56 protein-coding genes (1 of these 56 running past the window's edge) are annotated in these 57,671 nt (G+C 45.2%); 32 read left to right on the top strand and 24 right to left on the bottom strand.

Annotation, left to right across the window (positions count from 1 at the left end; all coding sequences use genetic code 11):
• A protein-coding gene (gene ilvA, locus QUB51_RS18445; RefSeq protein ID WP_333262658.1) for a threonine ammonia-lyase, biosynthetic crosses the window boundary here: on the top strand, positions 1–1,330 show its 3' portion. 203 nt of this gene lie to the left of the window's left edge; 1,330 of the gene's 1,533 nt are visible here — the last part of the coding sequence; its start codon lies off the left edge, out of view; its stop codon occupies positions 1,328–1,330.
• Positions 1,331–1,395: 65 nt separating this feature from the next.
• Here the strand turns inward: ilvA and QUB51_RS18440 are convergent, their stop codons facing one another.
• From QUB51_RS18440 to QUB51_RS18430, 3 genes are all read right to left on the bottom strand, one after another.
• The gene (locus tag QUB51_RS18440; RefSeq protein ID WP_333052757.1) at positions 1,396–1,743 is read right to left on the bottom strand and encodes a DUF5615 family PIN-like protein; all 348 of its coding nucleotides are present in this window, start codon (positions 1,741–1,743) and stop codon (positions 1,396–1,398) included.
• Positions 1,740–2,075 (bottom strand): DUF433 domain-containing protein, encoded by a 336-nt coding sequence (locus tag QUB51_RS18435; RefSeq protein WP_333262643.1) that lies wholly within the window; start codon positions 2,073–2,075, stop codon positions 1,740–1,742. Before QUB51_RS18435 ends, QUB51_RS18440 begins: the two co-directional genes overlap by 4 nt.
• Before the next feature lie 404 nt (positions 2,076–2,479).
• Positions 2,480–2,842, bottom strand: coding sequence for a hypothetical protein (locus tag QUB51_RS18430; RefSeq protein WP_333052759.1), 363 nt, complete (start codon positions 2,840–2,842; stop codon positions 2,480–2,482).
• A gap of 244 nt (positions 2,843–3,086) precedes the next feature.
• Here QUB51_RS18430 and QUB51_RS18425 point away from each other — a divergent pair, with 244 nt between their 5' ends.
• The 3 genes from QUB51_RS18425 (at position 3,087) to QUB51_RS18410 (ending at position 4,391) form a co-directional block, all read left to right on the top strand.
• Entirely contained in the window at positions 3,087–3,587 is a 501-nt protein-coding gene (locus tag QUB51_RS18425; protein ID WP_333052760.1) for a hypothetical protein, read from the top strand.
• Between the two features lie 250 nt (positions 3,588–3,837).
• Positions 3,838–4,044: a hypothetical protein gene (locus QUB51_RS18415; RefSeq protein WP_333052761.1), complete on the top strand. Its 207-nt coding sequence runs from the start codon at positions 3,838–3,840 to the stop codon at positions 4,042–4,044.
• On the top strand, positions 4,044–4,391 hold the full coding sequence (locus tag QUB51_RS18410; protein ID WP_333052762.1) for a type II toxin-antitoxin system PemK/MazF family toxin: 348 nt from the start codon (positions 4,044–4,046) through the stop codon (positions 4,389–4,391). Before QUB51_RS18415 ends, QUB51_RS18410 begins: the two co-directional genes overlap by 1 nt.
• Here QUB51_RS18410 and QUB51_RS18405 read toward each other — a convergent pair.
• From QUB51_RS18405 to QUB51_RS18380, 6 genes are all read right to left on the bottom strand, one after another.
• Positions 4,379–4,657 carry a type II toxin-antitoxin system ParD family antitoxin gene (locus QUB51_RS18405; protein ID WP_333052763.1) on the bottom strand — a complete coding sequence of 93 codons (279 nt, stop codon included), beginning with the start codon at positions 4,655–4,657 and terminating at the stop codon, positions 4,379–4,381. The two genes, QUB51_RS18410 and QUB51_RS18405, sit on opposite strands and share 13 nt — an antisense overlap.
• Positions 4,658–4,760: 103 nt before the next feature.
• Positions 4,761–5,078 carry an RNA-binding protein gene (locus tag QUB51_RS18400; RefSeq protein WP_333052764.1) on the bottom strand — a complete coding sequence of 106 codons (318 nt, stop codon included), beginning with the start codon at positions 5,076–5,078 and terminating at the stop codon, positions 4,761–4,763.
• Positions 5,079–5,083: 5 nt separating this feature from the next.
• Positions 5,084–5,449 (bottom strand): hypothetical protein, encoded by a 366-nt coding sequence (locus tag QUB51_RS18395; protein ID WP_333052765.1) that lies wholly within the window; start codon positions 5,447–5,449, stop codon positions 5,084–5,086.
• A 10-nt stretch (positions 5,450–5,459) separates the two neighbouring features.
• A complete protein-coding gene (locus QUB51_RS18390; protein ID WP_333052766.1) occupies positions 5,460–5,657 on the bottom strand; it encodes a hypothetical protein in 198 nt (65 codons plus the stop codon).
• A 121-nt stretch (positions 5,658–5,778) separates the two neighbouring features.
• The gene (locus QUB51_RS18385; RefSeq protein WP_333052767.1) at positions 5,779–6,465 is read right to left on the bottom strand and encodes a class I SAM-dependent methyltransferase; all 687 of its coding nucleotides are present in this window, start codon (positions 6,463–6,465) and stop codon (positions 5,779–5,781) included.
• A gap of 102 nt (positions 6,466–6,567) precedes the next feature.
• Positions 6,568–6,942, bottom strand: a complete 375-nt coding sequence (locus tag QUB51_RS18380) for a DUF1257 domain-containing protein (protein ID WP_333204390.1) — start codon at positions 6,940–6,942, stop codon at positions 6,568–6,570.
• Positions 6,943–7,323: 381 nt separating this feature from the next.
• On the opposite strand from QUB51_RS18380, the gene QUB51_RS18375 reads away from it, so the two are divergent.
• The 3 genes from QUB51_RS18375 to QUB51_RS18365 all read left to right on the top strand — a co-directional run bounded on the left by QUB51_RS18375 (position 7,324) and on the right by QUB51_RS18365 (position 13,173).
• Positions 7,324–8,514 carry a WD40 repeat domain-containing protein gene (locus QUB51_RS18375; RefSeq protein WP_333262638.1) on the top strand — a complete coding sequence of 397 codons (1,191 nt, stop codon included), beginning with the start codon at positions 7,324–7,326 and terminating at the stop codon, positions 8,512–8,514.
• Between the two features lie 601 nt (positions 8,515–9,115).
• Positions 9,116–11,488 carry a PAS domain S-box protein gene (locus tag QUB51_RS18370; protein ID WP_333052770.1) on the top strand — a complete coding sequence of 791 codons (2,373 nt, stop codon included), beginning with the start codon at positions 9,116–9,118 and terminating at the stop codon, positions 11,486–11,488.
• Positions 11,488–13,173: an EAL domain-containing protein gene (locus tag QUB51_RS18365; protein ID WP_333052771.1), complete on the top strand. Its 1,686-nt coding sequence runs from the start codon at positions 11,488–11,490 to the stop codon at positions 13,171–13,173. Before QUB51_RS18370 ends, QUB51_RS18365 begins: the two co-directional genes overlap by 1 nt.
• Positions 13,174–13,220: 47 nt before the next feature.
• Here the strand turns inward: QUB51_RS18365 and QUB51_RS18360 are convergent, their stop codons facing one another.
• On the bottom strand, positions 13,221–14,666 hold the full coding sequence (locus QUB51_RS18360; RefSeq protein ID WP_333262634.1) for a J domain-containing protein: 1,446 nt from the start codon (positions 14,664–14,666) through the stop codon (positions 13,221–13,223).
• A 221-nt stretch (positions 14,667–14,887) separates the two neighbouring features.
• On the opposite strand from QUB51_RS18360, the gene polA reads away from it, so the two are divergent.
• From polA to QUB51_RS18340, 4 genes are all read left to right on the top strand, one after another.
• A complete protein-coding gene (polA, locus tag QUB51_RS18355; protein WP_333262631.1) occupies positions 14,888–18,082 on the top strand; it encodes a DNA polymerase I in 3,195 nt (1,064 codons plus the stop codon).
• 11 nt (positions 18,083–18,093) lie between these two features.
• Positions 18,094–18,660 (top strand): thermonuclease family protein, encoded by a 567-nt coding sequence (locus tag QUB51_RS18350; protein ID WP_333052774.1) that lies wholly within the window; start codon positions 18,094–18,096, stop codon positions 18,658–18,660.
• Between the two features lie 215 nt (positions 18,661–18,875).
• Complete coding sequence (locus QUB51_RS18345; protein WP_333052775.1) at positions 18,876–19,397, top strand: hypothetical protein; 522 nt, start codon at positions 18,876–18,878, stop codon at positions 19,395–19,397.
• 351 nt (positions 19,398–19,748) lie between these two features.
• A complete protein-coding gene (locus QUB51_RS18340) occupies positions 19,749–21,464 on the top strand; it encodes an ATP-binding protein (RefSeq protein WP_333052777.1) in 1,716 nt (571 codons plus the stop codon).
• Positions 21,465–22,017: 553 nt separating this feature from the next.
• Here the strand turns inward: QUB51_RS18340 and QUB51_RS18335 are convergent.
• Positions 22,018–22,710 carry a DUF2259 domain-containing protein gene (locus tag QUB51_RS18335; RefSeq protein WP_333052778.1) on the bottom strand — a complete coding sequence of 231 codons (693 nt, stop codon included), beginning with the start codon at positions 22,708–22,710 and terminating at the stop codon, positions 22,018–22,020.
• A gap of 544 nt (positions 22,711–23,254) precedes the next feature.
• Between QUB51_RS18335 and clpB the strand changes: the two genes are divergently transcribed.
• Positions 23,255–25,870 carry an ATP-dependent chaperone ClpB gene (gene clpB / locus QUB51_RS18330; protein ID WP_333052780.1) on the top strand — a complete coding sequence of 872 codons (2,616 nt, stop codon included), beginning with the start codon at positions 23,255–23,257 and terminating at the stop codon, positions 25,868–25,870.
• Positions 25,871–25,977: 107 nt separating this feature from the next.
• Here clpB and QUB51_RS18325 read toward each other — a convergent pair whose 3' ends face one another.
• Positions 25,978–26,154 (bottom strand): ribbon-helix-helix domain-containing protein, encoded by a 177-nt coding sequence (locus QUB51_RS18325; RefSeq protein WP_333052781.1) that lies wholly within the window; start codon positions 26,152–26,154, stop codon positions 25,978–25,980.
• A gap of 69 nt (positions 26,155–26,223) precedes the next feature.
• Positions 26,224–26,403, bottom strand: coding sequence for a ribbon-helix-helix domain-containing protein (locus QUB51_RS18320; protein WP_332960054.1), 180 nt, complete (start codon positions 26,401–26,403; stop codon positions 26,224–26,226).
• A gap of 204 nt (positions 26,404–26,607) precedes the next feature.
• Here QUB51_RS18320 and QUB51_RS18315 point away from each other — a divergent pair, with 204 nt between their 5' ends.
• From QUB51_RS18315 to QUB51_RS18300, 4 genes are all read left to right on the top strand, one after another.
• Complete coding sequence (locus QUB51_RS18315; RefSeq protein WP_333052782.1) at positions 26,608–26,841, top strand: hypothetical protein; 234 nt, start codon at positions 26,608–26,610, stop codon at positions 26,839–26,841.
• Positions 26,842–27,044: 203 nt separating this feature from the next.
• Positions 27,045–27,245: a hypothetical protein gene (locus tag QUB51_RS18310; RefSeq protein WP_333052783.1), complete on the top strand. Its 201-nt coding sequence runs from the start codon at positions 27,045–27,047 to the stop codon at positions 27,243–27,245.
• An 18-nt stretch (positions 27,246–27,263) separates the two neighbouring features.
• Positions 27,264–27,578 carry a GmrSD restriction endonuclease domain-containing protein gene (locus QUB51_RS18305; protein ID WP_333052925.1) on the top strand — a complete coding sequence of 105 codons (315 nt, stop codon included), beginning with the start codon at positions 27,264–27,266 and terminating at the stop codon, positions 27,576–27,578.
• Between the two features lie 108 nt (positions 27,579–27,686).
• Positions 27,687–28,307, top strand: coding sequence for an MAE_28990/MAE_18760 family HEPN-like nuclease (locus QUB51_RS18300; protein ID WP_333052785.1), 621 nt, complete (start codon positions 27,687–27,689; stop codon positions 28,305–28,307).
• Between the two features lie 269 nt (positions 28,308–28,576).
• On the opposite strand, the gene QUB51_RS18295 is transcribed toward QUB51_RS18300, so the two are convergent.
• Positions 28,577–29,239, bottom strand: a complete 663-nt coding sequence (locus QUB51_RS18295) for a hypothetical protein (protein ID WP_333052786.1) — start codon at positions 29,237–29,239, stop codon at positions 28,577–28,579.
• Between the two features lie 238 nt (positions 29,240–29,477).
• Positions 29,478–30,503, bottom strand: coding sequence for a YihY/virulence factor BrkB family protein (locus QUB51_RS18290; protein ID WP_333262625.1), 1,026 nt, complete (start codon positions 30,501–30,503; stop codon positions 29,478–29,480).
• A 235-nt stretch (positions 30,504–30,738) separates the two neighbouring features.
• Between QUB51_RS18290 and QUB51_RS18285 the strand changes: the two genes are divergently transcribed.
• Both QUB51_RS18285 and QUB51_RS18280 read left to right on the top strand, forming a co-directional pair.
• Entirely contained in the window at positions 30,739–31,371 is a 633-nt protein-coding gene (locus tag QUB51_RS18285) for a hypothetical protein (protein ID WP_333262621.1), read from the top strand.
• A gap of 667 nt (positions 31,372–32,038) precedes the next feature.
• Entirely contained in the window at positions 32,039–33,010 is a 972-nt protein-coding gene (locus QUB51_RS18280) for a mechanosensitive ion channel family protein (protein WP_333052791.1), read from the top strand.
• 136 nt (positions 33,011–33,146) lie between these two features.
• Here the strand turns inward: QUB51_RS18280 and purU are convergent, their stop codons facing one another.
• A complete protein-coding gene (purU, locus tag QUB51_RS18275; protein WP_333052792.1) occupies positions 33,147–34,001 on the bottom strand; it encodes a formyltetrahydrofolate deformylase in 855 nt (284 codons plus the stop codon).
• A gap of 31 nt (positions 34,002–34,032) precedes the next feature.
• Between purU and QUB51_RS18270 the strand changes: the two genes are divergently transcribed.
• Positions 34,033–34,278: a hypothetical protein gene (locus QUB51_RS18270; protein ID WP_333052793.1), complete on the top strand. Its 246-nt coding sequence runs from the start codon at positions 34,033–34,035 to the stop codon at positions 34,276–34,278.
• 314 nt (positions 34,279–34,592) lie between these two features.
• Here QUB51_RS18270 and thrC read toward each other — a convergent pair whose 3' ends face one another.
• Positions 34,593–35,717: a threonine synthase gene (gene thrC / locus QUB51_RS18265; RefSeq protein ID WP_333272999.1), complete on the bottom strand. Its 1,125-nt coding sequence runs from the start codon at positions 35,715–35,717 to the stop codon at positions 34,593–34,595.
• A gap of 120 nt (positions 35,718–35,837) precedes the next feature.
• Between thrC and QUB51_RS18260 the strand changes: the two genes are divergently transcribed.
• The 5 genes from QUB51_RS18260 to QUB51_RS18240 all read left to right on the top strand — a co-directional run bounded on the left by QUB51_RS18260 (position 35,838) and on the right by QUB51_RS18240 (position 41,402).
• Entirely contained in the window at positions 35,838–36,119 is a 282-nt protein-coding gene (locus tag QUB51_RS18260) for a hypothetical protein (protein ID WP_333052795.1), read from the top strand.
• 257 nt (positions 36,120–36,376) lie between these two features.
• Positions 36,377–37,429 carry a fatty acid desaturase gene (locus QUB51_RS18255; protein ID WP_333233589.1) on the top strand — a complete coding sequence of 351 codons (1,053 nt, stop codon included), beginning with the start codon at positions 36,377–36,379 and terminating at the stop codon, positions 37,427–37,429.
• A 182-nt stretch (positions 37,430–37,611) separates the two neighbouring features.
• Positions 37,612–39,114: an AAA family ATPase gene (locus tag QUB51_RS18250; protein ID WP_333052798.1), complete on the top strand. Its 1,503-nt coding sequence runs from the start codon at positions 37,612–37,614 to the stop codon at positions 39,112–39,114.
• Positions 39,114–40,040 carry a ParB N-terminal domain-containing protein gene (locus QUB51_RS18245; protein WP_333262618.1) on the top strand — a complete coding sequence of 309 codons (927 nt, stop codon included), beginning with the start codon at positions 39,114–39,116 and terminating at the stop codon, positions 40,038–40,040. The genes QUB51_RS18250 and QUB51_RS18245 overlap by 1 nt, the downstream gene beginning before the upstream one ends.
• A 267-nt stretch (positions 40,041–40,307) precedes the next feature.
• Positions 40,308–41,402: a Rho termination factor (modular protein) gene (locus QUB51_RS18240; RefSeq protein ID WP_333052801.1), complete on the top strand. Its 1,095-nt coding sequence runs from the start codon at positions 40,308–40,310 to the stop codon at positions 41,400–41,402.
• Between the two features lie 129 nt (positions 41,403–41,531).
• Here QUB51_RS18240 and QUB51_RS18235 read toward each other — a convergent pair whose 3' ends face one another.
• The 3 genes from QUB51_RS18235 to QUB51_RS18225 form a co-directional block, all read right to left on the bottom strand.
• Positions 41,532–41,867: a XisI protein gene (locus QUB51_RS18235; RefSeq protein WP_333052803.1), complete on the bottom strand. Its 336-nt coding sequence runs from the start codon at positions 41,865–41,867 to the stop codon at positions 41,532–41,534.
• On the bottom strand, positions 41,855–42,271 hold the full coding sequence (locus tag QUB51_RS18230) for an element excision factor XisH family protein (protein WP_333052804.1): 417 nt from the start codon (positions 42,269–42,271) through the stop codon (positions 41,855–41,857). The genes QUB51_RS18235 and QUB51_RS18230 overlap by 13 nt, the downstream gene beginning before the upstream one ends.
• Positions 42,272–42,356: 85 nt before the next feature.
• Positions 42,357–43,907, bottom strand: a complete 1,551-nt coding sequence (locus tag QUB51_RS18225; protein ID WP_333262613.1) for a phenylacetate--CoA ligase family protein — start codon at positions 43,905–43,907, stop codon at positions 42,357–42,359.
• Positions 43,908–44,209: 302 nt separating this feature from the next.
• Between QUB51_RS18225 and QUB51_RS18220 the strand changes: the two genes are divergently transcribed.
• From QUB51_RS18220 to QUB51_RS18205, 4 genes are all read left to right on the top strand, one after another.
• Positions 44,210–46,114, top strand: coding sequence for a serine/threonine-protein kinase (locus QUB51_RS18220; protein WP_333262610.1), 1,905 nt, complete (start codon positions 44,210–44,212; stop codon positions 46,112–46,114).
• Between the two features lie 222 nt (positions 46,115–46,336).
• Positions 46,337–46,606 (top strand): hypothetical protein, encoded by a 270-nt coding sequence (locus QUB51_RS18215; RefSeq protein ID WP_333052807.1) that lies wholly within the window; start codon positions 46,337–46,339, stop codon positions 46,604–46,606.
• A gap of 718 nt (positions 46,607–47,324) precedes the next feature.
• Positions 47,325–48,668, top strand: coding sequence for an EAL domain-containing response regulator (locus tag QUB51_RS18210; RefSeq protein ID WP_333212390.1), 1,344 nt, complete (start codon positions 47,325–47,327; stop codon positions 48,666–48,668).
• Positions 48,669–48,870: 202 nt separating this feature from the next.
• On the top strand, positions 48,871–49,647 hold the full coding sequence (locus QUB51_RS18205; protein WP_445243023.1) for a response regulator: 777 nt from the start codon (positions 48,871–48,873) through the stop codon (positions 49,645–49,647).
• Between the two features lie 101 nt (positions 49,648–49,748).
• Here the strand turns inward: QUB51_RS18205 and QUB51_RS18200 are convergent, their stop codons facing one another.
• Together QUB51_RS18200 and QUB51_RS18195 are read right to left on the bottom strand one after the other, a co-directional pair.
• Positions 49,749–50,474, bottom strand: a complete 726-nt coding sequence (locus tag QUB51_RS18200) for a pentapeptide repeat-containing protein (protein WP_333052810.1) — start codon at positions 50,472–50,474, stop codon at positions 49,749–49,751.
• 191 nt (positions 50,475–50,665) lie between these two features.
• Positions 50,666–51,865: a phosphoglycerate kinase gene (locus QUB51_RS18195; protein ID WP_333052811.1), complete on the bottom strand. Its 1,200-nt coding sequence runs from the start codon at positions 51,863–51,865 to the stop codon at positions 50,666–50,668.
• A 183-nt stretch (positions 51,866–52,048) separates the two neighbouring features.
• Here QUB51_RS18195 and QUB51_RS18190 point away from each other — a divergent pair, with 183 nt between their 5' ends.
• Complete coding sequence (locus QUB51_RS18190) at positions 52,049–52,462, top strand: universal stress protein (RefSeq protein ID WP_333052813.1); 414 nt, start codon at positions 52,049–52,051, stop codon at positions 52,460–52,462.
• 267 nt (positions 52,463–52,729) lie between these two features.
• The gene (gene ylqF, locus QUB51_RS18185) at positions 52,730–53,584 is read left to right on the top strand and encodes a ribosome biogenesis GTPase YlqF (RefSeq protein WP_333052815.1); all 855 of its coding nucleotides are present in this window, start codon (positions 52,730–52,732) and stop codon (positions 53,582–53,584) included.
• 19 nt (positions 53,585–53,603) lie between these two features.
• Here ylqF and QUB51_RS18180 read toward each other — a convergent pair whose 3' ends face one another.
• Positions 53,604–54,419: an MOSC N-terminal beta barrel domain-containing protein gene (locus QUB51_RS18180; RefSeq protein ID WP_333052817.1), complete on the bottom strand. Its 816-nt coding sequence runs from the start codon at positions 54,417–54,419 to the stop codon at positions 53,604–53,606.
• Positions 54,420–54,651: 232 nt separating this feature from the next.
• Between QUB51_RS18180 and QUB51_RS18175 the strand changes: the two genes are divergently transcribed.
• Positions 54,652–55,377: a carbonic anhydrase gene (locus QUB51_RS18175; RefSeq protein ID WP_333212395.1), complete on the top strand. Its 726-nt coding sequence runs from the start codon at positions 54,652–54,654 to the stop codon at positions 55,375–55,377.
• Positions 55,378–55,722: 345 nt separating this feature from the next.
• On the opposite strand, the gene QUB51_RS18170 is transcribed toward QUB51_RS18175, so the two are convergent.
• Positions 55,723–56,910 carry a tetratricopeptide repeat protein gene (locus QUB51_RS18170; RefSeq protein WP_333052820.1) on the bottom strand — a complete coding sequence of 396 codons (1,188 nt, stop codon included), beginning with the start codon at positions 56,908–56,910 and terminating at the stop codon, positions 55,723–55,725.
• A gap of 300 nt (positions 56,911–57,210) precedes the next feature.
• On the opposite strand from QUB51_RS18170, the gene QUB51_RS18165 reads away from it, so the two are divergent.
• Positions 57,211–57,480 (top strand): GlsB/YeaQ/YmgE family stress response membrane protein, encoded by a 270-nt coding sequence (locus QUB51_RS18165; RefSeq protein WP_333052822.1) that lies wholly within the window; start codon positions 57,211–57,213, stop codon positions 57,478–57,480.
• Positions 57,481–57,671 lie beyond the last annotated feature (191 nt).

Here is a 57,671-nt window from a genome sequence, read left to right as displayed (position 1 = left end):
ACTGTCGCCGGATTTGCTAGCACAAGGTGTCATTGCAGCTTCCGCCGGCAACCACGCCCAAGGAGTCGCCCTCGCCGCCCGCCACCTAGGAACTCGCGCGATCATAGTCATGCCCGTAACGACGCCGCAGGTGAAGGTAAATGCGGTGATAGCCCGTGGTGGAGAGGTAGTCTTGCATGGGGATACCTACGATGATGCTTACGCTTTTGCGCGTCAATTAGAGGGCGAAAAAGGTATGACTTTTATTCACCCTTTTGATGATCCCTACGTAATTGCTGGACAGGGTACGATCGGCATGGAAATTCTGCGGCAACATCAAAAACCAATTCACGCGATTTTTGTGGCAATTGGGGGCGGTGGATTGATTTCGGGAATTGGGGCTTATGTCAAGCGGTTGCGGCCGGAAATTAAGATTATTGGCGTCGAACCAGTGGATTCCGATGCAATGAATCAATCGCTGAAAGCGGGTAAACGGGTGCGTTTGTCGCAGGTGGGTTTATTTGCTGACGGCGTTGCTGTGCGGGAAGTGGGGGAGGAAACTTTTCGGTTGTGTCAGGAGTATGTGGATGAGATTATTTTGGTGCATACGGATGATGTTTGCGCGGCGATTAAGGATGTTTTTGAAGATACGCGATCGATCTTAGAACCTGCTGGCGCTTTGGCGATCGCAGGTGCGAAAGCTTACGTCGAACGCGAACAAATCGCAGGAGAAACATTAATTGCTGTTGCTTGCGGCGCGAACATGAATTTCGATCGCCTGCGTTTTGTAGCAGAAAGAGCCGAGTTTGGTGAACGCCGCGAAGCCATTTTTGCAGTCACAATTCCCGAACAAGCTGGCAGTCTCCGCAGGTTTTGCGAGTGTCTTGGAAAGCGCAATTTAACGGAATTTAGCTATCGAATTGCGGATGAAAAAGAAGCACATATTTTTATCGGCGTGCAAATTGAAAACCGTGCCGATGCGGTGAAGATAGCCGCAAGTTTTGAAGATTGTGGCTTCAAGACTTTGGATTTAACTGATGATGAATTAACGAAATTGCACGTGCGGCATATGGTGGGCGGGCGTTCGATGCTGGCAAATCATGAATTGTTTTATCGCTTTGAATTTCCCGAACGTCCGGGTGCGTTGATGAAGTTTGTCGGTTCGATGAGTCCTAACTGGAATATCAGTGTTTTTCACTATCGAAATAACGGCGCAGATTACGGGCGAATTGTGGTGGGAATTCAGGTGCCGCCCGATGAGATGCAGGAATGGCAGGCTTTTTTGGATACGCTGGGCTATCAGTATGGGGATGAGAGTCAAAATCCGGCTTATAAGTTGTTTTTGAGGTAGGGTTTTTTGAGAAAGGGCGATCGGGCTTTTAGTGCGGCAAAGCTAAATTAAACGGTTGCAACTCATCATAAAGGAAGATACTGAATTTGTCCTGCCAATTCTCCCTCAAGACTGCACTCCAGAAGGATTAGAATATCCTCAATAACTCGACCAATGGGTGCATCGAAGGTAATTTCAAAAACTCCTGGCATTGACTTACCTGCCGCCATACGTTCATAGGCATAGCGGGTAATCGTAGCAACATCATGGGTTAGTAATATCCGATCTTCTTCCGCCGCCCATTCCAGCACTGTTGGGTCATCTTCACCGGATAAGCCAACGTCTTGGACGCGAACAATGTCAATGTCTGATTTGCGACGCATCAAACCTCTAACAATTGTATTGTCAAAGTTTTCATCAGCTAGGAATTTCATGCCGATTTCTCTGCCTTGCGGGCCAGCAATCTGTCACGCAATCCCTGCGGATCAAACCTTGCCTCATTCATTTTGCGAATCTCTTGTGCTTGTTGCTGTCTTTGCTGCAAATACGTTTCGACTTCCTGCTGGTGATTGAGGTAAAAAGCGATGGTGGCATACACGTCAGCTAATCTCAACGACGGATAACGATAAACGATTTCCTCCGCGGTTGTTCCCTGCTTAAACACTGCAATCACGGTATCTAAAGTCACGCGAGTGTTACCGACTCGCACTACGCCGTCAGCATTAGTTTGCAGGGGTGCAGGTTCAGCTACAACTACTAATGTCATGGCAACCTCAACGTTCGCTGTCTTAATTGTATCAGAAGGTCGATATGACTTTGAGGGAAAATTTCAGTTAGAGGGGTAATATCGCCAGCAGCGATTTCCTGACGTACTATCTCAGCTAGACTATCCCACTGAGCGTGTGTTGTAGCTTCAAATTTAGCATTCCACACCTGTTCATCACTGATATCCTCTTGGGCCATTAGAATGCGGATTAACTCTCGTTTCTCGATCGCAGAAAGTTGTCTAATGATAGAGAGTAATTCTGTTAGTGCGATCGGTTGTTTTCCTACGATGCGTCTATGTTAACGGTAGCAGGTTAACGTAGTAATTGCAACTTCTAAGGGAGTCTCATAAAAATACTGCCGACTCAAGGTAGCGATGCAGGCGGTATGATGTTCAGTAGTGTTTTATTCGGAAAGATTTGAGCAATCATTAAAGTACGCAATGAGTGCTTCACCAACAGCTTTTGTAACTCCACCAGCTACCACTGATTTTGCTGCCCATCCGAAGACTGGAACAAAATCAAGGACTGAGTGTGCAAGTTTACTGCCAATGAGTGGAGCCGCAATTGTAGCAAACACTGCCCCAGCTTGAGTTTTATCCATATCAACATCAAAAATTGACCCGACTTGAATAACCATTGTTACATCGCCTCCAGTCATTAGATAATGAGAACCTGGAATCCAAGCCACACTTGCAAATCCCAAAGCCCATTTATTGATAGCCGAGCGTGCTTGTTCTCTCGCTTGTCTTTTGTTGGATGCTGCCATAATGATAACCAATCACCTTTTTTGGATTTAAATTACCTCACAAAGCTTTTGAGCTTTGCAAATTCAAGCTTAGGTTTATTTTTTTCTATGCTAGATCGAAATAATCAAACTGAACAGCCAAAAAAGTGGGGAAAAGTTGGATATTCCTAGAAGGGCGCTCGACAACTGGTATACAAAGCAAAAAAGTTGGAAAAAGTTGGAAAAAGTTTGCTATAGTAACTAAAATTATCCCACCATCCCACCTATGGACAGTCCTCAGATATTGCAATTTGTCGATGAAGCTGTCTATACCAACACAGGTAAACGTCTAAATAACTTGCAGCGAAAAATTATTTCGGGAATACTGAATCGTCAAAAATATGCTGACGTTGCAGAAACTTATGGTTATAGCTCCCAGCACGTTAAAAAGGCTAGTCACGAACTTTTACAAATGTTATCTGAAGTGTTTGGCGAACAAGTAAAAAAAAGTAATCTTGAATCCGTGTTAGAAAGGCATATAAATCTGAATATAAGTTTTGGCAATAAAAACACTATTAATAAAAATCTTATTGGTATTGGCTGCATAAATAATTGCCCTGAACCCTCTACTCCTACGCCCGATAAAAGTCAGCCTAAAAATCCCGACTCGCAGCAGAAAACCAAAAATCAAACTAAGATTGAAACAATTGATAAATTACGGCAGTTTGGCTTGAGCGATGAGCAAATTGCAGAAGCGCTAGATATACCTTTAGAGCAGGTTAAATAGGTGGACTTGGAGGAGTAAAGTCTCCTACAGTAATGAAAAGGTAAGTTTTGAAAAGAAATTAGGAGAATCAATTGAAAATCAAAATTATTATTCACGAAGCAGAATAAGGCGGATACTGGGCAGAAGTTCCTGCTATTCCTGGCTGTGCAACAGAGGGAGAAACTTTTGAGGAATTGCTGCAAAATCTCTAGGTCGCGATCGAAGGTTGCCTTGTTGAAGTAAGATAAAATATCCCCAGATTTTTTCAGCTATGAACACAAAACTCATTGAATCGTTGGTACAAATCATCCAGACACTCTCAGAAGAAGAGCAATTGCTAATCAAAGCAAAACTATTTAGTAACATCCCCTATCCTTCTACTGCGGAAATAGCCCAGTTAGCCCAAAGCGGACGAGCATTTCAATTCCTGCACGACGAACCTGATATTTACACCCTTGAAGATGGAGAGCCAATTTAGTGAAGCTAAAAAAAGGAGATATTGTTTTAGCTGAATTTCCCTTTACAGATTTGAGTCAGAAAAAGTTACGTCCGGCTTTAGTGCTGTGGGCAAGTTCAACCATAGATGAAATTACGATCTGCTTCATTTCTTCGCAAAATGTCACTAGCCTAAGTTTAGATGAATTTGCTTTAAATGCTTCAGATCCCGAATTTCCCAGCACGGGATTAAAAGTATCTTCTAAAGTTAGAGTGACTCGGATTGTCAGTCTTGAACAGAGATTAATACTGAGACGATTGGGCGAGTTAGGAAGTCAGCAAATGCAGGAATTGAATGCAACTATCATACAAGCATTTCAATTAGTATAGCCTTGTTTACTCTCGCGTACTTGCCGGAAACGATCGCAAATCCCTGCAATAAAAGTTTCGCCATCAATCGGTGGAGTATGTTCGGACATGGCAACAGCAGCATCTATCTTAACTCGTACAGCATCGAGCCACTGGCGATCGGCGCGATCGTATTCATCTAACAATCGCAAGGCAACTTCCAGCACTTCTTCAGCAGAGCCATATTTACCAGTTTGCAGTTTAGTTTGGATGAATAGTTCTTGGGTTTTCGTCAGAGTAATGCTCATAGTATTGATTTACTCGTTTGCTTCAATTATATCGCGTCGATCGATCTTTGAAACCAGCGATCGGGAAAATTGGGATTTTGCGATCTTAGCATACCTAATTATTTCACACCATCACCGGACGACTTCTCAGTGGCACGAGAATTTCATGCAAAACACTAGGCTTCGCATTCAGATACACTTCACGACAATTAGCATCATTATATCCGACAACAATTGCACCGATCGCACTACCGATTTCAGGATACATCTCTTCACTCATCTCTCCGTTATCCAAAAAGTCTGGAATTTTAATCAAACCTTTGACAGCATCTTCACCAATATTAACAAACACTCCAAATGGAGCATGATATTCAACTTTACCAAGCAAAAATTGCCCCAATCTGTACTTTAACTTAATTTGTTCCCAGCTTTGACTATCCATAATATTCAATGTGGTTTGAGGACTCGTGGAAATTGGTTGAGTATGGCAAACAAGCGTTGAGGTACAATTACCTCAATTCGCTCGTAACCGTCTTTCTCATCATAGCGATATTCCAGCGACTTGAAATACTGCTCATAACTTGACTTATCAATTGAAACCTCCAGTATCCCTTCTTTATAGCTTTGATTATACTCTTCTGCAATACTTCGATCTTGGGGGCCGGCAAAATAGCAATTTCCATCGACATAAGGAGGATTGTAGGGAAAATCGACGGTTTGAAATCCCTCTTTCAGTAATTTCTGACCTTTGCCTTTTTGAGGTGCTTTGTAAATCGTAATGATTTGGGGGGGTAGTAACTGACTAGGTTCCATGCAGAATGCTTTAAATTTCCTTACACTTTCCTTCACTAAATGCTTGTTCGGCTTGTCGAATCAAGGCGTCAAATTTGCCTGCTTTCATATCCTCTTCAATTTGCTTATCCCAAAGTGCTTCTTGGAACTCATCAAGCCCTTCGAGAAACTCTGCGAGCTCATTTTGTGAAAGTTCCGTTACAGCAGTCTTGAGTTCTGTAATGTTCATGGGTAACTATCTTTTTTTCCTAAAATTAGTTTACCAGTTTGGTATAATTAGATCGCGTCGATCGCATTATACAAAATTCCCTCTTCATTACCCCTGTTCTCGGAGTCCGTTTGACAAGATTTCAATCGCCGAGTGACTGACAAATCAGCAGCATGGAAAGAGGAATCTGCGTCTGTGGATGTGTCGGCTCCTTGAATTCACATACCCTCCAGCCAGATTCCGACACTTGTTGAAACCACGAACTAACTGTGCGAAAATACCACGGCATCGGCTCTCGAAAAGCTCCGCCGAAGTTGTCGAAAGTCTCGGTTTTCCATCCATCAACATAGGGCTGTTCCTGACACGCTGTGAATGGATGAACTGTCTGGATAAACAGATGTCCGTCTGAGACTATTGCTTTGCGTAACGATCGCAATAAATCTCCAATTTCCTCACCCAGTAGCGAGAAATTACAGACAATTCCATCGTATGGTTGACCGAGTATCGCTGGATCGGCAATAATCTCATCGTAGCCGATCGCCCGAAAGCAACCGCCTCCTTTCTCACAAGCTCGATCGACCAAAACAGCGCAACCATCAACTCCGACAACCTCAACACCGCGCTTTGCTAGGGCGCGCGTCAGCCAACCTTCACCGCATCCGACATCCAAAACTCGCCGAGGCTTATAGCGCAGCACAGCTTGCAGAATAGCCTCGTCGGTTGCTGCGCGGCGACTTTCGATTGTGTTGTATTGGATCGCCTGTATCCATGCGTCAGCATTAGCCTCCCAACTTTGTTGAATTTGTTGTTCAGGGCGATCGAATTTCATAGTGATTCTCCTATTGGTACTAGGACTTACGAAAAAATCTAATTTTAACCCGATTCTGCGTAAGTCCTGAGTCCATAAAAACGAGTTCAACAAGCCCAATTATTAAACCCATCTACCCACTACAACTCTCAGCGTTCCATCTGCCAAAGTTTCCTCTTCTTCAACATGAAAACCCTCTGACTGCACCGCCGCCATCAAACTTTTGCGCGCGTATTTTTGACTAATTGAATTGACAAATTCCTGCTGATTAATTCGAGCGCCCCAAAAATCCGCTACCAATTCGTAATCCTCTCCGTTGCGGCGAAAACCCAAATCGTAACCATTGGATTGCCGAATCACGTACTCGGCATTAGTTTTGTCACCCCGATAACCCCGTACCTGCACATTGGACTCTACTTGATAACCCAACTCTTCCAACACTTGATGCAGCAGTTCGCCGTTCTTGATCTGAACCTTGATCGTTGTGAAGTGTGACATATCACTTTCGGATTTTTGTGTGAAACGCTGATTTGATTATAATACTATAAACTGCAACAGTCAATAAGTTAGAACTTGCGATCTTAAACGAGGTTTGAGCGTCACCGAAAGCAGCCAGGTTACAAGCCCCCGGATTCATCTGTGCAGAAATTCACAACAGAGTATCCGATAACAATTCCCCCGATTTATCCGTGAGTTCGCTTTTTTCAATCCTCCAATTCTTCAATCTAAAATCTAAAATCGTATGATAGCCGATAATTGTAAGCAACCTAAACAATACGATATATCCGACAACAATTCCCCCGATTGATCCGTGAGTTCGCTTTCTTCAATCCTCCAATTCTTCAAATCTAAAATCCAAAATCTAAAATCTAAAATCGTATGATGCCCGACAATTCTAACCAACCCAGAGAATATGATGCCGTCCTCGGCGGCCAAAGTCAAATCCCGATCGCCGCCGCTGTTTTGGGAGGCATCGCCGGAGTCAAGCAGCGCTTCAACAGTCCTAGTATCGAGGCTCGGATTGCCGCTGTTAAAGATGCTCCTAAATACGGAGGCGCTGGTTTAAATTTAGCAATTGAGGCGCTGCTTGACCCCGCAGCAGAAGTGCAGCGAGTTGCTTATTTAATTTTGCGATCGAGGACAGAACCTCTAGTGCGCCAAGCTTTAAAAGAATTCGTGCCTTACAAGCTTTTTGACTCCATTCGCAGTGTGAAAACTGGCACAAATGTTGCGATTAGTCCCGGAGGATCTCGCACGGCTAGTTTGCACGGGAAAATAATTAGAATTTGCGATGTTGATACAGGAGAAATACTCTATACTGTTGACAAGTATCCCCGCGCTCAAGAAACTTTTGTCCTTTGCCAAGAAAGCGAAGTTTTTGTGAGAAGCAGAAATACTCCGAAACATCGTGCGATCGAAATTTGGCAGGGAGGAGAATTGCAGCATACTTCCCTCGGACATGAAGCGGAAATTAGCGCAATTGTTATCAGTCCCGACAGTCAAGTTATCGCCAGCGGTTCGGCAGATACTACTATTAAAATTTGGAATTTAGAGACGGGAAAGTTAATCTGTACTTTTGGCAGTCTTTTAACTTGGGGAGCTCATAAAGCAGGAATTGTTAGTCTTGCTTTTAGCCCGATCGCACAAACTCTCGCTAGCAGCAGTTCTGACGGTACAATTAAACTGTGGAACCTCCGCAGCAGAGAATGCTTTCAAACAATTAAAGGTTACGCGAATTGTCTGGCTTTCAGCCCAGACGGGCAGACTTTGGCTACTGGCGGCTGGGACAGAAACATTCAACTGCGGCAGCTATCGAATCCAGATACTTCAATCACTTTGGCCGGGCATTTTAACTCGATAAATGCGATCGCCTTTAGTCCCGACGGACTCACTGTTGTCAGTGCTAGTGCCGATGGTAATATCAAATTTTGGAATGCCAGTACCGGCGAACATATTCATACTCTCAGCGGACATCAAAACTCTGTTACTTGTCTTACTTTTAGCAGCGATGGTGAAACTATTATCAGTGGCAGTATCGACAAAACTGTCAAAATTTGGGGAATTAATTGAAGGAAGTTCGGCAACGGATTATGTAGCGCATGGAAGAAAGAGGGAAGAGGGAAAAAGGAAGAAGGCAGAAAGAAGAAGGAAGAAGGCAGAGGCGATACGCATGGGACAAGTGCAATTAAGGAATGAGAATTAAATAACTTCCACAAGTTTGTGGGATGGGCGTCCCGCCCATCCCACAATAACAATTAAAATTGTAAGTTATTTAATTCGCGATCCTAAGCGCGTCCTAACGGTCGGGCGCGCTGGCTATATTTCTAAATTCCAGATTCCAGATTCCTCGGTGCGTGAATCTACGCAAACAAATATAATAAATTTACAATCCCAGTTATTGTGCAAGCCGAGAATTGCGGAATTTATTTTTGCAATACTACAAATAGTTACCGTAAGAATACTGAGTTACAGGCATTATTCAGCTTATTATCAATTTGTGAACTGTTGCCAGAAAGCCTGAGCAAGGAGCATTTTCTGAATCCTTTAAACTAGCTTTAATATATCGCATCTTGGTTGGATGAGTATTCCTGCTAATTGTAATATTTGACTTAAAAAGTTTATGCTTAAAAGATAGGCTGGGGTTAAATATACAGTGCGCCCTAGAGTAACCATGTCACACTGCAACCAATCCATCTGTCGTTCCCGCAATCTCGTAGAAATGTGCGATACGGCTGCCAGTTGGCAGCAAAAAGCCGATCGACTAACGGTAGAATTAAACAGCACGCGCGATCGGCTTCACGCAGAAATCGATCGGCTAAAACTTGCCAACGAAACCCTTCACGCCGCTGTCAGTTGTGCCCCAATTTTCCTGTGGGCAACAGACAGAGAAGGCAAGTTAACTCTGGCAGCGGGGAAAGGATTAGAAAATTTGGGACTCAAACCAGGTGCAACTGTCGGGCGATCGATTTTTGAAGTTTACAGCAGCCAGCCAGATATCTTAGAAAATATTGCCGAGGTATTAGCAGGAAACGATCGCAATTGGAATGCCCGACAGGGGCATTGTATTCACGAAATTCGATCGGCAGCCCTGCGAGATGGAAACGGCGAAGTTGTCGGCGCCGTCGGTGTTTCTACTGAAATTACCGAGCGCGAGCAGTCCATCGCCAGTCTGAAAACGGCAAATCAAGAATTAGAAGACAGACTTCAGCAGCAAACGGCAGTCTTCAATGCAGCACTTGCCGAAAGCGAAAAAAAGTACCGCAACCTCGTAGAAACCTCCCAAGAATTGATTTGGTCGATCGATATTGAAGGCCTCTTGACTTTTGTCAATTCCGCCGCCAAACGCATCTACGGTTACGAACCGCCAGAAATGATCGGACGGCGCTTCACCGATTTTTTAGTTCCCGGTCAAGAAAATAGACCAAGAGAAATATTTGCCCAACTTTTAGCGAGAACCAAAATTCAGCCACAAAGCGCTAATTCTCCTTACGAAACAGTGCACCTTCGCAAAGACGGTACTCCCGTCCACCTGCGCGTCAACAGCATCGTCAACCAAGCTGAAAACGGCGCTATTTTAGGGTTGTGCGGAACGGCGACAGATATTAGCGATCGCAAGCGATCGGAAGAAGCACTCAAAGAAGCTACAGACCAACTTCGCGCCGTTTTGGATGCCGTACCCGGACTGATTTCTTGGATCAGTTCCGATTTGCGGTATATCGGAGTCAACCAGCACTTAGCAACCTCATTCAACCTGTCTCCTGAAAGCTTTGTCGGTCAAGAAATCAACTTTCTCGACAAAGGCTCGACTTTCGGAGAACTGATCCGAATTTTTTTTAACAGTTCATCTCAGCAAACCTGCCAAGAAATAGAAATAGAAATTAACGGTTTCGTCCGCAACTATTTGATAGTAGCTCAGAAATATCATCAGGGAACCGCAGCAGTTTCTGTAGGAATAGACATTACCGATCGCAAGCGTGCGGAAGCTCTCAAAAACCAATTGATCTGCTCGTTGCAAGAATCAGAACACAAATTTCGCAGCCTTTATGAAGCCACCAGCGACGCAGTAATGTTGCTTGACGAACATGAGTTTTTTGACTGCAACCCCGCCACCTTAAAAATATTTGGCTGTAGCAACAAACAAGAATTTTACGGCAAGCATCCGAGGGAATTTTCCCCGCCATTTCAGCCTAACGGACAAGATTCAGCCAGTTTAGCTGCACAGAAAATGAACATAGCAATGCTCATAGGTAGCTGTCGATTTGACTGGGTACACCAACGACTCGACGGTTCAGAATTTTCTGCCGAAGTTCTGTTAAACGCAATGGAAATTAACGGACAAAAATTTCTCCAAGCTGTAGTACGCGACATTACAGACCGCAAACGGGATGAGGATCAAATCAAAGCCTCCCTCGCCGAAAAAGAAGTCCTTCTCCAAGAAATTCACCACCGCGTCAAAAACAACCTCCAAGTTATTTCTAGCCTGCTGAAACTTCAGTCTCGCTACATTCAAGACAGCCGCGTTAGTGAAATGTTAAAAGAAAGTCAAAACCGAGTCAGATCAATGGCCCTGGTTCACGAACAATTGTATCAATCCAAAGACTTGTCAAACATTGACTTTGCTGAATACATCCAAAATCTCGCCCACAATTTATTCCAAGCTTATGAAAATCATGCAGAAGGCGTCAACTTGCAAACAAATATTGCGCCGTGTTCTCTCAATATTGATACGGCAGTTCCTTGCGGGTTAATTATCAACGAGCTTGTGACAAACGCCCTCAAATATGCCTTTAAAGGACAACTTAAAGGTAAAATTAACATAGATTTCACTTTAGATAATAACAGATTTTGCGTGCTAACCGTGAGTGACAACGGAATTGGTTTTCCTCAAGACTTAGATTATCGCACAGCCCGAACATTGGGTTTGCGACTTGTGGGGTCTTTAGTCAAGCAAATCCGGGGGGGAATAGAACTGTTGGAAACTGCTGGCACGACTTTTAGAATAACCTTTTATCAGCCCAAATTGCACTCTAAGGAGAAAATTTAGTGTCCAACAAAAAAATTCTGATAGTTGAAGACGAGAGCATCATTGCGGAAGACATTTCCGACAGTTTGATATCTCTAGGATATAGAATAACTGGGATGGTATATTCGGGAGAAGAAGCGATTGAATCGGCCGCCAAGTTGCGCCCGGATTTAGTTTTAATGGATGTTAACCTCCAAGGAGAAATCGACGGCATTACAGCAGCGGAAGAAATTCGCTTGCGATTTCAAATCCCGGTAGTTTATCTGACAGCCTATGCCGATGAAACTACTTTGCGACGAGTCAATAGTACAAAACCGTTTGGCTATATTGTCAAGCCATTTGAAGAAAAAAACTTGCATACAACTATTCAACTGGCACTCTACCGACATCAGTATGACAGCTTGACAAACCTGCCGAATCGTTCATTTTTGCGAGAAAAGTTAAGTCGAGTATTAGAGGGTCAAAAAGAATTGTCAGGAGTCGTTCCAGTTATCACGCTTAGCTTAGATAAAATCAACCGCATTAACACTACCTGGGGACACGATATCGGCGACTCAGTGCTTTGCACCATCGCCCAGCGGCTAACTAACTGCATGGAAAACATTAATATTGTTGCTCGTTTGGAAGCGGCAGAATTCGCGCTGATTCTTAAACCAGTGGCCGAAAAACAGGATGTGGCTAAAATTGCTCAAAACATTTTAGATATTGTATCCCAATCTATGATTGTCAAAGATTGCGAAGTCTATGTCACTGCTAGTATCGGGATCTGCTTGTATCCCGGAGACGGCACCGACGGAGATGAAATGCTGAAAAATGCTTATATAGCAATGTATGAATCTCAGCAGAAAGGCGGCAATAATTATCATTTTTATAATCCCACAAATGCTAATTATTTCATCAATACAATTCTTCAAGAAACTTCCCTGCGCCATGCGTTAAAAAGCTCAGAATTTGAAATTTACTATCAGCCTAAAATAGCAATTAAAACAGGTAAAATCATTGGTGCTGAAGCTTTGGTGCGCTGGAATCATCCTGAACGGGGGCGAGTTTCTCCGGGGGAATTTATTCCAATGGCTGAAGAGATGGGCTTGATTGCGCCGTTGGGTGAATGGGTATTAGAGACTGCTTGCAGGCAAACTAAAACATGGCAAATAGCAGGTTTACCGCCCCTGCGAGTCGCAGTTAACGTGTCAGCCCGTCAATTCGAGCGCAAAAATTTCACGGAAAGAGTCAGGGAGATATTAACAGAAACCGCTCTCGATCCCAAGTGTTTGGAATTAGAACTGACGGAAAGTCTGGTTTTGCAAGACGAAATTGCAGCAGCTAAAGCTTTTACGGTGTGGAAAGAGCAGGGGATTAGGATAGCAATTGATGATTTTGGAATGGGATATTCTTCTTTGAGTTATCCAAAACGCTTTCCATTTGATGCGATCAAAATTGACAAGAGTTTTATTCGCGATATTGCAGACGATCGCCAAAATGCAGCGATCACAATAGCGATTATTCAAATGGCACACTGCATGAACATGACGGTGGTGGCTGAGGGGGTAGAAAATAAGCAAGAACTTGATTTTTTGTGCGAGTACGAATGCGACGAAATTCAAGGCCATCTTTTCAGCCCAGCTTTGCCAAGCGCTGAGTTTGAAGCGCTGCTGAAAAGCGATAAGTGCTGGGATTTACATCAATTCCGGTTGCAATCCTCATGACAGTTAACTGTTAACTGTTGACTGTTAACTGTTGACTGTTAACTGATTTAAAAGATACGATCGCCCAACCAGCTTCCCAGCCACAGCCCAAAACCGGAAGTAGCCACCAACAGGATAACCGTATAAAGCCCGTTGCCGTTGTGGATCAACCTTTCAGCAGCTACCATCCGCGCCACAACTCCAGCAATAATGCCGATCGCAGCCCAAGCCCCATAAACAGCCTTAGATCCGGCGATAGCCAAAGCTTGGACGAGATCCCCCGAACCCGCCCCAGCAAAAACCCCCGCCCACGCCCCAATCCCCAGCCCGATCGCACCTCGGAGCCCGACGGGGCCGCCAGAATGCACACCTACTTCCGCCACCAGCCCGCACGTCAAGCCGACAATCGCCCAACACGCGGCAGTCACCAACGCCTTAACCCAATTCCCAGAAACCGTTCCCGCCATCAATCCCACCACTGCCACCACTCCCCCTACAGCCAAGACAACAGCCACAGCCCGCGACTCGGCCTCGGAACTGGCGATCGCCCCCAAACCAGCCCCAACTGCGGCCCAAGCAGCCCCTGTGACCATTCCTCCCGCCTGAAAACCAGCGATCGACCCCCCCACCGCCCCAGCCAAAACTAACGCCGCCAGCCACACTCTAGGCGTTGCCGAACCCTCCGCCAGCAAAATCGCGGCCCACAGCCAATCTGCACCGCAGATTAAAGCCCACATCCACAGCGGGGCGGCTGATTTCGTCAAAATCCAACCGGTCAAAGCGTAACTCACCACGGCGATTGCCAGCGGCCACCAAGGGAAGCTTGAATACTGTTGAGATGGGCGCACTTCCCTCGGCGGGATTCGTGGTTTTGAGTATTGAGTTGAAAATTCTGTTTTCCTTCTCGAAGTAAGCTTTCGATAGTTTTGAGATCGCCCTGCTTTCCTCGCAACGCTTCGCCCTGGTTGCTTTGTGCCCCGCCACCCTGGGCGACTGTGAGTGGTAAATCGTTTCTTTCTTGAAGAGTTTTTTTGAGTGAGAAATTTTTTGGAGGCGGCTTTTGGGCGGGTTTGACGGCGCTCTTGACCAGGCCTGGCGGCTGATTTTGCAGAACGCCTTCTCAGGGGTTTTTCCGGCGCAGGCGGTGGTGGCTGCTGAAACTGTTGTTCGATCGACCTCGATTCAGGCTGACTCAGAAACAACACCAACTCCTGGTAAGCTTCATTAATTTCTGTTAATCTTTGGTGAGCTTTTTGTTGCAGGCGATCGTTGTGGGCAAATCGATCGGGATGCCACACAAACGCTAAATCCCTGTAAGCGCGCTTAATTTCTTCTAGGGAAGTTCCCGGCTCAATTTCGAGGATTTCGTAGCATCGATTAATGTCAGCCATAGGCTTGGGGCAGGTGTTGGTAAATTCGCGTGAAGCGAAGCTATCCCCTAGGGAATCGTACTTAACATCTTCTACTATTCTCAGCCAAGCTGCACAGTAAGCTGAGATCCGATCGAGTGTCAATCGATTTTAGATTTTAGATTTTAGATTTTAGATTGACTTGCGCGAGATAAATGCGGGGGACGCAAGGATTTTCGATTTTCGATTCTGGATTGATTCCACGGAGCAATCACGTGGCGGGTACCACATGAAGAAATTCTTGGTCAAGCGTTCTCAAGTCTGTCGGTCATCCTTCCGGTCGATCAATGCAGGCGGACAACTGAGTACAATGAGAAAATCCTTTCGTGCGATCGGTATTTGTGTCTGTGTCGGCAAATCAAGCTCCCATCTTCATCTTAGTTGACGGCCACTCCCTGGCCTTTCGCTCCTACTTCGCCTTCGCCAAAAGTCGAGACGGAGGCTTGCGAACTACGACAGGCATTCCCACCAGCGTCTGTTTTGGCTTTCTCAAGTCCCTGCTGGAAGTCATGGCGGCCCACGACCCCCAGTACATGGCGATCGCCTTTGACCTCGCCACACCCACATTTCGCCACGAAGCAGACGAAACTTACAAAGCCGGTCGTGCGGAAACTCCCGAAGATTTTATTCCCGATATCAAAAACCTGCAAGAACTCCTCACCTATTTGAATTTACCAGCAATAACTGCTCCCGGCTTTGAGGCGGACGATGTTTTGGGAACTTTGGCAAACAAAGCCAGCGCGGCGGGTTATCAGGTCAAAATCCTCACGGGCGATCGAGATTTGTTTCAATTAGTAGAAACCGAAAAACAAATCAGCGTATTGTATTTGAGTACGGATGAGCTCAGGCGATCGGGCAAAGGCAAATCCCAAGAATACGGCCCGGAAGAAGTCAAAGCCAAACTCGGTATTTTGCCCGAACAAGTAATAGATTACAAATCCCTCTGCGGCGACAAATCCGACAACATCCCCGGAGTCAAAGGCATCGGCGACAAAACCGCCCTGCAATTGCTGGAAGCTTACAATTCCCTTGATGGAATTTATGCAGCCATTGATGAGATTAAAGGAGCAACTAAGAAAAAGCTAGAAGAAGGCAAAGAAGCTGCTTATCATTCTCAACGCATGGCGACAATTGTCCAAGACGTGCCATTAGAAATCAACTTAGAAGATTGCCAGCTTATAGGTTTTGACGAATCAGCCTTGATTCCCATGCTGGAAAAGTTGGAATTTAAAACATTTTTAAGCAAAGTAAAACAAATTCAAAAGCGTTTTGGTGGCGTTGAAGAGAAGGAAAAACCCGAAGAATCCTCGTTCCCAGGCTCTGCCCGGGAACACATATCCAGAGGCTCTGCCTCGTCGGAAAACACCCTAGAACAGCCATTGGAGGGTGTAGAAAAGCCCTTGGAACAGGGCGGGCAAGATGCCCACCCCACAATAGATAAGTCACCTCCAACTTCTGAAATTTCAGAAGAAAATGCCTTATGGTTTTGGACTTATGCTGATACCCTAGCCGCTCAGGAAGCAAAAAAATTACCAATTAAACCCCGAATAATTCAAACAACCGAACAGTTAAACGAATTAGTCCAACGGCTACAAACCTTCACCGACAAAACTACACCCGTGGCGTGGGATACCGAAACCACCGCCATCGAACCGCGAGACGCTGAATTAGTCGGAATTGGCTGCTGTTGGGGAACCGGTGAACAAGATGTAGCTTACATTCCCACCGGACACAAAACGGGCAAAAACTTGGACAAAGCCACAGTTTTAACTGCTTTGCGTCCGATTTTGGAAAGCGAGAATTATCCCAAGGCGCTGCAAAATGCTAAGTTCGATCGATCGATCCTGCGCTGTCAAGGAATTAAACTAGCAGGAGTCGTCTTCGACACCATGCTAGCCAGTTACGTACTCAATCCCGAAACCAGCCACAGTCTCAGCGAATTGTCAAAGAAATACTTAGTCGAGTCAGAAGACAATCACAGTGTCAGCGAATCGTTAAGGGAATACTTACGCAATAATCCCAAAAGTTATAATAAATTAGTATCGAAAAACCAAACAATTGCTGACATCAGCATTCGAGAAGTAGCCGACTACTGCGGCATGGATGTTTACACTACATTTCACTTGGTTGGGGCACTTAAAGCCAAATTGAAGGAAGCTGATGAATCTAGCTTTCCAGATAAGTCTTTGCAGAAGTTGCTGCTGGAAGTAGAACAGCCCCTAGAACCAGTTTTAGCTGAAATGGAATACTGCGGAATTCGCATTGATTCAGCTTACCTGCAAGAACTGTCAGTACAGCTAGAAAAGAGCTTAAAAGAAATAGAAGAAAAGACTTATCAAGCAGCGGGAAGAAAGTTTAATTTAGGTTCCCCGAAACAACTCAGCGAAATCTTGTTAGAAAAAATCCCGGATGAGTTTCAGAAAAAGTCTCGCAAAACTAAGACTGGATACTCTACAGACGCCGCTGTTTTGGATAAATTGCAAGGAGACCACCCGATTGTAGACGATTTATTAGAACACCGAACATTATCCAAGTTGAAATCAACTTATGTCGATGCTTTGCCGCAGTTAGTGCGTGCGGATACCGGGCGAGTGCATACAGATTTCAACCAAGCTGCAACTGGTACGGGAAGGCTTTCTTCTTCCAATCCAAATTTACAAAATATTCCCATCCGCACCGAGTTTTCGCGGCAAATTCGCAAGGCTTTTTTACCGGAAGCAGGTTGGCTGATGGTGTCGGCTGACTATTCTCAAATTGAACTGCGAATTTTGGCTCATTTGAGTCAAGAACCTGTGTTAATTGAAGCTTATCAAAATAACCGAGATGTGCATACCGTGACGGCTCAACTTTTGTTTGAAAAGGAAGAAATAACTCCCGACGAGCGCAGGTTTGGCAAAACGATTAATTTTGGGGTAGTTTACGGTATGGGGGCGATTAAGTTTGGTCGTTCGATGGGCAAGACTTCCAAAGATGGCAAGGAGTTTATTGCTAAATTTAACGCTCGCTATAGTAAAGTTTTTGAATATTTGGAGAAAGTAAAAAAAGAGGCGATCGCCCTCGGATACGTTACCACAATTTTAGGCCGCCGCCGTTACTTAAACTTCGAGAGCGAAAGCCTCCGCGACTTAATAGGCCGCAATCCCCAAGACATTCACTCCGATCGACTTAAATCTCTCAGCAGAGATGACGCCCAATCTTTGCGGGCCGCAGCCAACGCTCCCATTCAAGGTTCCAGTGCTGATATCATTAAACTTGCCATGATTGAGGTACACAAAATTTTGCAAAACTATCAGGCGCGGCTGCTGCTGCAAGTTCACGATGAATTAATCTTTGAAGTCCCTCCCGATGAATGGGAAGAATTGCAACCAAAAATTAGAAGTGCGATGGAAAGTGCTCCGACAATTATAAGTGCGATGGAAAATGCTCTGCCGAAAAATACAAGTGCAATGGAAAATGCGCCCGGTATGGTACCGCTGATAGTTGACATCCACGCTGGGCAAAATTGGATGGAAACTAAATAAAACACAGAAATATGAGCCAACTTAAAATCGCCATTTTCCCAAAAATAAAAACCTTAAGTGCAGTTGCTCTGCTATTGCTACTATTCGGGTGTCCACAAAAGTTAGCGCCCAACAACTATGCTGTCAAGCGAGTCAGCGACGGCGACACCCTTGTCGCCAGCGATGCCGCCGGGAAAGATATAAAAGTGCGTTTTGCCTGCATAGATGCACCGGAAGTCGCCCACACAAATGCTGAAAAAAATAGCAAAGCAGCAGCAAAAAAAAATCAATTTAAGTGGGGAAATCTAGCGCACCAAAGAATGCAGCAGCTTGTCAATCAAGGGGGCGGCCGCGTTGTTTTGACCGTCACCGATACTGACCGCTACGGCCGCAAAGTGAGCGAAGTTCGCTTGCCAAACGGCACATTTGCCCAAGAAGTTTTGACCCGCGAAGGATTAGCAATGGTTTACCGTCCTTACTTGAAAAATTGTCCGAGTGCAAGTATTCTGGAACAAGCGGAAGCAGAAGCTAAGAAAAATCGCCGCGGCGTTTGGGGAGATTCTAAATTTGTTCCCGCGTGGGATTTTCGCAAGAAATGATTTAGTCATTGGTTATTGGTTATTGGTGGTTGACAGTTGACTGTTAACTGTTACCAGTTCTCCATGCCCCATGCCCCACGCCCAATTCTCCATGCCCTATGCCCTATGCCCAATTCCCAATTCCCCAACAAATGTGATAGGCTCCAGATAAACTAATAGACTGCTGACAAAAGCGGTCTATTGCAATCACCCAAAATTAACTTTACCGGACATCAATGAATATCAAACATCTGGTTATTTCCGGCATGGCCCTGCTCCTCGGTACTACAATCGTAGGAAATGCTATTGCTCAAGGACTGACGGACGACCAAAAAACGGTTGTTTGTCGCTTGAAAACTGAATTTGATCAGCGGAAAGGCAACGGTCAAAAATTAGTATTTGTGCCGTTGCTGGGCCAAGTTCGCAAGCAAGTTTCATCTCCTTTTAGAGCCACGCTGCATCCTAATGTGGAGTATGTTTTTGTTGCCACTTGCGATGGAAATTGCCAGGATTTAAACTTATCTCTCAAGGATGCAAGCGGTCAGGAAGTCGCTGTGAGTCAAAAAACAGGCGAACTGGCGTCAATCTCTTTTACTCCCCCATCCCAAGGCGAATATCAAATCAGTGCTAAGCCTGGGGAATGCACGACGGCAGAGGGTTGCAGTTACGGCCTGGGAATCTTCGTTCCAGCAAGTGCTAGCGTACCTAATGCTTCAAGAATTCCTGCTGAGATAGCACAATTTCGACTTTGCCAGTAGGGGAACAAGGATAGAGTTGTAGGTTGCCAGGAGAGTAGAGTTTTTAATCAGAAATCTAACTCATAACTTGCAACTTATAACTCGCAACTTATCTCGCAACCACGCCCGACGGTGAGTAGGTTCTTAATCACTCAAACCCTCCCTTTGACTGTTTCTTCCTTCTTTCTTCTTCCTTCTGCTATAATTTGTTACGCATAACTCATCCAAACTGTCAAGCCGATCGAGCTGTGGAACCCTGCAAAGGCCCAATAACTGCCGAAAGCTGGCTTGAAGCCAGAACTTTATTTACCCTCAGACAGGCATCAATTAGAATATAGATGGTGCCTCTCAAAGGTGACGAGTACATTGCCCATGTCTTTAACCTTAGCTTTGAAAAATCAACTGCAGAACCGTCCTCAAATAGGGTTGAAAAGTCTGTTGGGCCGCTTGGGTATCAGGCAGAAAATCGGCTGCGGATACGCATTGGTCATTGGTATTGCCGTTTTGGGTGCTGTGGCGGGACGGGGAGTAGAATCCTATCACAAACAGCAAGTTAGAGAAAAACTAGCGATCGACCGAGACAAAGCGGAAATCTTAACAAACCTCAATCACACGGTGCAGGAAGTCAGAATTCAGCAGCAAGAGCTCGCGAGTCTGACGGCCAAACCGCAAATTTTCGATCGCGAACGATCGGAATTCCTGACTCGCGTTGCTCAGATGAGCGGCATCCTCGAACAACTGCAAACTCTACCGCCGACGAAGAATCCCGATGTTGCCAAAGACTACCAACAGCTTCAACAGTTCGCTCAAGCCAACGGCAAAACCGTAGAATCATACTTTCAACAAGTACAAAAATTGTTGGCTGCTGCCAAATTATCTGCTTTGAATCCGCAACAGCAGCAGGCTTTCGGGCGGAACTTGAACAATTTTGTGGCCGGCGAAACTGCTTTGAAACTCAAACAGTTTTCCGAGGATTCAGCCCAACTGGCCGTCAACTTTCGCGAGAAAGCAGACGAGGCATTGAGAACCTACGAAAATGCCGAAAAACTCGGAACTCTCATTCTCGTAGGCTCTCTCTTGATATCAGGTGCGATCGCAGCAATTCTAGCAGCATACACCAGCGGGGCGATCGCTCGCTCCTTAGAAGCCACAACCCTCATCGCTCAGCGAGTGACAGAAGAATCTAACTTTGACTTGCAAGTACCCGTCACTACTTCCGACGAAGTGGGAATGCTAGCAATTTCCCTCAACGAACTAATCCAAAGAGTAGCGGAATACACAGAAGAATTGCACGAAGCAAAAGTAGCAGCCGAAGCTGCCAACCGCTCGAAAAGTGCATTTCTCGCCAACATGAGCCACGAACTACGCACCCCCCTCAACGCCATCATTAACTACAGCGAAATGCTGCAAGAAGATGCTCAAGATTCGGGTTCAGAAGACTTTCTGCCAGACTTAGAAAAAATTCAAACCGCCGGCAAACACCTGCTGGATATGATTAGCGACATCCTCGACATTTCCAAAATAGAAGCCGGTCACGTCACCCTTTATTTGGAAAACTTCGACGTGGCGACCATGATTGAAGAAGTGATGACTACGGCTCAACCGCTAGTAGAAAAAAAAGGCAATTCTTTAGCACTGAAAACCAAAGGCGAACTCGGTACAATGTACGCCGACCAACCGAAAGTGCGGCAAATTCTCCTTAATTTGCTCAGCAATGCTGCCAAGTTTACCGAAAAAGGCGTCATTACTATCGGCGTCGAAAGAATGAAAATAGAAAAATCAAGACCGACCAAACAAAATAAAAATAATGATATTCACTCTGGTTCAAGCTACACTTCTCAAGTTTTAATGTTTCGAGTCAGCGACACCGGCATCGGCATGACAAACGAGCAATTAGAGCAGATATTTAAACCTTTTACCCAAGCTGATGCTTCGACTACCCGCAAATACGGAGGGACGGGTTTGGGATTGACAATTAGCCAGCGTTTGTGTCAAATTCTCGGCGGCGAAATTAGCGTTGAAAGCGAAGACGGGAAAGGTTCTACTTTTATTGTCAGTCTCCCGGAACGGGTTGTGATGCAGGCATGAAGTCAATCGATTTTAGATTTTAGATTTTAGATTTTAGATTAAAGAATTGAAGCATTGACCCTACGGATCGATTCGGGGGGCAAGTTTCTCGGATACAGGTTTTTTATTTCTGGACGAATGAATCCGGGGGCTTGTATCCTGGATGCTTGATTGTCAGGCAAGATATGGATTTGGACGCGGATACACGGATTAATGATTGAGCATTTGTCATATCATGTCCGGTCAATTAACCATAATTCCTGTAGGGGCGGGTTCGCCAAGATATTGAATAGAAACGGGAAAATCTGTAAACCCGCCCCGGCATTTAATCGCGCTCAATCATCGGACATGATATCAATAGTCAGGAGGCAGATATTCCAGGAAAAAGAAAGAGGGAGGAAGGAAGAGGAAAATTTTAAAATGTATTGATATATCAATTATCACAATAAAGAATAATTAACAACCCGGACTTACGCACAGGCTCTATCTGTAGGTGCGCGTTGTGCACCTTACAGATAGGGGTTCTGCGTAATTTTTGATAATTCCCAGGTCAAAACCTGGGAATATAGCAAGCCTAAAGAAGAAAGCCTTGTACAACAGTAGTTTTCAAGACTCCTTCAAAAGTGCGTTCTGTCTTGTCCACCAGCACAACGACATTGCGCCGGTTCGGAGACAAACGAACTTCTCGGATTGAATAAGAGAACACCCAATCTTGAAAATTGTTTAGCGATCCGAGGACACGCTGCCGACCGTTATGATTAATTACAAGACGCATGGCGGCGCTTTCTCTGCCAGCAGAAGCATTTTTTTGCCGCTGTTCTAGGCGAATTTGTAAAGGCTTTGCTGTATTGACTCTGACGGCGACTGTCTCGCTTCCATTAGCTCCGGGAGTACGAGAAATAATGTTGAGTTTAGTTCCAGCGTGAGGAGGAGTTAACTTCAAAGTTTGCCTGCTATTCCAAGTTTTTTTAAGCAAGTCATCTTCTGCCATTTTAGTGCTTTTATTGGAGTCTGGTTCGCCATATTTAGTTTCGATACACCCATTTCTGATGCAGGAATTTGCAGCAACTTGGACAATTTGCAATTCTGCTTTGGGAATTCCCGCTCCTGTATCTCTGGAACTTTCTAGGTACAAGTAGTAATTGCTGTCGGCGGAAAAACCAGACATCCGGTGTGCGGCACGCCAGGTACTTGCCAAAGCTTCAGGGGCTAGTGCGATCGCGGCACTTGCTATAATTCCTAACGAAATTAAAGGTAAAATTTTCATAGCTATCTTTTCCATGTGTGAGAGTTATAGCGGCTGTTATTGATGAGTAAAACAATAACGCTTCGGGTTTCGCTATAGGACTGTGACGGTTCTCAAGTCCTCTCTCCTATTTACATGAGTGTTTCTGCATTTTCCGCAGCAGGAGACTGTTTAAGAATGTGCCGTTTTTTCAAGTGGCACTAAAAAGCATTTTTAATGTGATATTTGGCCTTATCTCACATCTTGCACTATTCTCAAGAACAGGCTTTTCGGCCTGTTCCACAAAAAGTGAATTTTATTCTTGTGGAACAGGCCGAAAAGCCTGTTCATAAAAAGCTTATTGACAATGGTGCAACATCTCAGTCTTATCCAAGAGTCCAACTTTTAGGCGCGAAAGTTTGCTTTTCCTTGCGAGGGACTGCTACACAGGACGGAAATACCTATCTCAAGATAGGGGAACACCGATCCGCCCCCCCTCCGCAACTCCCTACAATGACAATTGTACGGGCGATCGAGCAATTGCCTCTACAGCAATCATCATTTTTAATGCAGGGAATTAAAATTTATGCAACCAAATAATCCAAACCAATTTACCGAAAAAGCCTGGGAAGCCCTCGCCCGCACCCCCGAAATCGTCAAAGCAGGTCAGCAGCAGCAGCTAGAAAGCGAACATTTGATGAAAGCTTTGCTGGAACAAGAATCGGGACTTGCTAGCAGCTTATTTAACAAAGCTGGAGTTTCTGTAGCAAAATTGCGCGATCGCACTGATGAGTTTATCAGTCGTCAGCCCCGAATCACTGGCAGCGGCGGCAACGTTTATCTCGGTCGTTCTCTCGACACTTTACTCGATCGCGCCGAAACTTATCGCAAAGAGTACGGCGATGAATTTATTTCGATCGAGCATTTGATACTAGGTTACGTTAAGGACGATCGCTTTGGCAAAAATTTACTACAAGAATTTAAACTAGATGAAGCCAAGCTCAAAGATATTATTGCCCAAGTCCGGGGGAACAACAAAGTGACAGATCAAAATCCAGAAGGCAAATACGAAGCGCTGGAAAAATACGGCCGAGATTTGACTGAAGCCGCGCGTCAAGGCAAACTCGATCCGGTAATCGGACGGGATGACGAAATCCGCCGCACGATTCAAATTTTGAGCCGTCGCACCAAAAACAACCCCGTACTAATTGGGGAACCGGGAGTCGGAAAAACTGCGATCGCCGAAGGACTCGCCCAGCGAATTATCACCGGAGATGTCCCCCAATCTCTCAAAGACCGACAATTAATTAGCTTAGATATGGGCGCTTTAATTGCAGGTGCAAAATTCCGGGGAGAATTTGAAGAACGCTTGAAAGCGGTGCTCAAAGAAGTGATGGACAGCAACGGCAAAGTCATCTTATTTATCGATGAAATTCACACCGTTGTCGGTGCGGGTGCGACGCAAGGATCGATGGATGCCGGCAACTTGCTAAAACCGATGTTAGCGAGGGGAGAATTGCGCTGTATCGGCGCTACAACTCTCGACGAATACCGCAAGTACCTCGAAAAAGATGCGGCGCTAGAACGCCGTTTTCAACAAGTTTATGTTGACCAACCGACAGTTGAAGATACTGTCTCGATTTTGCGGGGCTTGAAAGAACGGTACGAAGTTCACCACGGGGTAAAAATTTCCGACAGCGCCCTAGTGGCGGCGGCTACTTTGTCTACTCGATATATTAGCGATCGCTTCCTTCCAGACAAAGCCATTGACTTAGTGGACGAAGCAGCCGCTAAACTCAAAATGGAAATTACCTCCAAACCGGAAGAACTAGACGAAATCGACCGCAGGATTTTGCAGCTAGAAATGGAAAGACTGTCGCTGCAAAAAGAAAGTAATGCTGCGTCTATCGAACGTTTGGAAAGACTGGAAAAAGACTTAGCAAACCTCAAGGAACAGCAAAGCGCTTTGAATGCCCAGTGGCAATCGGAAAAAGGTGTCATCGGCAACATTCAAAAGATTAAAGAACAGATTGATAAGGTGAATATTGAAATTCAGCAAGCTGAATTAAAATATGACCTGAACCGTGCTGCTGAGTTGAAATATAGCAAGTTAACCGAATTACAAAAACAACTGCAAGAAGCTGAATCTCAACTTTCAGCAACTCAAACCACAGGTAAAACTTTGCTGCGGGAAGAAGTTACAGAAGGTGACATTGCGGAGATTATTTCCAAGTGGACGGGAATTCCGATCAGCAAGTTGGTTGAATCGGAAATGCAGAAACTTCTGCACTTGGAAGATGAACTGCACAAGCGGGTAATTGGACAGGATGAAGCGGTGACTGCGGTTGCAGATGCAATTCAGCGATCGCGCGCAGGTTTAGCCGACCCAAATCGTCCGGTTGCGAGTTTTATCTTCCTCGGCCCCACGGGTGTTGGTAAAACTGAGTTAGCTAAAGCCTTAGCGTCTTATCTGTTCGATACTGAAGAGGCGATCGTGCGAATTGATATGTCGGAATACATGGAGAAACACGCGGTTTCGCGGTTAATTGGTGCGCCTCCGGGATACGTTGGCTACGATGAAGGTGGACAGTTAACTGAGGCTGTGCGCCGCCGTCCTTACTCAGTGATTCTATTCGATGAAATCGAGAAAGCGCACCCGGATGTCTTCAACATCATGCTGCAAATTCTGGATGACGGCCGCGTTACCGATGCTCAAGGTCACACGGTAGACTTTAAGAATTCTGTGATTATTATGACATCGAATGTCGGCTCTCAATACATCTTAGATGTGGCGGGAGATAACGAACAAATGCGGAGTCGGGTGATGGAAGCGATGCGGGGAACTTTCCGCCCGGAATTCTTGAACCGGATTGATGAGATGATTATCTTCCACGGTTTGAGTAAGACGGAACTGCGGCAGATTGTGCTGTTGCAAGTTAAGCGCTTGGAAAAACGGTTAGCCGATCGCAAAATGTCTCTGAAATTGTCGGAATCTGCGATCGACTTCTTAGCAGAAATTGGTTACGATCCGGTTTACGGTGCGCGGCCTTTGAAGCGGGGAATTCAACGCGAGTTGGAAACGCAAATGGCGAAGGGTATTTTGCGGGGAGATTTTGCTGACGGCGATACCATTTTTGTGGATATCGAGAATGAAAGGTTGGCGTTTAAGCGGCTGCCGGCACAGTTGGTGACTGCGAAATAATTTGAGTAGGGTGGGCTGCGGCCCACCTTATTTTTTTGAGGCGGTGGTTCTTTTTTTGACCGCAGATGTAGGCGGGTGGACGCGGATGGGATTGCGGGCGATCGTTCTTAAGGGCGATCGTTTTCTGATTTATCTTTTTTGAGCTCTTGGCGATCTCTGACTGCTTTAGCTGCGACATGGGAGAGAAGGTTTGCGAGGGTTCTATCTTCTTCTTCGGCCCATTCGGACAAGGCTTGATGAACGTCTTCTGGCAGTGTAACTGTAACTCGCATTCGTGAAGGCATAGGTGGGCACGGTTTTACTTCAATTGTCTTAAATTTTACACTGCAAACCCTTTCAGTATGGCGCCGTCTTCAACTCGGGCGATCGCTCCGGGATTGGTCCTTTTTCTGCTCTTGGCGCTCTCTAACAGATTTCGTCAGCAGGTAAGTTGTCAAACTGCTAACGGATCTGCTTTCTTCTTCTGCCCATTCTTCCAGAGCTTTTTGAATTTCCTCTGGTAGGTATGCGGTAACTCTTCCCCGTGAAGCCATTCGTTGCACTACAAAAAATCTCAATACAGTCCATCTTACGCTGTTTTGAGTTAAGACCGATAAAAATATTTCATTTTAAGTTGTTTTAACTTATTGTACGTCATTGTGTGTTATAATACCACCTGTAAACAGTCAAAAGCCAGCCCCTTACTGTCCAAGGTTCCGGGCTGGCTCTGGCTCCAACATTCAATGGAGACAAATTCTATGATGACATACAAAGAACGCTTGTGTTGTTGGGCGATCGCCCGTTTGTTACCCTCTGAGCAATGGATAATTGTTGCCCGCTTCCGCAGTCGTTCAGATGCAGACGGGCATTTTCAGTTTCTGCGTCAAACTATACCCCACGTTAAGTTCGAGGTTGTGTTCGATTCCAGTGGGGACAGTCACCGTTTATCGGCCTTGGGCCGCCCTTCCAATTCCGTCACCAGCGCGTTATAAATGGTAATTTTCGCGGCGGTTTCAGTTAATTAAACATTGGCGATCGCACTTTTTTTGATAAGTGCGATCGTCCGTACCCTCTCAGCCAAATCAGAATTTACACTGGGGTGGCCTCAAGACTAAAATTCTCCGAACAGGAATTTATCAACCTTGGGCTGTGGTAAAATTATCGTATCCACAACACTTTCTCGTTACTTAAAAATATGCGATCGAAACTCGAAGAAATTACGCTTCAAGACAGAAATGCTGCTGAAATGGAAATTCGCGACAAGCAGAAGCAAATTAATTACGATACGAGAGACTATCCCCTCGAAATACTTGTTCAAAAATATATGGAAGGAATTAACGATGATACTAATAAGTTGTTTATTCCCGACTACCAACGCGAACTTGTTTGGGATTAAGCAAGGCAATCAAAGTTTATCGAATCGGTAATTTGGGGGCTGCCAATACCTTCTATATTCGTTGTTGATATCGGCCATGATGAAAATGATGAACCACGTTTAGAGATCGTATACGGTGCACAACGCATTCTTACCCTAACTAGATTTGTTAACAACGAATTAACCTTAATTGGACTCCAAAAAATAGAGCAGTTAAATGGATTTAAGTTTAGTGATTTACTCATGCCTCGCCAGAGGAACTTCAACCGAAAGACAGTTCGGACTATCCAATTAACTGAAGCTGCGAATGAGGAAGTCCGAAGAGATTTATTTGAACGGATACAATCCTTTTAATGGCAATGTAAATTCATTTTACCTACTGTACAAAACCCGAGGCAACCAGTTTAATAAATGTAGTGGCGCGTATTGAATATTTCCGCAATTAACTGCCATGTCACACTCATGAATACTGTATTTTTAGACTTTAATACACGCGCCAAAGAGGTGAACGATTACTTCATTTTTTTGGAAAGCTTGGAAAAACAGACAACGAAGTTAGCTTTATTCGATACTCGTGGCAAATACCAAATTCAAAGCCTCGATCCAGAGTTAGCAAAAACTCTCAAAGCTAATGCTTTTTTGTTGCTGTATAATTTAGTTGAATCCACTATGCGAAATGCGATTGAAGCCATATTTGAGGAGTTTAAAAATAAATCCATCTCCTTTGACCAACTCCAACCTGAAATTAAACTGATCGTCCTCCAAAATCTTAAAAATCGTTCTCCTAAGAAAATTTATTTAACAATTAATCAACTCTCTACTGATATCATCACAGCTACATTTGAACGTGAAGAACTGTTTTCGGGGAATGTGGATGCTAGGTTAATTAAAGAAATAGCAGACAAATACGGTTTTTCATATCAAACAGACTTTGCTAAGACAAAAAACGGGCAAAATCTTGTAGTGATTAAAAGTAATAGAAATGACTTAGCGCACGGCATTAAGTCTTTTGAGGAAGTTGGACGAGATAAGACAATTAAGCAACTATTAGAAATGATATCGTTTCCGGTTGTATCGGAATGATTTAACCGCAGAGGGCGCAGAGAACGCAGAGGGAGAGAATACAGAGAGGAATAATTCCGATGCTACCGGATTTGATATGAAGGAAGAAGTCGTAGAGTATTTGACGCAAATACTGGAAAATATCAGAGATTATCTTGACAATGAAGAGTATTTGGAACTAACTACAGGTAATCCTTAATTTTAGGCTAAGAAACCGGGTTTCTCGGATGATTTAGGTAGGGTGGCGAGATATCTCAGAAGAAACCCGGTTTCTGGGAATGATGTGAAGGCTACTTCCGCACCATCACAGACTTAATTACAGCATTCGGGTGATACTTATTAGTCTGATAGAATCCCCCTTTACCAGCCCCGTAAACCCCCCCAAATTGTTTCCCTTCAGCCTTGGGAACAAACATAATATTTCTAGTGGGTTGCTTGGCAAAAACCACATTTTCTCTCATTTCATTATCCACGTTATAAGATAAAGTAGCCTTGCCGTAAATTGCCTCAGCTTGTTTCAGAGTCATTCCTGGCCCGACGCCCTGAACTGTTTTATAATTAGAATTCTCAGTCATCAAAAGTTCAATGACATCGGTATCTTTTAGCTTTGTACCCGCAGCGTAGATAATCCGATATTGCACTTTTCCCGATCGACTGACAGCCACAGAATCAAAGTCTACCATAAAAGGAGACTCTACCTTAAACTGCGCCGTGGAACCCAGAGCCTTTTTCAATTGTCCGAAAGTCATCCCCACCTTCGCCGCTCCAATTGTGCGATCGGAAATTGTTAAACTTGCAGAAGGTGTTTTTTGAGCAGTTTTTGCCGTTTCGCCTAGCTTATTTGCACCCCCAGGCGCAACAGCGGAACCCGGAACTGAAATTAAGGTGAGGTAACTGCCGATCGCCAATAAAACAGCTATCATTGATCCAGACAAAACTTTAACATTCAACATGACTAATTCTCCTAGATTTCAAATGCGACTATCTACCCGTATCTTTTTGACTATCCTGGGCCTCACCCTCCTAGTTTGGATTCTCAGAGGTGTTGGCCTCTTGACATTCATTCCCGGTGGTGTAATTTGGATACTGATTTTGTTGTCTTTTGTTGCGGGTATTCTCAGCACTTTACTCCGTCGGTAAGCCAGCATCCGGCAAATAACAAATAAGAATTAACAATTAAAACTTAACAAATTATTTTAATTTTGATTGTTTGATAGCCTTTCCCACTGTTACATTTAACTGAGCGCCGATCAGCATCACCAAAGAAGAAAGATCGAGCCACAGCAGCAACACAATAAAAGTTCCGATCGTGCCGTAAGTCCAACTGTAATTGCCCAAGTGCAAAACATAAAACCGAAATAAAGCTGAAAATAGCGCCCACAAAATAGCAGCAAAAACAGCTCCCGACAAAATAGGAATATCTGGTTGACGGCGGCTAGGCCCGTAGCGGTAAACAAAAGCAAAAGCCAGTGATATAATTCCCAAAGAAATCGGCCACCGCCACAACCGCCAAACACCTAACAGTTGCGACTCCAAAGGGCAATTGTCGGCGAGTAGCAGGCAATTTTGGACATTTTTTAAATTGCAATTGGCGACGGACTCCAGCAGGCAACTCTGGCGGGCAATAGCTTGTACAATTAAGTCGCTGACAAAGACTACTCCCGATGCTAGAATTAACAGCACAATTGTACCGATACTCAGCGCCAGAGAAATAAGTTTTGCTTTCCAAAAGGGTCGAGTTCGATCGCTGGGGATGTCATGGATGCGATCGAGTGCAGCCATCGCCGCGCTCATTACTCCAGAAAATGCCCAAATCGCCCCAAGAAAGCTCACCGAAAACAGCCCTTTACTGCGAGTTAACAGAATTTCTTTGATTAAGCCGCCAATCAACTTCCGCACGTCATCGGGTATAACTTCGCCCAAAAGACGGGCGATTTGATACAGTGTTGACTGCAAAGGTTCAAAGAGGGCGATCGCAGATAAGATAGCCAACAGCCCCGGAAACAGCGCCAGCATAGAATTGTAGGCCATTTCCGCTGACAGCCCCGGCAAGCGCTGTTCTCCCGCCTTCGCGGCGACTTCCTTGAGTGTCCCCCAAGTCAAACACCGACAAAACAGCCAAAAACCACCAAATTTCCGTTTGAGAGCTCTCAGCAGCCTTAAAAGCGCCTTAAACAAAGCTAAAATCAGGTAGCGCAACCAGTAAAAAATGTTCATAGCGCACAGGCAATGGGGCGAAAGATGAGGTACACAAGTCGTTAATTAATTAATATCAAATCCGGTTGCATCGGAATTATTCCTCTCTGTATTCTCTCCCTCTGCGTTCTCTGCGCCCTCTGCGGTTAAATCATTCCGATGCAACCGGAAACGATATAAGCCATTATCAACTCGCAATTGCCAATTCCCAATTCCCCAATCTAAAATCTAAAATCTAAAATCTAAAATCAATATTATGGCTCAGGATGTCAGACAGTGGTTAGATGAAATCAAGCGGCTGCAACAGCAGTTAACAGAAGTTTCGCGCGATCGCGATGAGGCCGGTGAAAGTGCCGCTCAGTGGCGCCAACTCTACAATACCGAAGCCGAGCAGCGGCGGAATGATGCTAAATTAACTCAGCAAACCATCGCTTCTCTGGAAGCACAAATAGAGCAATTACAAAATTTTTCCCCCATTGTGCCCGAAGGCGACGATGCTGGAGTTGCTCGCCAGCAGGAAGTCGAACAACTGCAAACAGTTGGCGAACTTAAAGCTAAGTTAGCAGAAGTTCTCGAAGAGCGCGATCGGGCGATCGAACAAGTTAAACAACTCACTCAAGCCCTCAAACAAGAAGAAGCCCGTCACGCCGAAACTAGCAAAAATTTAACTAGCGCCCTCGGAGATGCCGTTGACTTGCTCACGAAAGCCCAAAATCCTGCCCCTGCAAAAACCGAGACAGTATATTCTTTAGAGATAGTACCTACTCGCACTGCAAATCCCGGCGAAACTGCTCTGGAAATCCGCCAAACTTCCGCCCCAGGCAAAAATCCCGCCCAACTTCCACCTTCTAAAAATCAGTTACTTGATTTACCGCCCTTTGGGAATTAGGAGTTACAAATTCAGGAATTGTCGTCATGGCGAGTCCCCTTACGATCGCGAATTAAATAACTTACAATTTTAATTGTTATTGTGGGATGGGCTCTTATAGCCCGTCATGAGTGGACGGGCGGGACGCCCATCCCACAAACTTGTGGAAGTTATTTAATTCTCATTCCTTAGCAGATGGGATTTAGTTACCGATGTGTTGTTTTTGCTTTTCCTGCAATTAACCGGCATTAATTCCTCAGCTTCTTGATGATATTCAATTCCGGTTCTATTGGAATGATTAAACCACAGAGGACGCAGAGGATACAGAGGAAGGGAAGAGAGATGAATCATTCCGATGAAGGGCTGAGTTGATATTATTCCGCATTTACGGATGGTCTACTAATCGATGTAAATGTACTACAGCACTTTCCAGGTAAGTGAAGTACAGAGAAACCGGGTTTCTTGAATAAAACCGGTTTCTGGCGAGAAATCCAGAAGAAACCCGGTTTCTGGGGTGTACTTTATAAACCTGGAATCCGCTGTATATCCCAACCTATAATCCGCATTCAAAATTTTGAGGACTGCCAAAAAATCTTCCTCGCGTCGTACCAACCTACAGTCTTTAGATAGAACTTAATCCAGCTAAATTCTACTACTATCGACAACGACTGATGCGCGAGGAAACTTCATGAAGGCAGAGATATCCATAGTCTGGAAAAAGATTCAGAGCATGATCGACGGCTTTCTGATCATGCTGCCTAATATTGTGCTGGCGTTAATTGTCTTTGCAATTTTTTACTTTGTGGGTAGGCAAATTAAGAGAGTGGTCAGGCGAGTTACCCGCAAGCACCACCAAGCTCGAAATTTGGGGCTGGTGTTAGGACGGTTAGCCCAGAGTCTGATCGTTCTAGTTGGTCTGTTTATTTCTCTTTCGATTATAATTCCCACATTGAAAGCTGGCGATTTGGTGCAACTGCTGGGAATTAGCGGGGTGGCGATTGGTTTTGCCTTTCGCGAGATATTGCAAAACTTCTTAGCAGGTATCCTAATTCTGTTGACGGAACCGTTCCGAATCGATGACCAAATTGTGTTTAAAAACTTTGAGGGAACGGTAGAAAATATTGAGACGCGCGCTACAACAATCGAAACCTATGATGGTCGGCGGATTGTCATTCCTAATGCCGAATTGTTTACGAATACGGTGACTGTGAATACTGCTTTCGATAAACGCCGCATGGAATACGATATTAGTATTGGTTACGGCGACGATATTGACCACGCCAAGCAGTTAATCCTGGAAGCAGTGTACAGCCTGAAGGAGGTTTTGAAAGCTCCTGCACCCGATGTGCTGGCGATGGAGTTAACAGAAAGTACCGTCAATATCCGCGTTCGGTGGTGGATTGCTCCGCCGCGCCGAATTGACGATTTGCGATCGCGCGACAAGGTAATTTGTGCTATTAAAAAAAAGCTATATGTGGAAAACGACCTCGATTTGCCTTATCCCACGCGGAACATTTTGTTCCACGATCGAACCGAAGAGACAGATGGCGATCGCTCCCAGCAGCGTGAAGGTAAAGTTCCGAAACCTCGTCGTATGCGCCGCTCTTTGCGAAAACTGGTCGAAAGGCGATCGCAACAAGACGACAACGGAAAATCTTAACAGCATCACAACTCATGCAAAATATCAAGCTGAGCAAACTTTGGGATTCGCTGCACTGCGATCGCACACCGGAATTAATCTCACTCGCCGAGCGATCGAAGGAGTAACAAACCAGGATTGATATGATACCTAACTTTCAAGCAAAAACCACAGTCCGATTGCCATAAACTAAAACACGATTTTGTAAATGATATCGCACCGCTCTTGCTAACACAACCCTTTCTAAATCTTTACCTTTGCGAATCAAATCAGACACTTCATCGCGGTGACTGACGCGCACAACATCTTGTTCGATAATCGGGCCAGCATCTAAATCCGGTGTAACATAGTGGGCTGTTGCACCGATAATTTTTACCCCTCTTTCATAAGCCCTTTCGTAGGGATTTGCACCCACAAACGCGGGTAAAAATGAATGGTGAATATTAATCACATTGGGAAAATTTATGATAAAGTCTTGACTCAAAATTTGCATATATTTAGCTAAAACTACTAAATCAATCTTATATTTATTAAGAATTTCTAACTGTTGTGCTTCTTGAATAGCTTTATTGTCTTTAGTAATGGGAATATACTCAAAGTCGATACCGTATTGTGCGGCAATGGGCTTTAAATTTTCATGGTTGCTGATTATCAGCGGGATTTCAGCCCTAATTTCTTGCGATCGCTGTCGCCAAATCAAGTCTAATAAACAGTGATCTTGACGGCTGACCCAGATTGCGATGCGTCGAATTTTATGAGAGAAATGCAATTGCCAATTGGCTTGTAAGTCCTTGGCAATTTCACTAAAAGCAGGTGTTATTTGTTCGGTGGTTAAGTCAAAATCATCTAATTGCCATTCTAGCCGGCTCAGAAATAATCCGGCGGTAAAATCTGTATGGTGATCTGCGTGGATGATATTGCCGTTGTGGGATGCGATAAAATTGGCAAGTAAGGCGACAAGTCCTTTGCGATCGGGACAGGCAATTAACAGGGTTGCAGTAGGGCTAGTCATAAGATAATGACAAAATTGTTTCGCTGAGTTTATGGATAAAAAAGTGATATCACAGGAGTTTATTGATACTGAGATGTTGCACCATTCTCAATTAGCCTTTTATGAACAGGCTTTCCGGCCTGTTCCACAAGACAATTTATATTTTGTGGAACAGGCCGGAAAGCCTGTTTCTTTTATTGGTGCAAGATGTGAATTTAAACTGATATCTTACAACAATATCAATCGAGGACTTTCGCGCGGGGTGGGGGCGGGTTTTTTAGTCTTTTGGTATCCTTGAAAGCTATTGAGTAAGCAGTCCCTTGTATGTTAAAAGAGGTAGATTGCGATTTACTGTTGGGTGGGGGCGGGTTTATTCAGATTGTTGGTACTTGTTAGATATTGTTGGTGAACCCGCCCCTTGTATGTTAAAAGAGGTAGATTGCGATTTACTGTTGGGTGGGGGCGGGTTTATTCAGATTGTTGGTAATTGTTAGATATTGCTGGTGAACCCGCCCCTACAGGTTGTTGACCGCCGGTGCAATATCTTAGTTTAAAGGAACCACAGAGGACACAAAGAACACAACTGACAACTGACAACTGTCAACTAATTTCTTAAAATCCCATCGCCCCAGCTACTGCATCCAAAGTCGGAGCAATGCCACTTTTAAATTGATTGTTGCTGTGATTAATTGCGGTATCCGGGTCTTTCAAACCGTTACCAGTTAGCACGCAAACTACTGTCGCCCCAGTCGGAACTTGGTCTTTTACCTTCAGCAAACCGGCCACAGAAGCTGCACTCGCCGGTTCGCAGAAAATTCCTTCCTGCGATGCTAACAAACGGTAAGCGTCGAGAATTTCGGCGTCGGTGACTGCAGCAAAACTGCCGCGGCTGGCTTCGGAAGCTGCGATCGCCTGTTTCCAGCTAGCAGGGTTGCCGATCCGAATTGCTGTCGCCAGGGTTTCTGGGTGCGATACCGGTGAGCCCGTTACCAACGGTGCAGCCCCGGCGGCTTGAAATCCCATCATCTGCGGCAAGCGCGAACATTTTTTGGCTTGGTGGTATTGACAAAAACCCATCCAGTATGCTGTGATGTTTCCCGCATTTCCCACGGGAATGCACAGCCAGTCGGGGGCGTCGCCTAAAGCGTCCACCACTTCAAAAGCGCCGGTTTTCTGACCTTCCAAGCGGTAAGGATTGACGGAGTTGACCAATGTCACCGGATAATTGACAGCCATTTCGCGGACAATTTCTAAGGCGCGATCGAAATTTCCGCCAATCGAAATTACTTCCGCACCGTAAAGCAAAGCTTGCGCCAGCTTGCCCAAAGCCACGTAACCTTCGGGAATCAACACGAAAGCTCGCATTCCCCCGCGTCTGGCGTAGGCGGCGGCGGCGGCCGAAGTATTGCCGGTACTGGCGCAAATTACAGCTTCGGCACCAGCTTCCTTTGCCTTGGAAATCGCCATTGTCATCCCCCGGTCTTTGAAACTACCAGTGGGGTTGAGGCCGTCGTATTTGACCAAGACGCGCACGTCTCTACCGATGAGAGAGGCGATCGCAGGTGCTGGAATCAGAGGAGTATTGCCTTCTTGGAGAGTGACTACCGGCGTGGTTTCAGTCACCGGCAGGTAGGGGCGATAAGCTTCGATCAAGCCGGGCCAGCCGTAGCGTTTGGGCTCGGCGGCGCGGGCTGCAGAGTTAGGAGCAGAGTCAGTAGCAGGTAGAATCAGGGTCACGATGTCAATGGTTTTAGGCAATGGCTAAGGAATTTACACTAATTTTAGCTCGATCGGTTAATTTGATGTTTAATACGATCGGTTCAGGTTAAAGTAACTTAATGGTGTGAATGTGTAGATATGTCTACTCAATTACTAATGTCAAATAATTCATCCACTCTTTCCCGGCCTCAAGTCACCGCGAGCAATCCCGAAATGGCTAGTTCTTCTACCCTATCGACCACTTTTGCCCGCAAAGTAGATTTGGTAAAGTGCCCCTACCAAGCAGATCAGCAAGTTAAGTTCCTGCACTTGCAAGCAGAAATCGAATCCTTGCTGCTGGAAGTGCAAAGCCTCAAACAGCAACGGTCGATCGCTGGCTTGCCGGCTCAGGGCCCGATTTCTGGCAGCAAGAGCAATTAGCAGACAATAGCGCCTAATGCTAATTGTCCTGCCCCTGTGTTATAAAAACGAATGTTTTGCTACCCGCAGTGTTTTTTGCCAAAAGTGCTAGAAATTCCTAACTGCGGATAGCGATCGCTAGCATTTGCTAAAACGCGCTTGCCTACAGCTCAACTCGTCTGCTGCTTGCTGGCAACGAGCTGACATTTTACTGCGCTTTTTTATGCGCTAATTTTGTTAAGCCATCGTCATGGCATACGGAGAATCGAAATCAATTTATGACAGCATCGATCGAAAAACCACTAAATTTGACATCCGCAAGTGACACCTCCAACCTGCGCCTCAAAGATATTCTCAAAACCCTGCCGCGGGAAGTATTCGTCAAAAACCCCCGCAAAGCTTGGACAAAAGTAATCGTCAACGTTTTACTCGTTGCTGTTGGTTATTGGGGCTTAGCAGTATCGCCTTGGTATCTACTGCCCCTAATGTGGATTTTCACAGGCACCGGATTAACCGGTTTTTTTGTGATCGGCCATGACTGCGGGCACCGGTCATTTGCTAACCGCCGCTGGGTAAACGATTTAGTCGGACATATTGCTTTTCTGCCGTTAATTTATCCGTTTCACGCATGGCGGCACGGCCACAATTACCACCACAAGCACACCAATAAACTTGGTGAGGATAATGCTTGGCAGCCGATGACAGCAGAAGACTACGCTGCTGCTCCCAAGGCTTTACAAATAGCTTATAGTTTAATTTTCGGTCGGATGTGGTGGATCGGTTCGATCGCCCACTGGGCAAAAGTACACTTTATGTGGTGGCGGTTCAAAGGTCAACAGAAACAAGAACAAGTGCGGTTTTCAGTTTTTGTCGTTTTAATCGGTGCTGCGATCGGATTTCCGATTTTAATTGCAACCACAGGCATTTGGGGATTTGTCAAATTTTGGTTGATGCCCTGGCTGGTTTACCATTTCTGGATGAGCACTTTTACGATCGTCCACCACACAGCACCAGACATTTCATTTAAAGAACCCGAAGAATGGAACGAAGCCCAAGCGCAACTATCGGGAACAGTTCACTGCGATTATCCCCGCTGGGTAGAGTTTCTGTGCCACGACATTAACGTCCACGTTCCCCACCACCTTTCAACTGCTATTCCCTGGTACAATTTGCGCCTCGCCCACAGCAGCTTAAAGGAAAACTGGCAAGATCATCTCTACGAAACAGAATTTTCTTGGTCTTTAATGAAGCGGATTGCCGACAACTGTCACCTATACGATCCCGCTGGCGGCTATCAGACATTGCAAGAATTTAACGCTCAAACAAAGTAAGTTTGAAACGCGATAAATGCCTGAAAAACCCGGTTTGTCAAACACAACCGGGTTTTTCGATATTACAATCCGTAGCCTTTGTAAGGTGCGGAATGCGCGCCCTACTGTCAATCTCACAATCCCTACCATTATTAAATCAGTCATTCCCAATCTAAAATCTAAAATCTAAAATCTAAAATCGAATGACTTTCAATCCCAATAACTGTCGCAACGAAAGCGAAGTAGAAAGCAAACTCATTGTCAGCTATCTGCTACCAAAACTAGGCTATACCCCCGACACTTGGCACCAAGAAATAGCATTTGGGAATATTCGTCTAGACTTCCTCTCATTTGCCACCCAAGTTATCCCCATAGTTGTCGAGACAGACTCACCGATGAGTGTAGTCATGGAGGCTAAACATCCCAAGGAAAATTTAGACCGCCACCTGCGAAAACTCAATCGCTATTTAACAAGTTTGAGCATCCGCTACGGACTCATAACTAACGGTAAAGAAATTAGAATTTACCAAAGAGTCGCCGATGATATTCAGCTAGTCTTTAAGTGTGCTGGACAAGACCTTGAAAATAGAATTGATGAAATTATCGCTTTAATTGGCAGAAATACTTTAAAACCTATAAAAACTCCCGTTCATCTAGAACTGGAAGATAATAAAATTAATTTGGTTAGTCCTGAGTTAATTAGCGAAGTCCCAGTACAGCCCCACAATCCCGCCACCGCAAAAGCTCAGCCAAGTCAAATCTCTGAACCGGAACAAATACCTGAAAATAATCCAGTTAAGCCTCAAGTTAAATCCGATGTAACCGTTCCCCAAAAAACTCAAAATATTATGAAAATCATTGCAGTTTACCATAACAAAGGCGGCGTTGGCAAAACTACAACAGTAGTCAATTTAGCTGCGGCGCTGAGCAAGAAAGGTAAGAGAGTCTTGGTGATTGACTTAGATAGTCAAGCGAATACAACCTTTGCGACAGGTTTAGTTAAATTTGAGGATGAAGAACAAGACGATTTGAAAGATAATAATATTCTTCAAGTTTTGCAATCAGAAGACTTTTTCTCCATCGCAGAAGTAGCTCGCAAGTCTAATTTTTGCCATCCCGAAATAGATGTGATTCCTTCCCATATTGATTTAATGCAATATGAAACGGAACTAAATCAACTAGATTACAGCCGAATGATTTTAATTCAAAAACTAGCAGAAGTACAGGAGAAATATGATCTTGTACTGATCGATACGCCGCCCTCTTTGAATTTTTATGCTAGAGTTGCCCTAATTGCGGCGGATTATTTAATTATTCCTTCTGACTTAAAACCTTTTGCCAATCAAGGACTGATTAATGTCAAGGACTTTATCAAAAAAGTTAACGGATTCAAAAAACAAATTGGCAAGAAACCACTAGAAGTTTTAGGCGTCCTCCCTTGCAAAATTTCAACTAATGCTAAATTTGTACAGTACAGTTTGCCCAAGCGGAGGGAGGCAATTCCCAAACGCTACGGCTTTGAAATCATGGACAGCGTAATTTACGAGAGAGACGATTTAGCAAAGTGTGCAGAACAATTTCAAATCGTGGGAAATATGGAAATCGCCGATCCGATTTCAGTGCTAGACTTTAAGCCTGATTCTATCGCATCCCAAGAATTTGAAATGCTAGCACTCGAAGTTTTGGAAAAAATAGGTAAAAACTAATGAAAAAATTATCTCCGTCACTGGTTGCAGTTAAAAAAATTACATCCGCAGTGCCCCGTTCCAATTTTGCAGAGCCGGATTTGGAGAAACTGGCGCAACTGATTTTAGAATTAGGAGGATTGATCAACCCCATAATTGTCCGCCGCAACGGTATGGATGCCTACGAGATAGTAGACGGAGACTTTGAATACTACGCTGCTGCGAAAGCCAGGGAAATTCACCCTCAAAAAGGCGAGACAATCGGAGCATTTATTCTTGAACCCGAAAATGAAGAATTGCTTTTAGAGCAAGTTCAAGCGCTGAGGAAATCAGCCAAAACTGAAAATTTAGTTGAGAACCCAGAAACCGGGTTTTTTGAGGAAAATACTTCGTCACAGCCTGCAGATTCAATCAAAAACCCGGTTTCTTTAGTCGAAGTCCCTCATTTAGGTGAAAATGAAACTACCGAAGATTCATCTAGTTTAGAACAGCGACTAACGAATATTCAAGCCTTGTTTGCAATTCAAATCAATGAATTAAAAGCCGACTACGCCCGTGAACAACAAGTTTTAGCGCAGAGTATACAAGAAATTGAAAACCGAATCTTACAACAAGTACCTCTGTTAGTTGAAGCTGGGTTAGCAAACAAAATTAATGAGTTGAAAGCAGACTCGCCACCCGAAAAAATGGTGGTAGAGAGGATACCAGAATTTGCAAACGTAGCTTCCGAATCAATGTCGCTGTTGGAAGCACTCAATACTTTAGAGAAAAATCAACTGTCGGCTAATTTGAAAGATGCTGGATTGAAGCTTCCAGTAATCCAAATAATACTCAAAGAGCGAGATGCGCGGCCGTTTGTCTCATTTGCAAATGTGGTGGAACGTGTTAAAGGGTTAACCGACAAAACAATGATTAAAATAATTGACAAGTGGCAAAAATACTCATAACTCGCAAATCCTGCGGCTACTGGCAACTTTGACTCAGTGAGTCTCTACTCCAAAATAAGTAAAGATGAGTAAAGCAGTGGATCATTGGTGTCCCACAGGCAGTTAAACTCATCACAGTCGCTTTTTTTAGGAATTGCAGTAACTTTTGCCGTAGCACGGGCGAGGGCCCGACGCCATCGTCAGGGATGTCACCCCACGGGAAGCCGCGTAGATATACATAAATACCTACACACCAGATTTTAATGACAAAAGGGGACTTGTAACAAGATGGATCGATCGTCCGATCAAAACCGAATAGTTGAATATTTGCGGATTAAGCCCATTAGTCACAGTCAGATTTACACTTCCCAAATTGCAGTACCAGAGCCTCATCGGGGCGAAATTCCTCGCGAACGCCGCGAAGCTCTCAGGAGAAGTCTGATCGAGCAAGGCAGCAACTTGATTCCTTTAATTGTACGCCCTACAGAAGCTTACAGCAACGAAGAAGAATATGAAGTTGTCTGCGGCTCAGATTGGTGTATTGTTGCTAAAGAACTCGGCATCGAGCAAATGTGGGCGTGGGTATTTGAAATGACCGACGAGGAGGTAGCTGTTGCTCAAGCAGAAATGGAACATTTAGCTCCGCAACCGACTCAGAAAACTGCACAAATTGAGACTCTACTGCAACAATTAGAGCTATCATTTCAAAAAAAGGTAGATAGTCTAACAAAACAAATAGAACAATCTGTTAAAAAAAATGAAGACCTGCTAAAAAAACACGTAAAAGCTCTAACTGAGCAGAACTTTGAGCGTAACCAAATAGAACAGATTAAGCATTTGCTCGAACAAGTGGAAAAAGCATTTCATGAAAAGGTAGATAAAATGGCTAAAAAAGTTGAACAATCGAGCAGCAACCGTCCGCCAACATCGGCTGTTATTTCTGAGGTAAATCTTGAAGGTGCTTTGAGACAGTTGGATGAACTGGAAAAACTGCTGTCAACAAAATTAGAACGGACAGTCCAAACAATTAATCAGTTTGTCTCCGACGCCATTGAAGAGGTAGAAAATGACCTGAAAAATCAAATTGAAACGCTCCGCCGCCAACTGGGAGCCGCAGCGACTAACTCAGAGAGACAGCCAGATGCACCGCCGAAAAAGCAGTCAAAAACGCAGCAGAAAAAGCAGTCGAAAGCACAGCAAAAACCTCAGTTACCGCAGTTGCAGTTAGAGTTGCCGTTTCCGCCCCCGTCCCCAGAGGATGACTACGAAAGTCTTTCGCTGAGAGGCTTGAAGGCGATCGGCAAAGACCGGAAAGTGCGGGGCTACGCGCGCATGAAACGACCGGAAATTCTGGCGGCTCTCAGACAAACTGACGGTCAATAAAACGATAATTGCTAATAGTTAAAGACGAATTTTTTGGTGTTCGATCGCACTTTTTGCCCAAAAATGCGATCGGGCTTTCAGAATAGTCGGCAGAGATATGAAAACCTGTTTCCTGTATTGTAAGCTGGTTTAGGCGATCGCATATCCCGTATGTTGCCGAACATGATACGGATGAAACCCTAAAACTATCTTGTCTTTAGGCACTCCTAATTCTACAAGTTCTGGAGTAATTCCCGTTTCTATACCATCGTGTTGAATCCAGATTTTGCCGTCGATAATTTCCACATGAACGATACAATCGTGAATTCTTTTAGGCCCTTGCCAGCCATCGTGCATTAGTAAAAAATTGTTTTGTTCGCTGTCAACAATAACGCTGCTTTTAATTTCTCCGTGTCCGTAAGAAATCTGGGCATAACTATCTAAAACATTGCGAATAATTTGGCGATATTCATCTAGTCTATCCATCTGACAATTGTCTCCTTTAATGAATCAAAAACTATTAGTTTAAATCTCTTGTTCTCTAACAAAATCTGCCCGATAGGTTCAGAAAAAATTTGTGCATAAACTTCTGCACGAATTGCCAGATATATTATCCGTTCAGGTTCCGCTCGCTGTAGAATATCTTCGTAAACAATATACTGTCCAACAGCTTGTTCTAAGTCATGAACTGGTGAAGCACTCACGAAACTTTTGACTTCTACAGCAATTTTGCGACCTTGCTTTTCGGCAGCAAATAGTTTTTCTGCACCCAAATCGACGCTGAGAGTACGTTTGCCAATTTTTAAGGGTAGGGGATCTTTGGTTATCGTCCACCCATCTTTTTCTAGGGCTGTTCTGACATTATTGTGGTAGATGTCTTGGGCTGGCATATTTTAAGCTGAACCATCAAATGTCAGCCTAATTATAGAATAACACAAGACTTTTGAAAACGGATAACTCATCAATTCAAACTACTTATTGCCGCGTGTATCGGTGCTTCACCCCAATCGGAAAATACTCCGCATCGCCCGTCTCCGTTAATGTCACCACAGGTAACTGATATTCTGGCGGCACATAATTAGCAAATTCGCTGTTTAGCCGCCGCAATTGTGCGAGAATTGAAGATGCGATCGCCTGCTGCATCTCCTCGTCGCCCTCCACCCCCGCTGCTAATTCCACAACCACCGATAAAAACCGATTTTGATCCACATCTTCCTTGACTTGCAGCACAAATTTTCCCGTCACCCATTCCCGAATCGTGGGAACTTCTAAACCTACGGTGACATTTTCCGGGTAAATGTTAGCACCGAAGTAGGAAACGGTAAAGTGCGTTAGCGAAGCCCTCGAAGAGGATCGCCCGAATACATAGACAAATGGCAAGCAGCGAATTCCTCTGGGGAAATCAGAAACTTTCATAGCTGCTGCTTGCTGCAAACGTGCCACAGGGTTAAATCCCCATTCAGCCAAAAAATTGAGCATTGCTTCGTAACAAATTAAACCGCCGTTATCGGAGATGTGATAGCGTATTAGCGGGATGCCGTTGTCGCCAGAAAATAATAGCGTGCCGTCATTATTCACTTCAAAAAAGCGGCTTTTCGGATCGTACTGCACCAGCGTTGGCAACCGCGATTCCCCGAATAAATTGCGGGAAGCTTCGGGATTGTTTGCTAAAAAGCGGCGGATGCAAATGCTCAGCGGTGTCTCGTTGCCCAAAACGCCCGCATCCGCAGTACCGTAAAGGCTCGCAGAGTTGTAATATAGATTGTCAGAATTAGTGCGATCGCTCACCAAACTCCGCCATTCTTCGCTAAACACTTCCCCCGCAAACACCATCTTAATTCTGTATTTTTGCCACTCCACACCCCCAGCAATTCCGCTATCAATCACATCCTTGATAAATGGCGGATATCCCAACAAAACTACTTGCTCAAAATGCTCCCCAAGTTCCTGCACAACTCGGAATATTTCAGTCTTATTATTCCCAGGTGTCACAACTGTAACTGGATAGCCCTTACTCGCTAGATAGCGGCAGCAATTTGCCGTGTACATTCCGCCTACCCAAGTTCCCAACGCAAAGCAAATGACAGCTAAAGTTGAGCGATTGTCGGCGTAAAAACTGTCGTGAAATATTTGTTCAAAACGAGCGGCAATTTGCAACTCGTCGCTGATAAAACGCGGCCAAAATGTCGGGTTTCCTGTGGAACCCGATGAAACAGCAATGAAATCGCAAGTTTCTAATTTGCCCTGGTAGCACAACTGAGGTAGCGGGTGACAGCGTAAATAATTCTCTTTGGTAATTAGCGGCAATTTTTGGAAGTCTTCAAAGGTTTGAATTGAGGCGGGATTGATGTTATGTTCAGTTAGGAAAGTCTGGTAAGCTGGTACTGTGGCCGCGACTCTTTGAAAAAGCGCGATCGCCCCGGATTCGGCAACTCGATTCTGCTGGTGTTTCAATCGTTCCTCAAGCGGCGCTCTCAAAAACTCTTCAAACGCCCCAATTGCTCGCTGACGCTGTTCTGGCTGCATGATTTGCTCCTTAAAATGCGTATTTTGCACCTCGATCGCTCAAAATTCAATTAGTAGCGCTAACACCCGATCGCACATTGGGCTCGACACTAAAAATTTGAACACACTTTGAGGTCGATCGAAATGCTGGCGCAGTCGATAAACTTCTATAGCAGGAAACCGCTTTTTTAACAATAACCGCAGGTGATGACCAAGCAGCCGATCGACTAATAAACACTGACACAGTATGTCAAGATTAATTCAGCGATCGCCCAAAACTCCCAGTCTCAGTCAAGCGTGAAAATCCGACGCAGCAAGTTCCCATGAACAATCCCATCTACCCCGGCATAACTCTCAACAACCACTACCGCATCGTCCGCGAATTGGGACACGGAGGCTTCGGGCGCACCTACCTCGCTGAAGACGCCCACCGATTTAACGAACCCTGCGTTTTAAAAGAATTTGCGCCCCAAGTACACGGAAGTTACGCTTTACAAAAATCCGAGGAACTGTTCGAGCGGGAAGCGGGAGTGCTCTACAAGCTGCAACACAATCAAATCCCCCGCTTCCGCGAACTCTTCCGCGTCACTATCAGCGATCGAGGCTACCTATTTCTCGTCCAAGACTACGTGCCGGGCCAAACCTACCGCTTTCTGCTCGACGCCCGCAAGCGTCAGGGTTTGCGGTTCATAGAAGCAGAAATCAATCAATTGCTGCTGCAGATTTTGCCCCTGCTCGAATACATTCACTCTCTAGGAGTGATTCACCGCGACATCTCCCCGGACAACCTGATTCTGCGGAGTTCTGACGGGATGCCCGTGCTGATCGACTTTGGGGGAGTAAAACAAGTCGCCGCCACCGTAGAGTCTCTTTTCGCTGAGGCTAACGGCACTCCCGCCCCCGCGACTCGCATCGGCAAGCTCGGCTATGCTCCCGTCGAACAGATGCAGATGGGCATCGTCTCTCCCCACAGCGATTTGTACGCTCTGGCGGCCACGGTTTTGGTGTTGCTGACGGGGAAGGAACCCCATCAGTTGCTCGACAGCCAGACGCTGAATTGGAATTGGCGGGCGGAATGTTCTCTGTCTCCGAATTTGTCCCTGGTGCTGGATAAAATGCTTGCTCAACAGCCGAGCCAGCGTTACTCCTCGGCTCGCGAGGTAATGCTCGCTCTCTCGGGGAATCCGCCTTTACAGCCACCTTTGCCAGCAGCCCCGGATTTTGGGATGACGCAGCCGCCGGATTTCTCGCCGATACCCGTGCCCGCCCCCGCGCCAAAACTGCCGGGAACTCCGGTGCGAATTGCTGCTATTGGCAATCAGCAAAAGATGCCTGCTTGGAAAATGGTTTTGTTTGTGGTGGCGGTGCTCTCAAGTATGGGGGGAATTGGCTGGTTGGCGGGCAATTCTTTGTTAAATCTGAAATCAAAATTGCAGAACGTTTCCCAGCCTTCAAACCCGAAGCAGCAGCAAGAAGATGCTTTGCAAGATCGGTTTGTCAAGCTCAAAATTGACGATCGATTCTATAGCGGTTACGTCAACCTTGTGGACGAGACTTTCTATGCCAAATACCCGGAATTGGGGGGACGATTGTTAAAAGAAGGCGATGACGATCGCCAATGGCGCGAAAGGTGGCAGAAAATCGGCGACGAGTTGCTCGATAAGCTGGAAAATCTCAGCAGCGACGCTAGAGCACGGTTGGGCACTTACGACACCACTGATATCGATCGCTGGAAAACAGAGGTTAACAAGCTGAATTTGAGCAGTCGGGCTTTGTACGATTTGGCTGATGCGAGGTTCTTTTATTGGTTTCCACAACAGCCGCGCGATCGCAATCTCATCGGGAAGCCGATCGGACAAATTTGGCAAGCAATTACCGCCGACGAACTCGAAGCCTTACAAGCTGGATCAACTGTCGAAAGCGTCGAATTTGACCGCCTATCGAAGAGCAAAAGCCTCACAGGCAATCTCAAACCCGGAGAAGGGAAAGCTTACATTGCCAGGTTGGCTCAAAATCAAACTTTGCGCGTGAATTTGCAAGCCCCGCGCAAATCTACGCTACTGTCAATTTATACTCCAGGGCGGACAAAGGGCGCGCGAGCTTTGCTGGAAGATGCAGAAGGGCTGAGTTGGTCGGGATTGCTGGATGATACTGGTTTTTATGAATTTGTGGTAGTTTCTCAAGCATCTGAGCCGATCGCTTACGAGTTGAATCTGACGGCAGAATAACTGCTATTGACGATCGAGCATCCAGGATACAAGCTCCCGGATTCATCCGTCCAGAAATAAAACACCTGTATCCGATAAAGGATCCCCCGAATTGATCCGTGGGGTCGCCTCTAAAATCTAAAATCTAAAATCTAAAATCTAAAATCGATTGACGCTCTCTATCCACCCAGGCAATAATAAGGTAATACCAATCAGATAAGTTGTCGGGTTCAAACAAAGAATATGCTGAGATTCGCGATCGTAGCTTTAGTGACTTTGGGATTAGTATTGGTGACTGCACTAGGTTTACATCCGGCCAATGCGACAGTCAGCACTCCCGAATTTTATGCTTGGAACTTTGCCTCTGTAGGCAGTAGCGAGCTGGTTTGTAAAAAGACCAGGGTAGTTCCGCGAGACCTGATAATTCCGTCATCATCCATGCACGCTGTCAGTATCACTTCTGCAATTGTAGATGAAAAATTTTGCGCCAATTCCACTAAGCCTGTGAATTAAGGCCGTGGATAATAGGATTTCCGGTTATAGAACCATAGGAATGAGAATTAAATAACTTCCACTCTTGAAAGTGGGATGGGCTCTTATAGCCCGTCCAAAAAAGACGGGCGGGACGCCCATCCCACAATAACAATTAAAATTGTAAGTTATTTAATTCGCGATCCATAGTTAAGTTATCCCTTAGTCGATTTTAGATTTTAGATTTTAGATTTACTTCACAGATGAATCTGGGAGATTGAACCTTAATCTAAAATTTTGATCTCTCCACGACTGTTGTCTGAAAGCAAGTATCTTTGTTTGGATGAATCAGGATGCAGCATCCTGTCCTGATTCATCCATTGAGAGAAAACTCTAGTTTGTCAGTAAAAACACGGGCTAATTATCAACAATTAACCGGACATCATATAAGTGATAGCCTGAGTAATTTCCGCCATCGGCGCACTGAAACTGTTCGCTAATTTTTTTTATGAGAAATATTGCTAATTTTGTCATAAAAGTTTATCAAAGGAGTCGGGTGCAGCCCTTTTCTGCTGTTGAAAGAGAGCGAGATATTCCCAATTTCGGCAGTTCTTTGATTGTGACTTAAGAACCGAGGGAAAATATTCAGCCATTTGGCTAATCATTTATTGGCTAATTGGCCCAATTACTAATTCCCTAGTTTGAGTATGCTAGAGTTAGTCAGGTTCAGATATATAGTGCCATCTGTTATCTAAGTATCATGCTCAAAATTTTGGTGATTGAAGACGACGAATTAATCCGGGAAACTCTTCTGCAACTCCTGGAATCTCACAGCTACCGGGTCATTGCGGCCGAGAACGGTCGAGTTGGAGTGCAGATGGCACTTTCGGAGATACCGGATTTAATTTTGTGCGATGTGCAGATGCCGGAACTCGACGGTTATGACGTGTTGCGGACTCTGCGGCAAAACTCGCTAGCTGCAACAATTCCATTTATTTTCCTCACGGCTCAAAGTGACAAAACCGATTTTCGTCGCGGGATGGAATTGGGAGCCGACGATTACCTGACAAAGCCGTTTACCAAGGCTGAATTGCTGGGAGCCATTGCTTCTCGCGTCTTGAAACGGCAAACTATTACTCAACCGCTGACAGTCGCGCTTAGCCAAGCAGAAGCCAGACTCAAAGATTTAGTTAACGACTCCACCAAGGTTACGACTCTCTCTCCTGAAAAGTTTGCTCTCGAAGCTTTGCTGCGCCACGCTTTGGCACAAGGCGAGTTTCAGGTATATTATCAGCCCCAGGTGAATATTGCGACAGGCCAAGTTATCGGCGCCGAAGCTTTAGTGCGCTGGCAAAATCCCGATCGAGGTATAATTTCTCCCTGCGAATTTATTCCCTTAGCAGAAGAAACAGGTTTAATTATTCAGATTGGCGAGTGGGTACTGCTTTCAGCTTGCGCTCAAGCCGCTAGTTGGCTGGCGGCGGGGTTTTCGCCCTTTACAATATCAGTAAACTTGTCGGCCCGGCAGTTGTCCGACCCGGAACTCAAGGCGCGAATCGTGCAAATATTGGAAACTACAGGTTTAGAGCCTGCTAATTTAGAATTAGAAATGACCGAAAGCGCTTTGGTGGAAAATGCGACAGTAGCAGGCGCTACTTTAAACCAACTAAAAGCTCTAGGAATTCGGATTGCTATTGACGACTTCGGCACCGGTTACGCTACTTTAGGATATCTTAAGCAATTTGCTTTTGACAGTTTAAAGATCGATCGAATTTTCGTCCGTAATGCCAACGAAGATCCTCAAAATGCTGCTATTACTACAGCAGTAATTTTACTGGGTCACAGTTTGAATATGACCGTAATTGCTGAGGGAGTGGAAACAGAAGCAGAACTAGATTTTTTGAAACAACATCAGTGCGATATCATGCAGGGGTATCTGTTCAGTCGCCCCGAACCAGCGGCGATAATTGAAAGTATGTTGGTTGCCGCCCCGAGTTTGTTCGGGCCGCCCTCAGCAGCACCTGGTCGCGTTGTCCCTTTTGTACCTGTGTCCGAACCAGAAAAATCTAAAAACCTTTCAATGTCGCGTCTAGGAATAGTATAAGTGTCACTAAGATTTCTGTTTAATAGGATAAAATTCTTTCTTTTACCTTCTATTTTCTGCAGAAAAGTGGACGCTTCCTCATAAAAATTTGTAGCTTTTGATGATAGGCGAGTCAAAGAAGGAGATTGTTCCCCATATTGCTCTACTGCTTCCCCTTTTATGCGCTAGGCGCCCCTAATCGGACGATTTGAGAAAGTGTGGCGTGTTGAAATTGCGAGCCTTTATCAAGTTGCAGGAGGTAAACTCAATTAAGTTCCTACTTTGGGACTGGCAGTTTCAAAAACTGTCCAACTGGAATTGGTGCAAGCCTGTCATGGAAAGAATATTAGTGGTGGACGACGAAGCAGACTGTCAAACAGTCTTAGCAATGTACCTGGAAAGTCAAGGATATCGGGTGGAATGCGCTAATTCAGGGGTGGAGGCGCTCTCGATTTTTGAAAATGCCCCCCCAGATTTGGTAATTTCAGATGTCATGATGCCGGAAATGGACGGGTTTGAGTTTTGTCGCCGTTTGAGAACTACCCGTTTGGGACAATTAGTCCCCTTTATATTTTTGTCGGGTCAAGGCGAGTTGGAGTCAAAAGTTGAAGGTCATGCGATCGGCGGTGACGATTATCTGGTAAAACCTTTTCAGTCTGAAGAAATCTTAGCCAAGGTAAAAGCGCAGTTAGAGCGCTCTCACCGGATTCACGCCGAAATTGTCCGACTGCTGCAAACTTCTAGCGGTAGGGCGGTGGAACCACAATTTGTGGCAGTATTGCCACCACCTGCACCTTTGCCTTTAACACCAGCCGAAGAAAGAGTTTTTTGGGAGGTTATCCAGGGTTATACTAACAAACAAATTAGCGATCGGCTGTTTATTAGCCCCCGGACTGTGCAAGCTCATTTAGGCAGCATTTTCAGCAAATTACAGTTAGAAAATCGTGCTCAGCTTGTGAGATTTGCCCTAGAAAGAGGATACAAACCACCTCAAACTTAGCTCGGATATCAACCTAGGGTGCGCCAGCCAGGGGATTTTAGATTTTAGATTTTAGATTTTAGATTTACTCTACAGATTCATCTGGGAGCTAAAACTAGAGTCTAAAATTTTTCTTCCACATTCAAAACACAATAAGGATAATTAGTTATCACACAAACCCCTGGCCCCAAATTCGTACCCCGGAAGTTTGCCCGTTCCAAATCACCCTGCCGCACATTATTCGCCGCATCAATATTTGTCCCGGCCAACTGAGCCCTCGGAAGCCGAGTATTTGACAAAATAGCATTCTGCAAATTAGTATCCCGCACATCCGCGAAAGACATATCCGCTCCGCTTAAATTCGCACGATTCAAATTAACTCTAAACAGCAGCGAACGCCTCAAATCGGCATTCGACAAATTAGCTTGCAGCAAATAAGCTTCGCCCAGATTCGCATTAAAAAGTTTAGCACCGCGCAAATCCGCACTCGTCAGATTCGCTCGCCCCAAAAAAGCATTAGACAAATCCGCATTTCGCAGATTAGCACCATTCAATTCAGCCCCGTACATCTCCGCATTAACTAAGTTAGCATTGGCCAAATTAGCATCACTTAAATCCGCTTCCAGCAAATTAGCTTCATAGAGATTTGCTCCGCTTAAATCCGCTCCTCTTAAATTAGCTCTGTACAAGCTAGCCTTGAACAAATCAGCATTTCTCAAGTCACAGCCTTCGCACTCTTTAGTTTCCAGCAATTGCCTAACATGATCTGGATTTTGAGCTTGAACGGGAGCTGCCAGCCCAAACAAAGCTAAACTTGCCGCTACAGTTGCCAAGAGTTTAAGTTTCACAAACAAACCTCACTGCTACTTCAAACAAATTATACTAGCAAACTATAGACTTAAAACCGATATCCTTCTCTCTTTTCTCTTCCTCTGCGTTCTCTGCGCCCTCTGCGGTAAATATTCAAAAAAATGATTCGCAGCCAAAGATATAGACCTGCTTCCAGCAAGGCGGGCAAAGCCCGCCCTACTTAACTTAATTAAGCTTCATCTAAAGCAGCAACACCAGGCAATTCCTTACCTTCGAGCAGCTCCAAACTAGCACCGCCACCAGTAGAAATGTGGCTCATTTGTTCGCCTAAATTCAACTGTTCCACAGCCGCCACCGAGTCACCACCACCGATAATTGTGGTAGTACCAGTTTTAGTAAGTCCAGCCAAAGAATGAGCAATACCTTCAGTTCCCACAGCAAACTTCTCCATCTCAAACACGCCCATCGGCCCGTTCCAGATGACAGTTTTGCAATCGGCCAAAGCATCTTGGAAAGTTTTTACTGAATCCGGGCCGATATCCAAACCCATCCAACCGTCAGGGATGCTTTCAACAGGGACAGTTTGAGTGTTAGCATCAGCAGCAAACTTGTCAGCAACTACCACATCAGTAGGTAACAGAAAAGCAACTCCCCGTTCCTTCGCCTTAGCTTCCAAAGACTTAGCCAGTTCAAGCTTGTCATCTTCCACCAAAGACTTGCCCACGTTCAAGCCGCGAGCTTTGTAGAAGGTGAAAACCATGCCACCGCCCAACAGCAGTTTGTCGCACTTTTCGAGCAGTTTTTCAATGACTCCAATCTTGCTGGAAACCTTAGAACCGCCGATTATAGCAGCTAAAGGACGTTGCGGATTGTCGATCGCACTGCCGAGATATTGCAGTTCCTTCTCCATCAAAAACCCAGCCACAGAAGGACTCAGATACTTAGTAACGCCCTCAGTAGAAGCGTGAGCCCGGTGAGCAGTACCAAAAGCATCATTGACATACAAATCGGCCACAGAAGCTAACTTCTTAGCAAATTCTGGGTCGTTTGCCTCCTCCTCTGGGTAGAAGCGGACATTTTCTAGCAACAGCACATCGCCATCTTGCATCGCGGCGACTGTAGCAGCGACTTCATCACCGATGCAGTCGTCAGTCTTTTTGACCTCTTTGCCCAACAATTCCGACAGGCGCACAGCAACCGGCGTCAAGCGCAACTTCTCCGTCACACCCTTGGGACGGCCGAAGTGGCTGCACAAAATCACCTTAGCGCCCTTGGACGCTAAATCTTGAATTGTCGGCAGAGCCGCCCGGATGCGAGTATCATCGGTGATATTGCCGTTGTCGAGCGGCACGTTAAAGTCCGCCCGCACCAATACCCGTTTGCCCGATAAGTCCGATGCCGATAAATTTGCTACAGTTTTTTTTGTCACAGGATTAACCTCCTAATATGTGTGTTTTTGTCGAATTCCGTTGAAATGGCGGCACTGGTAACTTGCACCCCGGCCTCGGACGCATTCAACCGCGCCCGTACAAAAAACGGAAGATGGAACAAACGGCACTGATTGGCTTAACCTAAACATTTTATCGGAGTCCGTGTCCCGGAGATGTGCAGTATGTTCAAGACAGTCTTATTTCCTGTAGATCAAAGCCGAGAAGCCCGCGAAGCTGCCGAAAAGGTTGTCAATATTGTGAAAACCTACGGTGCTCGTTTAGTTATTCTGTCGGTAGTCGAACCCCCCGCCGAGGAGGGCGACGCCCCACCGTCAGAGGTGATGACTTCCCCCGAAGCAGTCGCCAAACTTCTTTCTGAGGCCCAATCGATGTTTTCCCAGCAGGGAATTGAAGCTGAAATCATCGAACGGGAAGGCAAACCTGCTTTCACGATTTGCGATGTGGCTGACGAAATTGGGGCCGATTTGATTGTGATGGGCTGTCGGGGGATGGGTTTAACCGATGATGGGGCGTCTGACAGCGTTACCAATCGGGTGATCAATCTGTCTCCTTGTGCAGTTTTGATTGTGCCTTAGTTATTAGTCATTAGTTATTAGTCATTAGTTATTAGTCATTAGTCACGTGTTATATCGTGTCCGACTAAATAAACCTAGATTCTGTAGGGGCGGGTTCACCCGTATCTATTATGTAAATCCAGGGTATGCGTAAACCCGCCCTGACACAGCGACTAATGGCTAATGACTGGTGGCTAATGACTGCTGACTAATGACTGGTGGCTAATGACTGCTGACTAATGACTGCTGACTAATGACTAATAACTAATAACTAATAACTAATAACTAATGAAAATTCACTGGTATCCCGGTCACATTGCCAAAGCTGAACGGGCATTAAAAGAACAGCTAAAGCGGGTAGATGTGGTGCTCGAAGTCCGAGATGCCCGCATTCCCTTGGCTACTTATCACCCCCAAATGCCGAGTTGGGTGGGCGGCAAGCCGCGAGTATTGGTCGTCAACCGCATGGATATGATTACGCCTCGCGCGCGCGAGGCGTGGGAAACATGGTTTGAGTCCCAGGGGGAAACTGCATATTTTACTAATGCCGAGCACGGTCACGGAGTACATGATGTGGCGGATGCGGTGCAGAATGCTGGGGTGCAGCTAAATCAAAGAAGGTTCGATCGAGGTATGCTGCCCCGTCCAGTCAGGGCAGTGGTAATGGGATTTCCCAATGTCGGAAAATCGGCTTTAATTAATCGGTTGTTAGGGAAGAGAGTGGTGGACAGTGCCCGCAGAGCTGGAGTAACTAAATCGCTGCGATGGATTCGCATTTCTGACGAAATTGAATTATTAGACGCCCCCGGAGTGATCCCAACCCGAATTAACAATCAAGAAAATGCCATAAAATTAGCTATTTGCGAAGATATTGGCGAAGCAGCTTACGACAATCAGGTAGTAGCAGCAGCGATGGTAGATTTACTCCAAGGGCTGCAGGCGGCTGATGACACGTTGATATCACTATCTGGTTTCAAATCCAGGTATAAATTAGATGCAGCCTCTAGTAATGGTGAAGATTATTTGCACGAGGTCGCAAAAGACAAGTATAAAGGAGATGTCGAACGAACGGCGAGACAGATGTTAAACGATTTTAGAACTGGTGTTTTGGGTCAACTTACTTTGGAGTTGCCGCCGGCTTGAGCAGATTCGTAACCTACAACTAATCAGAAATGGTATTAAATAGGGATTTGCTGACGGTGATAATTTGAACTTCGTCTCCTATATGTAATATTTTTTCTGCTGGTTGAGGTGCGAGCCGCGTGTTAACTATCAGCCGACTAAAGTGATTTAAATGCCCTTTTTTTACCAAGTCAGGCATAATTTCCTTCTGCTTGGCTGTTAGTATATTTTTAAAATTTAGATCGCTTGCTTGCGCCGCATAATTTTGCGTAGATAGGATACAGGGATGACCGGGATTAATAGCTTCAAATATTACAGTCCCTATTTTAAACCTCACAATTTCATCGGCTTGTGGTAAAAGTTGGTCTTCCCAAAAAGCCGGGACATCTCCTATTTCAATATTAGCTCGCAAGCGATGGCGCATCTCGTTAACGCAGACTCTCGGAAACCAAGATGCAACTTCGGCAATTGTTTCGGTACTGATAATGCTTGGCCCTGGTGCAGCGGTATTGTCGGGAAAACCTGTCAGCAAGTTTTCAATTAATTTGACAGGGAAACCGAAGTAGCTGGTCAACCAAGATTCTATTGCCAAGCGTTCTCTATCTACATGAAAAAATATTTCTTGTTCGGTGCCTTGAATTTTCAGGCCGGCAATTCTCTTTTTGATGTCAAATGATAAGCGTAGAAAACGGACTCCGCTGTTGTGCTTAGTGTTAACCAATTCTCCTGCTGCATCGCAGATTGCAAAAGAGCGATCGCCTTCTAGAGCTCCGCTGGCTAGAATAGTTGCTTGACTGACTGCTATGCCGTCAAGGGACTTTACCGGATAGATATGAATGCTGGCGACGTAGGACATTTCGATCCATTGATAAATAATTGTCGTTTTAGATACATTCTAGCATCCCTGTCCGCAGAAGGATGACTGCCGTTGACTTTACTAAATAAAATATGAATGAAATAAAAATGGGCTACTTTTTTGAAGTTTATATTGTGCCGGAGCAGCTTGTAAAGAAAAATCAAAGAAGTCTGGCTGAGCTTGTGGTATATCTTAGGGTATAAATAGAAAAAATTGAACCGAGTTACAAACAATGAATGAAAGCGAAAGTAGAAGCATGATTTCGCGACGGAATTTAATGCTGAGGGCTGGTGCAGGGATGCTGGCGGCCAGCTTGGCACCTGCGTTTTTACAAGCCGAAGCAGCAAAGGCAGAGGCAATCTCTGACCTTACTCCTACTGACATTACTCCTAACAGTGCTCTTAAGAAATTGATGGAGGGTAATGAACGCTACATTGAGCAAAAACGGACATTTCCCGACCAAGCTCGATCGCGAGTTGTAGAAGTAGCACAGGGTCAACATCCGTTTGCAACCATCCTGGCTTGTTCTGATTCGCGCGTTGCTCCCGAAATTATTTTTGACCAAGGATTAGGCGACTTATTTGATATTCGAGTTGCTGGAAATTTTCTCGACGATGTGGTTCTCGGGAATATAGAATATGCCACCTTAGAATTAGGCGTGCCACTATTAGTAATTCTGGGTCACGAACGCTGCGGTGCTGTCAAAGCAGCTTTAGATGGTAAAGCTGTGCCTGGTCACATTAGCACTTTGGTGGCGGCGATTAAACCTGCAGTTGATTCGACCAAAGGTCAAACAGGCGATGCCTGGGATAACGCAGTCAGAGCTAATGTGAAAATGAATGTAAATAAGTTACAATCCTCGTCGCCTATTTTAGCGGAAGCAGTCAAAGCGGGCAAGCTTAAAGTTGTTGGGGGCCGCTACGATTTGGATAGCGGCAAAGTAGAGATAATTTCTTGATTTTGCTGGTAATTGTTACAGTTTGTAGGGGTAATGCCCCCGTGCTTACCCCGTCCGGTTCTAGGGGCAACCGGGCGTGGGATTGCCCCTACAAATTATTTGGTAAGGAATGAGAATTAAATAACTTCCACTCTTGAAAGTGGGATGGGCTCTTATAGCCCGTCATGAGTGGACGGGCGGGACGCCCATCCCACAATAACAATTGAAATTATAAGTTATTTAATTCGCGATCCTAACAAGTTTAGATCGAACCGATTTCTTGCAGTAATGCCCCCGTGCTTACCCCGTCCGGTTCTAGGGGCAACCGGGCGTGGGATTGCCCCTACAAATTATTTGGTAACAAGTTTAAAGTAAACCCATTTCTTGTAGTCCCCGGCGCAGGCGTTCTGCTTCAAAGGGGCGGCGCTGCTCGTGAAGGGCGATCGCTCTTTTGAATTCTGCTAAACTTTCTGGCATTTTGCCAATTTTCAGCAAGGCTACTGCCAAGTTTTGATGAGCTTCGGCGTGTTCGGGATCGATTTTTATCGCTTGTCGGTAATAGGCGATCGCATCTGCTAAATTTCCGGCTGCCTTCAGCGTCAATCCTAAATTGTAGTGACCTACTCCAAAATTAGGGTCAATTTTTAAAGCTGCTTTGTAAGCTTTTTCAGCAGATTTCAAATCTCCTTCATCTTTGAGCAAATTGCCCAAATTATTGTAAGCACCCAACTTGAGCGCGGGGAACACATCTGTATTAATTGCCGCTTGATAGTGTTCTTTTGCTTTAACAAATTGCTGCTGCTGGCGATATGCAATTCCCAAATGATAGTTGAGTTCGTAAAGAATAGAATCATTAATTGCCTCCGCAGTCAAGCCTTTAGTTAATAAATTAATTCCCCGCCCGATTTGCCCGCTTTCTACATAAAGCGCACCTAATTTGCTACAAGCATAAGCATCGTTTGGATAATAAGCGATATAGCGTTCCATTGCTGCTTGAGCTTTTTGGAATTTACTTTTGGCGGCGATCGCATCTTTTTGATAACCAGAGTGCCAAATCGCCACATCGGGGAGAGAAGCTATTTTCCAATTTGGTTCCCTGTGCAAAATCTCAGCCACGCTGTCGTCTACCATTGCGTGGTAAGGGCGAGAAAAGCGGATATCGAGGCGATTACGGAACAAGCGCGACACTAGGGAATAGGGAGATTGAGAGGCACCGATTTCTTGGCGGATGAGATTGATTAGCAGCAGCCGATCGCTCGCAATTGCCGGCTTTATTTGAGGTAGAATCTCCGGTACCAAAACCTCATCGGCATCTAATACCAAAATCCAGTCGCCCTGGGCGTGCTTGAGACACTCATTGCGCGCCGCTGCGAAGTCGTCGCACCATTCAAAGTCATAAACCCTCGCGCCATATCCTCGCGCAATTTCACGGGTGCGATCGCCCGATCCCGTATCCACCACCACCATTTCGTCAACAACACCCTTAACGCTGTCCAAAGTCCGCGACAGTGTTGCCTCTTCATTCTTCACAATCATGCACAGAGTCAGATCCATCGGGCGCAAACTTTCCTCATTTCACAGAAATATTGTAATTTTTTTAACCACCAAAACACAAAAAGTCCCAGAAAAGATTCTCCTATTTCCCTTTTGCTTTGAGCATAAGTACCTTTCTTCCCTCGAAAAAGTGGGTTAAGTCTTTTGAGATATTAAACAGCCTCAAACTCCGACGATTCATGAGAAATCCTACCACTTTCGGTTCATCCCTGCGGTAGAGGTAAGGGCGGGATAGGGGTTGTTATTCTTAGAACATAAGACAAGGCACAAGAAAAGTTTAAGTATTCAGGAGAAAGAGAAATGGGAATTATTGCTTGGATCGTTTTAGGATTGATTGCCGGTGCGCTAGCCAAAGCCATTTATCCGGGAACTCAAGGCGGTGGCTTTCTGGCAACAACAGGTTTAGGAATTTTGGGCGCCCTAGTGGGAGGTTATCTAGGTCAAGTCTTACTGGGGACGAGCGGGGGAGCATCCTTCGGAGCATTGACTCTACCCAGCATAGCTTTTGCAGTCGTAGGTGCGCTAGTTCTACTTTTCATCTGGGGATTGTTAACTCAGCGTGCTGCATAACAAATATTGCCAATTCCCAGTCGATCGACTTTTAGGGTATTCATAAACCCGGTTTCTTCGAGAAACCGGGTTTTTCAGTTGTTTGTAGATGCGTCAATCGATTGCGCGATTTTAGATTTTAGATTTTAGATTTTAGAGGCGACCCCACGGATAAATGCGGGGGCAATAAGTGATTTTCGATTTTCGATTTT

The organism is Microcoleus sp. AT8-A3, from assembly GCF_036705675.1.
Taxonomy (GTDB): Bacteria; Cyanobacteriota; Cyanobacteriia; order Cyanobacteriales; family Microcoleaceae; genus Microcoleus.
The sequence above is the reverse complement of the archived record's forward strand: the minus strand, read 5'-3'. Positions and strand labels throughout refer to the sequence as shown.

Bases quoted from the DNA above. Each gene is read 5' to 3' on its own strand.
- QUB51_RS18440 (WP_333052757.1), bottom strand. From the start codon at position 1,743: ATGAAATTCCTAGCTGATGAAAACTTTGACAATACAATTGTTAGAGGT.
- QUB51_RS18435 (WP_333262643.1), bottom strand. From the start codon at position 2,075: ATGACATTAGTAGTTGTAGCTGAACCTGCACCCCTGCAAACTAATGCT.
- QUB51_RS18430 (WP_333052759.1), bottom strand. From the start codon at position 2,842: ATGGCAGCATCCAACAAAAGACAAGCGAGAGAACAAGCACGCTCGGCT.
- QUB51_RS18425 (WP_333052760.1), top strand. From the start codon at position 3,087: ATGGACAGTCCTCAGATATTGCAATTTGTCGATGAAGCTGTCTATACC.
- QUB51_RS18415 (WP_333052761.1), top strand. From the start codon at position 3,838: ATGAACACAAAACTCATTGAATCGTTGGTACAAATCATCCAGACACTC.
- QUB51_RS18405 (WP_333052763.1), bottom strand. From the start codon at position 4,657: ATGAGCATTACTCTGACGAAAACCCAAGAACTATTCATCCAAACTAAA.
- QUB51_RS18400 (WP_333052764.1), bottom strand. From the start codon at position 5,078: ATGGATAGTCAAAGCTGGGAACAAATTAAGTTAAAGTACAGATTGGGG.
- QUB51_RS18395 (WP_333052765.1), bottom strand. From the start codon at position 5,449: ATGGAACCTAGTCAGTTACTACCCCCCCAAATCATTACGATTTACAAA.
- QUB51_RS18390 (WP_333052766.1), bottom strand. From the start codon at position 5,657: ATGAACATTACAGAACTCAAGACTGCTGTAACGGAACTTTCACAAAAT.
- QUB51_RS18385 (WP_333052767.1), bottom strand. From the start codon at position 6,465: ATGAAATTCGATCGCCCTGAACAACAAATTCAACAAAGTTGGGAGGCT.
- QUB51_RS18380 (WP_333204390.1), bottom strand. From the start codon at position 6,942: ATGTCACACTTCACAACGATCAAGGTTCAGATCAAGAACGGCGAACTG.
- QUB51_RS18375 (WP_333262638.1), top strand. From the start codon at position 7,324: ATGATGCCCGACAATTCTAACCAACCCAGAGAATATGATGCCGTCCTC.
- QUB51_RS18370 (WP_333052770.1), top strand. From the start codon at position 9,116: ATGTCACACTGCAACCAATCCATCTGTCGTTCCCGCAATCTCGTAGAA.
- QUB51_RS18350 (WP_333052774.1), top strand. From the start codon at position 18,094: ATGAGCCAACTTAAAATCGCCATTTTCCCAAAAATAAAAACCTTAAGT.
- QUB51_RS18345 (WP_333052775.1), top strand. From the start codon at position 18,876: ATGAATATCAAACATCTGGTTATTTCCGGCATGGCCCTGCTCCTCGGT.
- QUB51_RS18340 (WP_333052777.1), top strand. From the start codon at position 19,749: ATGTCTTTAACCTTAGCTTTGAAAAATCAACTGCAGAACCGTCCTCAA.
- QUB51_RS18335 (WP_333052778.1), bottom strand. From the start codon at position 22,710: ATGAAAATTTTACCTTTAATTTCGTTAGGAATTATAGCAAGTGCCGCG.
- clpB (WP_333052780.1), top strand. From the start codon at position 23,255: ATGCAACCAAATAATCCAAACCAATTTACCGAAAAAGCCTGGGAAGCC.
- QUB51_RS18325 (WP_333052781.1), bottom strand. From the start codon at position 26,154: ATGCCTTCACGAATGCGAGTTACAGTTACACTGCCAGAAGACGTTCAT.
- QUB51_RS18320 (WP_332960054.1), bottom strand. From the start codon at position 26,403: ATGGCTTCACGGGGAAGAGTTACCGCATACCTACCAGAGGAAATTCAA.
- QUB51_RS18315 (WP_333052782.1), top strand. From the start codon at position 26,608: ATGATGACATACAAAGAACGCTTGTGTTGTTGGGCGATCGCCCGTTTG.
- QUB51_RS18310 (WP_333052783.1), top strand. From the start codon at position 27,045: ATGCGATCGAAACTCGAAGAAATTACGCTTCAAGACAGAAATGCTGCT.
- QUB51_RS18300 (WP_333052785.1), top strand. From the start codon at position 27,687: ATGAATACTGTATTTTTAGACTTTAATACACGCGCCAAAGAGGTGAAC.
- QUB51_RS18295 (WP_333052786.1), bottom strand. From the start codon at position 29,239: ATGTTGAATGTTAAAGTTTTGTCTGGATCAATGATAGCTGTTTTATTG.
- QUB51_RS18290 (WP_333262625.1), bottom strand. From the start codon at position 30,503: ATGAACATTTTTTACTGGTTGCGCTACCTGATTTTAGCTTTGTTTAAG.
- QUB51_RS18285 (WP_333262621.1), top strand. From the start codon at position 30,739: ATGGCTCAGGATGTCAGACAGTGGTTAGATGAAATCAAGCGGCTGCAA.
- QUB51_RS18280 (WP_333052791.1), top strand. From the start codon at position 32,039: ATGAAGGCAGAGATATCCATAGTCTGGAAAAAGATTCAGAGCATGATC.
- purU (WP_333052792.1), bottom strand. From the start codon at position 34,001: ATGACTAGCCCTACTGCAACCCTGTTAATTGCCTGTCCCGATCGCAAA.
- QUB51_RS18270 (WP_333052793.1), top strand. From the start codon at position 34,033: ATGGATAAAAAAGTGATATCACAGGAGTTTATTGATACTGAGATGTTG.
- QUB51_RS18260 (WP_333052795.1), top strand. From the start codon at position 35,838: ATGTCTACTCAATTACTAATGTCAAATAATTCATCCACTCTTTCCCGG.
- QUB51_RS18255 (WP_333233589.1), top strand. From the start codon at position 36,377: ATGACAGCATCGATCGAAAAACCACTAAATTTGACATCCGCAAGTGAC.
- QUB51_RS18250 (WP_333052798.1), top strand. From the start codon at position 37,612: ATGACTTTCAATCCCAATAACTGTCGCAACGAAAGCGAAGTAGAAAGC.
- QUB51_RS18245 (WP_333262618.1), top strand. From the start codon at position 39,114: ATGAAAAAATTATCTCCGTCACTGGTTGCAGTTAAAAAAATTACATCC.
- QUB51_RS18240 (WP_333052801.1), top strand. From the start codon at position 40,308: ATGGATCGATCGTCCGATCAAAACCGAATAGTTGAATATTTGCGGATT.
- QUB51_RS18235 (WP_333052803.1), bottom strand. From the start codon at position 41,867: ATGGATAGACTAGATGAATATCGCCAAATTATTCGCAATGTTTTAGAT.
- QUB51_RS18230 (WP_333052804.1), bottom strand. From the start codon at position 42,271: ATGCCAGCCCAAGACATCTACCACAATAATGTCAGAACAGCCCTAGAA.
- QUB51_RS18225 (WP_333262613.1), bottom strand. From the start codon at position 43,907: ATGCAGCCAGAACAGCGTCAGCGAGCAATTGGGGCGTTTGAAGAGTTT.
- QUB51_RS18220 (WP_333262610.1), top strand. From the start codon at position 44,210: ATGAACAATCCCATCTACCCCGGCATAACTCTCAACAACCACTACCGC.
- QUB51_RS18215 (WP_333052807.1), top strand. From the start codon at position 46,337: ATGCTGAGATTCGCGATCGTAGCTTTAGTGACTTTGGGATTAGTATTG.
- QUB51_RS18210 (WP_333212390.1), top strand. From the start codon at position 47,325: ATGCTCAAAATTTTGGTGATTGAAGACGACGAATTAATCCGGGAAACT.
- QUB51_RS18190 (WP_333052813.1), top strand. From the start codon at position 52,049: ATGTTCAAGACAGTCTTATTTCCTGTAGATCAAAGCCGAGAAGCCCGC.
- ylqF (WP_333052815.1), top strand. From the start codon at position 52,730: ATGAAAATTCACTGGTATCCCGGTCACATTGCCAAAGCTGAACGGGCA.
- QUB51_RS18180 (WP_333052817.1), bottom strand. From the start codon at position 54,419: ATGTCCTACGTCGCCAGCATTCATATCTATCCGGTAAAGTCCCTTGAC.
- QUB51_RS18175 (WP_333212395.1), top strand. From the start codon at position 54,652: ATGAATGAAAGCGAAAGTAGAAGCATGATTTCGCGACGGAATTTAATG.
- QUB51_RS18170 (WP_333052820.1), bottom strand. From the start codon at position 56,910: ATGGATCTGACTCTGTGCATGATTGTGAAGAATGAAGAGGCAACACTG.
- QUB51_RS18165 (WP_333052822.1), top strand. From the start codon at position 57,211: ATGGGAATTATTGCTTGGATCGTTTTAGGATTGATTGCCGGTGCGCTA.